35 protein-coding genes, 1 riboswitch and 1 other annotated feature are annotated in these 41,612 nt (G+C 40.5%); of the genes, 28 read left to right on the top strand and 7 right to left on the bottom strand.

The window, feature by feature from the left end; all coding sequences use genetic code 11:
* Positions 1–463: 463 nt before the first annotated feature.
* The 5 genes from LJE12_RS13485 to LJE12_RS13505 all read left to right on the top strand — a co-directional run bounded on the left by LJE12_RS13485 (position 464) and on the right by LJE12_RS13505 (position 6,439).
* Positions 464–1,471, top strand: a complete 1,008-nt coding sequence (locus LJE12_RS13485; RefSeq protein ID WP_055154113.1) for a LacI family DNA-binding transcriptional regulator — start codon at positions 464–466, stop codon at positions 1,469–1,471.
* A gap of 233 nt (positions 1,472–1,704) precedes the next feature.
* Positions 1,705–2,979 (top strand): ABC transporter substrate-binding protein, encoded by a 1,275-nt coding sequence (locus LJE12_RS13490; protein ID WP_177968989.1) that lies wholly within the window; start codon positions 1,705–1,707, stop codon positions 2,977–2,979.
* 16 nt (positions 2,980–2,995) lie between these two features.
* Positions 2,996–3,883, top strand: coding sequence for a carbohydrate ABC transporter permease (locus LJE12_RS13495; RefSeq protein WP_026649841.1), 888 nt, complete (start codon positions 2,996–2,998; stop codon positions 3,881–3,883).
* Complete coding sequence (locus tag LJE12_RS13500) at positions 3,880–4,722, top strand: carbohydrate ABC transporter permease (RefSeq protein ID WP_177968990.1); 843 nt, start codon at positions 3,880–3,882, stop codon at positions 4,720–4,722. The genes LJE12_RS13495 and LJE12_RS13500 overlap by 4 nt, the downstream gene beginning before the upstream one ends.
* A gap of 43 nt (positions 4,723–4,765) precedes the next feature.
* Positions 4,766–6,439, top strand: a complete 1,674-nt coding sequence (locus LJE12_RS13505) for a glycoside hydrolase family 13 protein (protein ID WP_227226602.1) — start codon at positions 4,766–4,768, stop codon at positions 6,437–6,439.
* A gap of 140 nt (positions 6,440–6,579) precedes the next feature.
* Here LJE12_RS13505 and LJE12_RS13510 read toward each other — a convergent pair whose 3' ends face one another.
* Positions 6,580–7,029 carry a DUF5684 domain-containing protein gene (locus LJE12_RS13510; RefSeq protein WP_055059015.1) on the bottom strand — a complete coding sequence of 150 codons (450 nt, stop codon included), beginning with the start codon at positions 7,027–7,029 and terminating at the stop codon, positions 6,580–6,582.
* Between the two features lie 509 nt (positions 7,030–7,538).
* On the bottom strand, positions 7,539–8,018 hold the full coding sequence (locus tag LJE12_RS13515; RefSeq protein WP_055059016.1) for a hypothetical protein: 480 nt from the start codon (positions 8,016–8,018) through the stop codon (positions 7,539–7,541).
* A 131-nt stretch (positions 8,019–8,149) separates the two neighbouring features.
* A riboswitch (FMN riboswitch) is annotated at positions 8,150–8,283 on the top strand.
* A 153-nt stretch (positions 8,284–8,436) separates the two neighbouring features.
* Here LJE12_RS13515 and LJE12_RS13520 point away from each other — a divergent pair.
* From LJE12_RS13520 to LJE12_RS13545, 6 genes are all read left to right on the top strand, one after another.
* Entirely contained in the window at positions 8,437–9,072 is a 636-nt protein-coding gene (locus LJE12_RS13520) for an ECF transporter S component (protein ID WP_055058216.1), read from the top strand.
* 201 nt (positions 9,073–9,273) lie between these two features.
* Positions 9,274–9,567, top strand: coding sequence for a nucleotidyltransferase family protein (locus LJE12_RS13525; RefSeq protein ID WP_008706339.1), 294 nt, complete (start codon positions 9,274–9,276; stop codon positions 9,565–9,567).
* Positions 9,554–9,943 carry an HI0074 family nucleotidyltransferase substrate-binding subunit gene (locus LJE12_RS13530; RefSeq protein ID WP_008706340.1) on the top strand — a complete coding sequence of 130 codons (390 nt, stop codon included), beginning with the start codon at positions 9,554–9,556 and terminating at the stop codon, positions 9,941–9,943. The genes LJE12_RS13525 and LJE12_RS13530 overlap by 14 nt, the downstream gene beginning before the upstream one ends.
* A 40-nt stretch (positions 9,944–9,983) precedes the next feature.
* A complete protein-coding gene (locus tag LJE12_RS13535; protein WP_120062039.1) occupies positions 9,984–10,598 on the top strand; it encodes an NUDIX hydrolase in 615 nt (204 codons plus the stop codon).
* Between the two features lie 72 nt (positions 10,599–10,670).
* Positions 10,671–13,091 (top strand): glycoside hydrolase family 3 protein, encoded by a 2,421-nt coding sequence (locus LJE12_RS13540; protein WP_227226603.1) that lies wholly within the window; start codon positions 10,671–10,673, stop codon positions 13,089–13,091.
* A 39-nt stretch (positions 13,092–13,130) separates the two neighbouring features.
* Positions 13,131–14,465, top strand: coding sequence for an MATE family efflux transporter (locus tag LJE12_RS13545; protein WP_173721680.1), 1,335 nt, complete (start codon positions 13,131–13,133; stop codon positions 14,463–14,465).
* Between the two features lie 77 nt (positions 14,466–14,542).
* On the opposite strand, the gene LJE12_RS13550 is transcribed toward LJE12_RS13545, so the two are convergent.
* Positions 14,543–15,883 carry an MATE family efflux transporter gene (locus tag LJE12_RS13550; protein WP_215679973.1) on the bottom strand — a complete coding sequence of 447 codons (1,341 nt, stop codon included), beginning with the start codon at positions 15,881–15,883 and terminating at the stop codon, positions 14,543–14,545.
* A gap of 606 nt (positions 15,884–16,489) precedes the next feature.
* Here LJE12_RS13550 and LJE12_RS13555 point away from each other — a divergent pair.
* From LJE12_RS13555 to LJE12_RS13585, 7 genes are all read left to right on the top strand, one after another.
* A complete protein-coding gene (locus tag LJE12_RS13555; protein WP_119235071.1) occupies positions 16,490–17,602 on the top strand; it encodes an ROK family transcriptional regulator in 1,113 nt (370 codons plus the stop codon).
* Positions 17,603–17,944: 342 nt separating this feature from the next.
* Positions 17,945–18,973 carry a zinc-dependent alcohol dehydrogenase gene (locus LJE12_RS13560; RefSeq protein ID WP_227226604.1) on the top strand — a complete coding sequence of 343 codons (1,029 nt, stop codon included), beginning with the start codon at positions 17,945–17,947 and terminating at the stop codon, positions 18,971–18,973.
* A 113-nt stretch (positions 18,974–19,086) separates the two neighbouring features.
* Positions 19,087–20,451, top strand: a complete 1,365-nt coding sequence (locus LJE12_RS13565; protein ID WP_118409179.1) for an MFS transporter — start codon at positions 19,087–19,089, stop codon at positions 20,449–20,451.
* A 189-nt stretch (positions 20,452–20,640) separates the two neighbouring features.
* A complete protein-coding gene (locus tag LJE12_RS13570) occupies positions 20,641–21,936 on the top strand; it encodes an MATE family efflux transporter (RefSeq protein ID WP_227226605.1) in 1,296 nt (431 codons plus the stop codon).
* A 78-nt stretch (positions 21,937–22,014) separates the two neighbouring features.
* On the top strand, positions 22,015–22,836 hold the full coding sequence (locus tag LJE12_RS13575; RefSeq protein WP_227226606.1) for a TrmH family RNA methyltransferase: 822 nt from the start codon (positions 22,015–22,017) through the stop codon (positions 22,834–22,836).
* A gap of 43 nt (positions 22,837–22,879) precedes the next feature.
* Entirely contained in the window at positions 22,880–24,088 is a 1,209-nt protein-coding gene (locus tag LJE12_RS13580; RefSeq protein WP_227226607.1) for a Fic family protein, read from the top strand.
* Positions 24,089–24,131: 43 nt separating this feature from the next.
* Entirely contained in the window at positions 24,132–25,703 is a 1,572-nt protein-coding gene (locus tag LJE12_RS13585; RefSeq protein ID WP_118409172.1) for an AAA family ATPase, read from the top strand.
* Positions 25,704–25,816: 113 nt separating this feature from the next.
* On the opposite strand, the gene LJE12_RS13590 is transcribed toward LJE12_RS13585, so the two are convergent.
* Complete coding sequence (locus LJE12_RS13590; RefSeq protein WP_055152633.1) at positions 25,817–26,989, bottom strand: Gfo/Idh/MocA family protein; 1,173 nt, start codon at positions 26,987–26,989, stop codon at positions 25,817–25,819.
* Between the two features lie 329 nt (positions 26,990–27,318).
* Here LJE12_RS13590 and LJE12_RS13595 point away from each other — a divergent pair, with 329 nt between their 5' ends.
* The 7 genes from LJE12_RS13595 (at position 27,319) to LJE12_RS13625 (ending at position 34,881) form a co-directional block, all read left to right on the top strand.
* Positions 27,319–28,587, top strand: a complete 1,269-nt coding sequence (locus LJE12_RS13595; protein ID WP_227226608.1) for an ABC transporter substrate-binding protein — start codon at positions 27,319–27,321, stop codon at positions 28,585–28,587.
* A gap of 88 nt (positions 28,588–28,675) precedes the next feature.
* Positions 28,676–29,584: a carbohydrate ABC transporter permease gene (locus LJE12_RS13600; RefSeq protein WP_118613428.1), complete on the top strand. Its 909-nt coding sequence runs from the start codon at positions 28,676–28,678 to the stop codon at positions 29,582–29,584.
* A gap of 15 nt (positions 29,585–29,599) precedes the next feature.
* Positions 29,600–30,439 carry a carbohydrate ABC transporter permease gene (locus LJE12_RS13605; protein WP_118330803.1) on the top strand — a complete coding sequence of 280 codons (840 nt, stop codon included), beginning with the start codon at positions 29,600–29,602 and terminating at the stop codon, positions 30,437–30,439.
* 34 nt (positions 30,440–30,473) lie between these two features.
* Entirely contained in the window at positions 30,474–32,294 is a 1,821-nt protein-coding gene (locus tag LJE12_RS13610) for a cache domain-containing sensor histidine kinase (protein WP_118613430.1), read from the top strand.
* Positions 32,295–32,348: 54 nt separating this feature from the next.
* Entirely contained in the window at positions 32,349–33,833 is a 1,485-nt protein-coding gene (locus tag LJE12_RS13615; protein WP_118613432.1) for a response regulator transcription factor, read from the top strand.
* 96 nt (positions 33,834–33,929) lie between these two features.
* Complete coding sequence (locus LJE12_RS13620; RefSeq protein WP_055058206.1) at positions 33,930–34,514, top strand: biotin transporter BioY; 585 nt, start codon at positions 33,930–33,932, stop codon at positions 34,512–34,514.
* The gene (locus LJE12_RS13625; protein ID WP_081018833.1) at positions 34,498–34,881 is read left to right on the top strand and encodes a CHY zinc finger protein; all 384 of its coding nucleotides are present in this window, start codon (positions 34,498–34,500) and stop codon (positions 34,879–34,881) included. Before LJE12_RS13620 ends, LJE12_RS13625 begins: the two co-directional genes overlap by 17 nt.
* Here LJE12_RS13625 and LJE12_RS21120 read toward each other — a convergent pair.
* Positions 34,860–35,015 (bottom strand): DUF6783 domain-containing protein, encoded by a 156-nt coding sequence (locus LJE12_RS21120; protein WP_368186568.1) that lies wholly within the window; start codon positions 35,013–35,015, stop codon positions 34,860–34,862. The genes LJE12_RS13625 and LJE12_RS21120 overlap by 22 nt on opposite strands.
* 107 nt (positions 35,016–35,122) lie before the next feature.
* Here LJE12_RS21120 and LJE12_RS13630 point away from each other — a divergent pair, with 107 nt between their 5' ends.
* Positions 35,123–35,905, top strand: coding sequence for a ZIP family metal transporter (locus LJE12_RS13630; protein ID WP_227226609.1), 783 nt, complete (start codon positions 35,123–35,125; stop codon positions 35,903–35,905).
* Between the two features lie 20 nt (positions 35,906–35,925).
* Here LJE12_RS13630 and LJE12_RS13635 read toward each other — a convergent pair whose 3' ends face one another.
* Positions 35,926–36,249: a hypothetical protein gene (locus LJE12_RS13635; protein ID WP_227226610.1), complete on the bottom strand. Its 324-nt coding sequence runs from the start codon at positions 36,247–36,249 to the stop codon at positions 35,926–35,928.
* A 519-nt stretch (positions 36,250–36,768) separates the two neighbouring features.
* Positions 36,769–37,011: a binding site (T-box leader), on the top strand.
* 72 nt (positions 37,012–37,083) lie between these two features.
* Here LJE12_RS13635 and LJE12_RS13640 point away from each other — a divergent pair.
* Complete coding sequence (locus LJE12_RS13640) at positions 37,084–38,778, top strand: carbon starvation CstA family protein (RefSeq protein ID WP_055052711.1); 1,695 nt, start codon at positions 37,084–37,086, stop codon at positions 38,776–38,778.
* A gap of 93 nt (positions 38,779–38,871) precedes the next feature.
* On the opposite strand, the gene LJE12_RS13645 is transcribed toward LJE12_RS13640, so the two are convergent.
* Positions 38,872–39,783, bottom strand: a complete 912-nt coding sequence (locus LJE12_RS13645; protein ID WP_118613440.1) for a 4Fe-4S dicluster domain-containing protein — start codon at positions 39,781–39,783, stop codon at positions 38,872–38,874.
* 256 nt (positions 39,784–40,039) lie between these two features.
* On the opposite strand from LJE12_RS13645, the gene LJE12_RS13650 reads away from it, so the two are divergent.
* Positions 40,040–40,885 (top strand): LysR family transcriptional regulator, encoded by an 846-nt coding sequence (locus LJE12_RS13650; protein WP_025581081.1) that lies wholly within the window; start codon positions 40,040–40,042, stop codon positions 40,883–40,885.
* The last annotated feature ends 727 nt before the right edge of the window (positions 40,886–41,612 follow it).

The following is a 41,612-nucleotide window of genomic DNA, read 5'->3' on the forward strand; positions in this document are numbered from 1 at the left end:
CGTAAGCCGTTACTACGACTGGGCAGTTACAAGCCCATTACCTTTAGGTGATGGGTAGTTGACACAGAAGCGGACTTCCCGGAGAAAACGGAGGAAGTCGAGCAGATTGTTAGAGTAGAACCGCAGGGCTATGTGGGAATTTATCATGCGGATGAAGAATAAAAGTATCATTCAGTTCATCCTTTGAATAACTGCGCGTCGCATTCTCGTTATTTTCCAATGAAGAGAGTCAGACGCGCAATTTTGTTTCAATCTGGAAAAAACTATACCATTCGCTTGTCTGTGAATCCGATTGCACAGGTATAAAAGCCTCAGCGTAGCCCGCTATGCCTGCGTTTTTATAATAATATAAGAACGGAAGTTTACTTAAAAACATATATATGGTATAAACATTTTATAGACAAGGATATCTTTAACATTATTGTATGAATCTATAAAATATCGTAAAACAGGAGGCGTTTAAATGATCAGACTTCAGGATATTGCAGATATGGCGGGGGTGAGCCGGACTACGGTTTCCAATGTGATCAATGGAAATACCAAGAGAGTGTCTCAGGAAACCATAGATAAGATTACCCGCATTCTGAAGGAACAGAATTATGTTCCCCATATGGGATCTGTGATGTTGTCAGGTCATGGCTCCAGAATCATCGGAGTAGTGCTTGGATTTGCAACTGCTCATGGAATGCAGTCTCTGCAGGATTCCTTTGTGGGAGAGCTGATAGGAACCATACAGACAGAAGCAGAACGGAAAGGTTATTTCGTCATGCTTATCGGTGGGGAAAAAATTGAAGATGTAGTAGACATGGCTTCCAGGTGGAATGTTGAGGGTCTGATCATTCTGGGATATGATGAGGAACGATACAGACAGCTGTCCAGAAAACTGAACAAAAAGATGATATTGATCGATGCATATCCGGAAGGGGAATACACCTTCCAGAATGTAGGAGTTGACGATTATTCCGGTGGATATCAGGTTGGAGAATACCTGTATTCCTGTGGATATCACAGGGCATTGTTTATCGCAGAGACAGATAAGGACAGTGATTCCCGCAGATGGAATGGATTCAAACAGGCTATGGAAAAGCAGGGCGGTTTCTGCAGCAAATCCCGTCTGATCGTAGTTCCGGGGGAGAAGAGACAGCGCCTTAGCAGATATGAAGAACTGCTTCCTCGTTTCCTTGAAGTAAAGGCACTGGCGTTTTCTTCGGATTACGGAGCGATTGAGGCTATGAACTATTTCTTTGACCATGGGATTAAGGTTCCGGATCAGATTTCCATAGTAGGTTATGATGACAATATTTATGCGGAGTTTGTCCGTCCCAGGCTGACTACGGTTCATCAGGATATCCACCAGAAGGGCGTGATCTCCCTGCGTCGTCTGCACCGGATGATAGAGGGAGAAACTTTAAAAGAAATGAATATCAAGAGCCCGGTGCGGCTGATAAAAAGAGAGTCTGTGAAAGAATAGCAGGCTCTCTTTTGCAATTTACAGAACTTATCTGGTTGGGTTTATAGTGTAAAAGTGTACCAAATATTATACAATATGCATAAAAACAGATAATGAATTTTGTGTGAAATTTAAGTTTCCCGAGAAACCTGTTGATTTTTACAGACAGACTGCGTTATGATAAAGTCACCAAGGGAAAACAGAGGTTGCGCAGCCTTCGTAGTTAATGAAAATTAAATTATGGAGGAGAAAAAATGTATAAAAAAATAATAAGCACATTGGTAATTGGTACTTTGCTTGCCGGCACATTAACAGGATGCGGCGGTTCATCTGACGCAGGATCTTCAGCGAAAAGTTCAGGTAAAACAGAACTGGAACTTTTTTCCACAAAACCTGAGAACAAGGATACGATTCAGAAACTGGTAGACAAATATAATGAAAGCCATGACGATGTGACAGTAAAGGTTACTGCTCCGCCGGATGCAGGAACAGTATTAAAGACCAGAATGGCAAAGAATGATATGCCTGACATCGTAGCAATGGGCGGCGATAACAACTACACTGAGGTTGAGGGTGCAGGTATGCTGCTTGACCTGGGTGATCAGGATTATATCAAGGATGTACAGGAAGCCTATATTGACATGGTTTACGATGTAAATAAGGACAAAGAAGAGACAATATATGGTGTTCCATTTGCTACAAATGCTTCCGGTGTTATCTACAATACAGAGAAATTCGAAGAGCTTGGACTGGAAGTTCCGAAGACCTGGGATGAGTTTATAGATGTTCTGCAGAAAATCAAGGATGCAGGCGAGCAGCCATTACTGATGACTTACAAAGACGCATGGACAGCACTTGCACCGTGGAACTCCATAGCAGCAGACCTTGCACCGGAGAGCTTCGCGGATGACCGCAAAGCAGGCAAGACAACATTTGTGGGAACACATGAGGAGATTGCAGAGAAATATCTGACACTTCTTGATTATGCACAGGATGATTACATGGGACTTAGCTATGATGACGGAAACAAGAAATTTGCCAACGGTGACGCTGTAATGATCATCAACGGAAACTGGGCGATCAGCCAGTACCGTAATGCTAATCCGGATGTAAAAATAAACATGTTTGCACTGCCGTCTTCCAATGATGAATCCCAGAACAAGGTTACCTCAGGTGTGGATGTGCTTCTGGGCGTAAGTAAGAGCAGCTCTAATGTAGATGCAGCCAAAGATTTCGTTTCCTTTATGATGGAAAAAGAAAATATACAGACTTATATTGATGAGCAGTTCTCATTCTCCGCATTAAAGGGTGTAGAGCAGAGTGATGAAGCAGTATCAGGCGTACAGGAAGACATCAGCAATGGTAAAGTTGCTAACTTTGAAGACCACTACTATCCATCAGGACTGGATATGGCCGCACTGGTTGCTGGATTTAGTTTAAATCGTGCAAATGGAATGGATGATAAGGAAAACATCGATCAGTTCCTGAAACAGTGTGATGAGAAATATGATGTTGCGAATGTAGATTAAGTGAGGGGATGAGCCTATGAAGAAAGCAGCGAATCGTAAAAGACCTGCTGTCAACAAAATTTACTATATTTATGTTGGTATTCTTGCAGTATTATTTTTCATCTTCCATACAATTCCTTTCCTGAAAGGTGTGTTCTACAGCTTTACTGACTGGAGAGGATACGGAGAGTGGAATTTCGTAGGGCTGCGTAATTATCTGCATATGTTTGTAGATGCAGATACAGGAAATGCTTACATTTTCACCTTTAAATTTGCTGTGATCACTACGATCCTGGTTAATGTGATCAGTCTTGTGCTTGCATGCGCATTAAATGCAAAGATTAAATTCAAAAATACGATTAAAGCGTTTTATTTCCTGCCGTATATGCTGGGGAGTCTGATCGTGGGATTCATCTTTAACTATATTTTTGCAAACCTGGTTCCGGAGCTTGGAAAAGCTCTGGGAATCAAGGCTCTCAGTGTGAATATTCTGGGTACCAACAATGCGATCTGGGGAATCATTGCAGTATCTCTGTGGATCGGATGTGCATTTAATACACTGATCTATATTGCAGGACTCCAGTCTATTGATACAGATGTATATGAAGCTGCTGACCTGGACGGAGCTACAGGCTTCAAGCGTTTCAGCAAGATCACATTCCCTCTTCTGGCACCGTCCTTTACCATTAATATGGTGCTCTCTGCCAAAGGTTACCTGATGGTTTACGATCAGATCATGGCCATGACAGATGGTGGACCTGGAACAGCAACTACTTCCATTGCAGTCCTGATCTATAAGAAGGGATTCGGTGGAGGACAGTTCGCCTACCAGTCAGCCAATGCAGTTGTGCTTTTTATTGTAGTTGTGCTGATTTCTGTATTACAGCTTCGTATACTTGAGAAGAGAGAGGAGAAGTTAGGATGAAACAGGGTGTAGCGAAGGTAAAAGAACGTTACAACTGGCCTGTAACGATTCTTCTTATCATAGGAATTGTGCTGATTATTCTTTTGCCTCTGTATATGGCACTGATGATCGCAATCAAGGATCCGTCTGACATGAATAACATACTGGCATTACCCAGAAAGCTGCGTCTGCAGAACTTCGTGGATGCCTGGGTGATGACAAATTTCCCACAGAAATTTTTTAACACTGCATTTATTACAGTGATCAACCTGTTCTTTACATTGATCACAAACTCCTTTGCAGCGTATGCAATAACCAGAAACAGGAAAAAGAGTAAATTCTTTTCCATTATGTATTACTACTTTATCAGTGCCATGTTTATCCCGTTCCAGGTAATCATGCTTCCATTGGTTGTACAGGCGAATGCCTTCCATCTGGATAATATTTACGGTATTAGTTTTCTTTATATTATCTTCGGTCTGCCCATGAATACCTTCCTTTATACAGGTGCAATCAAGGCGATACCGGAAGCACTGGATGAAGCAGCAATGATCGATGGTGCCAACCCCATCCAGATTTTCAGCCGGGTCATTTTCCCGGTATTAAAACCAACTACAGCAACAGTAGCAATCCTTTCCTTTATGTGGACATGGAACGACTTCAGTATGCCACTGGTACTCTTAAGTGATGAGAGCCAGCAGACCTTACAGCTTGCACAGTATGTATTCAAGAGCCAGTTCTCTGTAGACTATAATCTGGCATTTGCCTCTTATCTGCTTGTACTGGCACCTGTACTGATCGTATATATCTTCTGCCAGAAGTGGATCATGAACGGTGTTGTTGCCGGTGCAGTAAAATAACACATCAATAAACTTGAGAAATACAAACAGGAGGCTTACGTTTATGAAGAAAACCTGGTGGAAAGAAAGTGTTGTTTATCAGATATATCCCAAAAGCTTTAAAGACAGTAATGGAGACGGAATCGGGGATATCAGAGGAATTATTGAGAAGCTTGACTATTTGAAGGAGTTAGGTGTGAATGTTCTCTGGATTTCTCCTATGCTTGAGTCTCCGCAGGATGATAATGGCTATGATATTTCTGATTACAGAAAGATCTACAAAGACTACGGAACCATGGAGGATTATGAAACTCTCCTTGCAGAGGCACACAAAAGAGGAATCAAGATTCTCATGGATCTGGTTGTAAACCATACTTCCGATGAGCATTCCTGGTTCGTCGAGAGCCGTAAATCCAAAGACAATCCTTACCGCGACTATTATATCTGGAGAAATCCGGTGAATGGTAAGGAACCAAATAACTGGGGCGGAGTATTTGGCGGTTCAGCCTGGGAATATGACGCACAGACAGATATGTATTATCTTCATCTGTTCTCCAAGAAGCAGCCGGATCTGAACTGGGAGAACGACAAGGTTCGTCGGGAAGTTTATGATATGATGAACTTCTGGTGTGAAAAGGGAATCGACGGTTTCCGTATGGATGTTATCAGCATGATCTCCAAAGATCAGGAATTTCCTGACGGAGAGATGAATAACGGATTGTATGGTGATTTCGGTCCGTACAGTGTTCATGGTCCAAGAATCCACGAATTCCTGCATGAAATGAATCAGGAAGTTCTTTCCAAATATGATGTGATGACTGTGGGGGAAACCTCAGGAGTTACCATTGAGGAAGCACAGAAATACGCAGGTGATGACAGAGAAGAACTGAATATGGTATTCCAGTTTGAGCATGTAGAAATCGGCGGCGGTGATTATGGCAAGTGGACCACAGAACGGTATGATTTCAAAGAGTTCAAGAAGATCATGATCAAATGGCAGGAAGAACTGGCAGGAAAAGCATGGAACAGCCTTTTCCTTGGCAACCATGACCAGCCAAGAAGTGTATCCAGATTTGGAAATGACAATCCTGCTTACCGCGATATTTCAGCCAAGATGCTGGCGACCTGTCTTCATATGATGCAGGGAACCCCCTATGTTTATCAGGGTGAAGAGCTTGGAATGACTAACGTCTATTTCGACAAGCTGGAGGACTACCGCGATATCGAGAGCCTTCATTATTTCACTGAGCTGACAGAGACAGGCAGACTGACACCGGAGTATATGATGAAATGCCTGATGCTCAGAAGCCGCGATAATGCCAGAACACCTATGCAGTGGGACACTTCCGCAGGTGCAGGTTTCACTACAGGGGAACCATGGATCAAGGTAAATCCAAATTACCAGCAGATCAATGCAGCAGATCAGTTAAAAGATCCGGACTCTGTTTTCCATTATTATCAGAAGCTGATTCGTCTGCGTAAAGAAATGGACATCATTGTGTACGGAGAATTTGAGGCTCTGTACCGCGACCATGATCAGATATTCGCTTACATAAGAAAGCTTGGATCAGAGAAGCTGCTCACAGTATGCAATTTCAGTGCACAGGAAGCGGAAATGGAACTTCCGGAAACATTCGCAGAAGGAGCTCAGTGCCTGATCACAAACATGGGAAGAAAAGTATTTGACAGGAAAATCATCCTGAATCCATATGAGGCGTTTGTGCTTTACAAAAAATAAAATAGTCTGAAAAAAATACCCTTTCGTATGACATGACGAAAGGGTATTTTTGCTTTTATTTAGAGGAGAATACTGATAGAGTATAAAAAGTGCTTGCCAGTATATATCTTTTCGCTTTAACTTCTCATTTTAATGTATACCTATTTATCTGCCCCATAATATCTGTCATCGCCGAAGCCAAGGATCAGCATGAAGATTGGCGGTAAGAAGATAAGGCCAATGGCGAATCCTGTGCCTCTGCCAAAAGCTCTTGCAAGCTTAACACTGTACATAATGCTGATTATGGCAAGTATGATTTTGATCAGCACGATGATCATGGAGATCATTAAACTGTCGTTTGTTTCAAGAGTTCCCTGTAAGCAGGAAGATACGATTCCAAGAACCAATGTCAGCCAGAAATATGCAGGCTGCCATGCGATTTTATAAGAAATATAATCGCCATATATTGGAATAATACTTTTCCATCCGGCCTCCCCTGCTTTGGTAAAGATTCTCCAGTTGGCAATAATCTGCAGAAGCCACCATGCGAATGCAATCATCAGATACATACCACCTAAGAATACCATGCTGCTGATAGCTATAAGTCCCATTTGTGTTCCCCCATTTCTTTCTGTGAGATATGATACATGTATCGTTGGTGTAGAAGCATAGTTGAGAACTATGTTTGTTCTCCTGAAGTATTTATGCTAAATCCATTAAAGCATATTCTCAGTAGTTCGTCAATTATCAAAGAAGATTGTACATAAGCGAGGTGAAAACTATGGCAGCAATACTTATGAACTACAAAATACCGGGATATTATATATTTTTCATTTGTCTGGCAGTGATTTCCTGTTTTTCTAATCCTGGAATGGTTGTATTAGCGGGCTGTAGGGCCTGATAATATTGATCAGGCAGAGTAAAATTTTATCAATGAAGTGAGTCTCCTGCTTTAATATTACAAATATTCGTCTGACTTATGAAAAGTGCCTGATGAGATGAAAATCTTCTCAGGGATGGGTTGTGAGAACAGAGAAAAAAGAATGGTTTCGGAAAAAATAATGACAAGTTAAACAAAAGCCGTAAAGTGGGAATTTCCAGCTTTGCGGCTCTTGTGGTATCATGAATTGAAAGACATCTCAACAACTTTTCCATTGGTTACCTTAATGCGCAGACCTAATCCATTCATGCTTCTCATGGTAGACATGAAAGCGGATTTTGAGCAATAATCGTTGGGAGCTTCACCTCCGGAAAAATAGTATTTGGTCTTGGAAGTAAGTTTAAATGTATGTTTTCCGTATTTTATATATGCTTTTTTGTTTTGGCTGTTTAATATTCCGTTTTTGGAAGTATTAAATGACGCATACATTGTCAGAGTGTTCCCCTTACATATAGCCTTTCTTGTGCCTGACATATAGTATTTTGTGCCATTGGTTGTTATTGTTCCGCCTTTTTTTCCATTTATGCAGGTATCATAGTAGGTTGTACCTGACTTTCCGGTAGCTGCCTGCACATTTGAGAATCCCATGCAGCCGGTAACGAGGCAGATGGCAAGTATCAGTGTTAACATTTTCTGGAACTTCTTTGTCCATGTTTTCATATTGAAAACCTCCTTTCGTTTTCTGGATTTATTATAATAGCCTGGAAAAGCAAAGTCAATAGAGGAGCGTAATGGAATAGTTGTATTGACAATAGATATCTGTATGTAGTATAATCAGACGCAGATAAAAGAAAATTCTTCGGGGTTGTGGTGATCAGCATCAGCTGAGATTCCCTACCGGCGGTTATAGTCCGCGACCCGCTTCGGCGGCTGATTTGGTGAAATTCCAGAACCGACAGTATAGTCTGGATGAGAGAAGAACACGCGATATTTACCATACGTGCTCATTACCCCGGATATGATCCGGGGTTTTTTATATGTTGAAGAAAATCTTCATTATATAAAAAGCTTGTGGAATTTTCTTTTAACAGGATATGAGACATATCCATAAAGAATAATTTCAAAGGAGAGAAACAGTATGAGTGAACAGGTATTAAGAAATGGAAATGCGATGGCAAGGAGTAAGACGAGAACCGTTACACAGATAGCCATGCTTGGCGCTATCGCAGGAATTTTAATGAATCTGGAGTTTCCGCTTCCTTTCCTGGCACCGACTTTTTATCAGCTGGATTTTTCAGAAATCCCGGTACTGGTTGGTTCATTCGCAATGGGACCGATCGCAGGTGTACTGATCGAGCTGGTGAAGATTCTTGTGCATCTGGTAACAAAGGGCTCTATGACAGCAGGTGTAGGCGATGTGGCAAACTTCATCTTTGGATGTACATTTGCAGTTCCGGCAGGTCTGATCTACCGCTATAAATCTGTTAAGAGCAGAAAACATGCAGTGATCGGAATGGCAGTTGGAACCGTACTTACAGCAGTAGTTGCATGCTTTATCAATGCATTCGTGTTACTTCCGGCTTATGGAAAGGCTTTTGGAATGCCGGTAGAAGCATTTATCGAAATGGGAAGTGCAGTACACAGTTCTGTAAATAATCTTCTTACATTTGCAGCAATGATCATTTTCCCATTCAACATATTCAAATATGCTCTGACATCCCTGATCGTATTCCTGATTTATAAGAGAATCCGCGTGGTGCTCAAGGGAGATTGATTTTATATCTGATAAAGAATAAATAAATTGGCAGTACAATAAATAAAAAAGAAGAACAGCCGTATGATGAAAAATCTGCGGCTGTTCTTCTTTTTATGTGTAAAAAATAATTACGGAAATTGTCAGACAGACTTAAAAAAGATACGATAATATGGTAAGATAAAACAGACGATATAAACATCGGAATGTGAGGTTTATAAAATGAATGATACAGGAATCAGACCGGAAGTTATAGAAGAAATCCGAAACCTTGCGCAAAAATATGATATTGAAAAAGTAATTCTTTTTGGTTCGAGAGCAAGAGGAGATTTCAGAAGAACAAGTGATATAGATATTGCAGTCACAGGAGGAGATTTTGCAAGGTTTGCGTTAGATGTGGATGAAGAGACAAGTACTCTTCTGGAGTATGATATTGTAAATCTTGATCGTGACATGCAGGATGAATTAAGAGAATCTATAGAGAAGGAAGGGAGGATTTTGTATGAGAAAATATGAGAATTTCTGCAATGCACTGTCTAACATGAAAGATATTTATAATTATGAAGAACCATATGATAATGTAGTGATTACCGGACTCGTAGGATTGTATGAAATTTGTTTTGAGCAGTCATGGAAAATGATGAAAGAAATACTGGAGATTCATGGATATGCAGAGGGAGCAACAGGTTCACCGAAAATCATTCTGAAGACTGCCTATAAAGCAGGAATGATAAGAGATGAGGAGCAGTGGCTTCGTGCATTGCAGGCAAGAAATAATGTTACACATTCTTACAATCAGAAAATTGCGTTAGGAATTATAGCTGATGCAAAAGAAGAGTTTTATCAGATGTTTTGCGAACTAAAAACAGAGATAGAAGAAAATTGGCTGTAATAATCAGCGAAGGTATAGAAAGCGAAAGGAAGTATCCATTATGGGACAGATACATAATATTGAGAAACTGACAGACTGTAAATTTTTAAATTTGTACCATTTAAATGCAACAAGCATTCACAACACTCCTGTGTCATATTTTGTGGCATCCCGTGCGAAGAGTATTAACGAATTAAAGATAAAAACAGGCAAAAATACTCCGGATGGTGTAATTATTTACAGTCTTTACGGAGAGAAAAAAGACAAGGTTGTATTGGTACGTCAGTACAGATACGCAATCGGCGGATATATCTACGAATTCCCGGCAGGTCTGGTAGAACCGAACGAAGAATTCCATGAAGGTGCAGTAAGAGAAATGTACGAGGAAACAGGACTGAAATTCACACCTCTGAAAGTAGATTCTGCATTTGAGAAATCATATTTCACAACGGTTGGCATGACAGATGAATCCTGCGCAACTGTTTACGGATATGCGGAAGGTGAGATCAGCAAAGATGCACAGGAAGACACAGAGGAAATTGAAGTTGTACTTGCTGACAGAGAAGAAGTAAAGAGGATTCTGCGTGAAGAAAATGTAGCGATCATGTGTGCATATCAGCTTATGCATTTCCTTCAGGATGAAGAACCTTTTGCATTTTTGAAGGAAGAACTTTAAACAAATCAAGCAAGTAGCGAAGTGGATGATTTTATCTGCTTGACTAAGGAGAATTAAAGGAGGATTAAGATAATGGCAAAATGGCAGAGAAGCTTCTTCCAGCCTGTGCTTCCGCTGGGAGAAGATGGACGGAGAGTTACAGGAAGTAAAGAACACATTGCACTTTCCAGAATGGCAGCAGGAGAGGGAATGGTCCTTCTGAAAAATGAGAAAAATACACTTCCGATCCGGAGAGGGACGAAAGTCGCACTCTTTGGTAAGGGTACTGTAGACTACGTAAAAGGCGGCGGAGGAAGTGGCGATGTAACTGTAGAATACATCCGTAATCTTTATGAGGGCATGAAGATTAAAGAGGATGAGGGAAAAGTAGAAATTTTCGATAAACTTGCGAAATATTATGAGGAAGACATTCAGAAACAGTACGCAGATGGTGCAGTACCAGGTATGACAGTTGAGCCGGAGCTTCCGGATGAACTTCTGAATGAAGCGCGAGAATATACAGATACTGCAGTAATTACTATCTGTCGTTTCTCGGGCGAAGGATGGGACAGGAAATGTGAAGCAGCACAGGATGGATATGTTCTTGACGGAGAAGAAAAAAGAAACTCTGAACTGTCAGCGAAGATTTTTGAAAACGGTGATTTCTGTCTGACAAATGCAGAGAATGCCATGGTAGAGAAGGTAAAGAAAACATTCCCACATGTAATCGTAGTGATGAATGTTGGCGGTATCGTGGACACGAAATGGTTCAGAGACTGTGATGAGATCCAGTCAGTACTGATGGCATGGCAGGGGGGAATGGAAGGTGGTCTTGCAACAGCAGATATACTCTGTGGTGATGTTAATCCATCCGGTAAATTATCCGATACTTATGCAAAAGATCTGGAAGATTATCCATCCACAGCAAACTTCCATGAGTCTGCATTCTATGTAGATTATACAGAAGATATTTATGTAGGATACCGTTACTTTGAGACAATTCCGGGTGCAGCGGAGAGAGTAAATTATCCGTTTGGATTTGGACTTTCCTATACAGACTTCGACTGGAAGATGACTGGTGCTTCCGAAGAAAACGGTGTGATCACGGTTCTTACTGAAGTAACCAATACAGGAAAAACAGCAGGAAAAGAAGTTGTCCAGCTCTATTACGGAGCACCACAGGGTAAACTCGGAAAGCCTGCGAAAGTGCTGGGAGCATTCAAAAAGACCAGCCTTCTTCAGCCGGGTGAACGACAGATTCTTACCCTGAAACTTCCTGTAAATCAGATGGCGTCTTACGATGATCTGGGCAAAGTATGCAAGTCTGCATATGTTCTGGAAGCAGGAGAATATGCAATCTATATTGGTACAAACGTAAGAGATGCAGCGAAGATTGACTTTACATATGTAGTAAAAGAAGATACAGTAACTGAGCAGTTAAGCCGGAAGGCAGCACCATATCATCTTCAGAAACGTATGCTTGCGGACGGTTCTTATGAGGAACTTCCACAGCGTGAATATGTGGAAGAAGAAGGACTTCCGAGACAGGATAAATATGCCATCGGTCTTCCATGCCCTGATACAAAAGGACAAAAAGGAATAGACTTTCTTGATTTTCTTGATTCCAAGGGAGTTCACTTCTCTGATGTAGCAGATGGTAAAATGACATTGGATGAGTTTATGGATATCCTGACATTGGATGACTGTATCAATCTCCTTGGCGGACAGCCAAACACAGGATGCGCCAATACATTTGGAATGGGAAATCTTCCGGAATACGGAGTCCCGAATGTGATGACTGCAGACGGACCAGCCGGACTTCGTATTCTTCCGAAATGCGGAGTGAACACAACTGCCTGGCCATGTGCCACACTTCTTGCCAGCACCTGGGATGAAGAACTGGTAGAGAAAGTTGGTAAAGCAGGAGCGGAAGAAGTAAAAGAAAATAATATCAGTATCTGGCTTACTCCTGCCTGCAACATTCACAGAAGCCCGCTCTGTGGCCGTAACTTTGAGTATTATTCTGAAGATCCGTACCTTGCAGGAAAGACAGGTGCAGCTATGGTAAGAGGCATCCAGTCTCAACATATCGGAGCAAGTGTGAAGCATTTTGCAGCCAATAATAAGGAGACAAACCGTAAGGATTCTGATTCCAGAGTATCAGAGAGAGCACTCCGTGAGATTTATCTGAAACAGTTTGAGATTATTGTAAAAGAGGCTCATCCATATACAATTATGTCCTCCTATAACCTGATCAACGGCATCCACGCCTCAGAGAACAAAGAACTCCTGACAGGTATTCTCCGGGATGAATGGGGATTCGACGGAATAGTTACAACAGACTGGTGGACATTCGGAGAACACTACCGCGAGACAAAAGCAGGAAACGATATCAAGATGGCAGCAGGATATCCGGAACGCATAAAAGAAGCATATGAAAAAGGGCTTATTACTGAAGCAGAAATCCGTCTCAGCGCAAGAAGAATCCTGAATATGATTCTGAAAATTGACTAATGAGTATCAATAATATTTTATACAGGAGCAAAAAAGATAATGGATGAGCGTAAACGAAGTTTACGAAAAGAAATAGTCAGGCTGGCACTTCCGATCGCACTTCAGCAGTTCATGACAGCCCTGGTTGGAGCATGTGATGCAATCATGCTGGGAAAGTTAAGTCAGGATGCCATGTCAGCCGTATCACTGGCTACACAGGTTACTTTTGTATTTAATCTGTTTATGTTTGCATTTATGGCAGGCGAGAATATGTTTGTGGCACAATATTATGGAAAAGGGGATTACACAGGTATTTCCCAGGTGTTCAGCCTTGTGACAAAGATTTGTGGATGTATTGCAGTAGTATTTCTGGCAGGAACCCTTTTCTTTCCGGAACAGCTCATGAGAATCCTGACAAATGAGGAAACTCTGATCGTTCTGGGAAGTGAGTATTTAAGAGTCATCGGCATTTCCTATGTGTTTTCGGGAATTGCACAGATTTTCCTGGCAATCATGAAGAACTGTGGTGCAGTAAATATGAGTACCCTGATCAATGGGGTTATGGTAATTCTCAATATCGCATTGAATGCTGTTTTCATTTTTGGCCTGTCCGGCTTTCCGAAGATGGGGATTAAAGGTGCTGCACTGGCAACCGTACTTGCAACAGTTGTGCAGTTCTTGTGGAGTGTTGGTTATGTATTGTGCAGGATCAGAGCTGTGAAATTCAGTCTCAGAAGCTGTGAGAAAAAGTTATTTGGCCGTTTCTGGCAGAAAACAGTTCCGTTACTGATCAATAATCTTGCATGGGGAATAGGTTTTTCCATGTATTCTGTGATCATGGGACATCTGGGAACGGATGCTGTTGCCGCCAATGGAATAGCGAATATTTCCAAAAATCTTGTTGTATGCTTCTGCCTCGGACTTGGAAATGCAGGCAGTATCATAGTGGGAAACCGTCTTGGTGCAGACCGTCTGCAGGAAGCAAAAGAGGTAGGCGAGACACTTACCAAAACTGCGATTATTGCAGGAATTGTATCAGGCCTTGTCCTGATTGCCTTATCCCCATTTATCACAAAAATGGTAGATCTCACCCCGATAGCCCGCGGATATCTGCAAAAAATGCTGCTGATCTCTTCCTATTACATCGCAGGAAAATCAGTAAACTGTATGACAATAGGAGGAATCTTCGCAGCAGGCGGAGACTCCAAATTTGGAATGCTGTGTGATTCTGTAACTCTGTGGTGTATCATTGTTCCTCTGGGATGCATCTGCGCATTTATCCTGAAACTGCCGGTTATGGTTGTCTACTTTGTACTCAATCTGGACGAGATCATTAAACTGCCGGTGGTCTATAAACATTATAAGAAATATAAATGGATTAAGAATCTTACATAATTTTACACGCTCCAGGATCGACTGATCAAAAAACAGGCACATATACCGGATATCCGGGACTATGTGCCTGTTTTGTTTTAATGATATTTATGCATCCGCACATAATAGCTGATACATAAGATTACAGTGGCTCCGCTCCATGCTGCAATCTCTGCAAAGAAAATACCGTCCTGTCCGATAAAATGGGGAAGGATCAGTGCAGCACTGATACGCATGACAAATTCAGCCATACCACTTACCATAGGCATTAAGGTATCTCCCAGCCCCTGAAGTGCAGATCTGTACACGTACAGGAAGTACAAAACCCAGAGCATGGCAGCCATAATAGAGAGGTATTTAAAAGCAATTGCCAGTACCTGCTGTGTCTGCTGCGGTTCACCTGAGATGAAAAGTGAGAGAATATTTTTTCCAAATAAAAACATGGCAGCAGAAATGATCAGTGAGGTAAGCAGGGAAAGCAGCATACTGCTGCGGACGCCTTTTCTGATCCTGTCAATCTTTCCGGCTCCCAGATTCTGACCCACATAGGTAACGATGGCATATCCATAGGAAATAGCAGCCATTTCCAGCAGACCATAAAGCTTGTTTGTAGCTGTAAATCCTGCTACAAAAAGGAAACCGTAGCCATTGATCACATACTGGACTACCAGACCGCCCACACCGATGATGATATTCTGGAATACAACAGGAATACCAAGCTTCATCAGGCGGGCATTCATGCCGGAGGCAGGCATAAAATCTGCTCTGGTCAGATGAACGATATCAATTCTGCGTAAAATCAGGAAACAGTAAACAGCGGAGAAGCTCTGTGCGATCACAGTTGCGATTGCTGCTCCTGCCACACCCCATCCGAAGCCTGCCACAAAAAGGATGTCCAGTGAGACATTCAGCACAGATGCGATGATCATTGCGGTCAGCGGTGTTTTACTGTTTCCCATAGCTCTTAGGGCAGAGGCAAACATATTATAGGCTGCTGTGGCCGGGATTCCACAGAAAATGATACGCAGATATAACAGAGACATTCCGATAATATTGGAAGGTGTATGCAGCCCTGTTAATACCAGCGAAGCAAAGGACTGGCTAAGAATGAATACTCCGATTGCGATAAATGCGGTCAGCCGGTAACTGTGTGCCAGAGATTTACGCAGATTTTCGAAATCCTTTGCCCCATAATACTGGGAGAGTTGAATGGAAAATCCCTGGGTGAGTCCTGTGGATATTCCTGTGACAACCCACATCAGAAAGTCAACAGCACCCAGTGCGGCAAGAGCCTCCACACCTGCAACCTGCCCAACAACCATGGTATCCACCATTGTATAAAGCTGCTGACAGATATTTCCCAGCATCAGGGGAATTGCAAAAAGAATGATCAACCGTCCCGGTGAACCGGAGGTCATATCCTGAATCTTGGTTTTCATTAGTATAAAAGTTCCTTTCCTGAGCATATTTGAAAAAGTTTAGAAATGATTATTCGAATATGCCCTGATATTTACATTAATAATTTGTAACTATTCAGTAGTCTGCTATCCCGCGAGGTGTTTTGGCACGTAAGTACCAAAATCCCGAGACATACAAGCCAAAATGCCATCACCGCAGGTGATTTTTAATGCATTTTGGCTCGTAACTGTGAAGGTACTGAACAGTTACGATAATTTTATATCATTAACGTGAAAAATGAAATATAATATTTCATCAGAATGATATAAATTTATCTGTTATGTTACTGTTCACACGCCACTATCCCGCGAGGTGTTTTGGCATGAACATGCCAAAATCCCGAGACATACAGCGCGAATTTATGCGATTAGCATAAATTCTGTGCATCGCGAAGCGTGTTACTGAGAACGGAGTGAACAGTAACTCTGTTATTGTAGATATATTAACTGAATCAGCTGAATAAGTTAAGTCCCCTGCCTCAATTGCAAAAAGCAACATACTCTGCAGAGACAATGGCTATTTACAAATATGACAATAACAGGTATCATTCTTTTATAAATACATTAATAAAAGAAGGTAGAAACAGAATGAGCGGACTGGAAAAGAAATTTGCTACGAAATCAAAAATCGTAAATTATATTATAAATAGAGAATCCACATCAAAAGTGGAAATATCCAAAGAACTGAATCTGAGTATGCCAACAGTTCTGTCTAATGTAAAAGATTTATTGGAAAAAGGTATCATAATAGAAACTGGAGAATATGAATCCACAGGAGGAAGAAAGGCTAAAAGTATTGGAATCAATCCATCCTATCGTTATGCAATGGGGATTGTGATTACTGCAAATCATCTGGGAATGGTGCTGGTAAATCTGAAGTATGAGATTGTGAAATCAGAGCGGATCCGTCTGAAATTTGTATCTGATATGTCATATTGCAGTCAGGTGGCAGATTTTGCGGCGAAATTTCTGGATCATATGAATGATGCAGAACAGAAAGAAAAGCTTCTGGGTGTTGGAATCTCTATTCCGGGAATCATTAATCAGGAGCAGAAACTGGTGATAAAATCCCACGCACTGAAACTTGAAAACTATAGTCTCAGTTTCCTGGAACAGGCATTTTCTGTCCCGGTTTATTTTTCAAATGATGCCAATGCGGCAATGATGGCAGAAGATATGAACACCTATCAGAATGCAATTTATCTTTCGTTGAATCAGACTCTTGGCGGTGCATTTTGCATAGGGGGAAATTTGTTTTCCGGAGAAAATCAGAAGGCCGGAGAATTTGGACATATGATACTTGTACCTCAGGGCCGCAAGTGTTATTGTGGAAAATCAGGTTGTGCAGATGCTTATTGCGCTGCAGGCGCACTTGTTGGTGAGTCAAAGGATTCTGTGGAACAGTTTATGCAGCTGCTTCAAAACAATGATGAAAAGGCAGAGAAAAAATGGGAAGAGTATCTTGATTATCTTGCAATTCTGATTTCAAATCTGCGTATGGCATATGATATGGATATCATTCTTGGAGGTGAAATGGGTGGATATCTCTCAGATTATATGATACCTCTTGGGGAAAAAGTAATGAAGTATAATGGATTTGATCATGATCTGAGATATCTGAAAAACTGTTCTTATAAGAAAGAAGCCTCAGCTGTAGGTGCAGCAAAGCATTTCCTGCAGGATTTTATTGGAAAGATATAGCCGATAGCATTCTTGAATCACTGATGATCTGCTGATATACCATATTAAACAAATATCTGAATATAAAAAATACCCTGATTACAACAAAGAAAGGTTGTGATCAGGGTATTTTGTTACTGTGCGGGAATTCAGCAGATAATTATGAGGAGTGTTATAGTAACATCTGCATAAAAATAAAATCTTTACTTTGTGCAACTGGTAGAAATGAGAAATATTTTTAAATGTTTATTGACAAATTTAGCGATTTGAATAATAATGTAATTACTTTAATAAAACATTTAATAAAAGTTAATAAATAACTAGAGATTCAAAGTACATTCAACAAATAAGGAGGAAAATATTATGTTACAGCAGGTTATGACAAATCCAGGAGAAATTATTTTCAGAGAGGTTCCCGTACCAGAGATTAAAGACAACCAGGTTTTGGTTAAGATTATGAATATTGGTATCTGTGGTTCTGATATCCATGTATATCACGGAAAACATCCTTTTACAAAATATCCGGTAACCCAGGGACATGAAGTATCAGGAGAAGTGGTAAAAACAGGTTATGCAGTAACAGAATTTCATGTGGGACAGAAAGTAACAATTGAGCCACAGGTATATTGTGGACATTGTTATCCATGCCGTCACGGAAAATACAATCTCTGTGAAGAGCTGAAAGTAATGGGATTCCAGACAACAGGAACTGCATCCGAGTATTTTGCAGTTGATGCATCAAAAGTAACACCGATACCGGAAGATATGTCTTATGAAGAGGGCGCAATGATTGAGCCTCTGGCAGTAGCTGTTCATGGTGTTAAACAGATGGGAGATGTAACAGGAATGAATATTGTGGTGATAGGAGCCGGTCCGATCGGAAATCTGGTAGCGCAGTCTGCAAAAGGGATGGGAGCAGCTAAAGTTATGATCACAGATGTCAGTGATCTCCGTCTGGAAAAAGCAAAAGAGTGTGGAATTGACGTATGTGTCAACACAAAAAATAAAAATTTCGGGGAAGCAATGGTAGAAGCCTTTGGACCGGATAAGGCAGATGTTATCTATGATTGTGCAGGAAATAACATTACAATGGGACAGGCAATCAAATATGCAAGAAAAGGGAGCGTGATTGTGCTGGTTGCAGTTTTTGCAGGAATGGCTGAGATCGATCTGGCAGTTGCAAATGATCATGAGCTTGATATCAAGAGCACAATGATGTACAGACATGATGATTATGTAGACGGAATCAGACTGGTGAATGAAGGAAAAGTGCATTTAAGACCGCTGATTTCTAAGACATTTGCATTTAAAGATTATCTGAAAGCATACCAGTACATTGACGATAATCGTGAGACTACAATGAAAGTGATTATTAATGTGCAGGAAAAATAAAATACCCTGCTGATCATAAGCATTATGTAAGACAAAGATATAATAAAAAAGACTGCTGTAGAGAAGACATGAGTAAACGGAAAGAAGGAGGATGGCAGCAGGCAGGAGGAATTATGGAGAGTAAAAACGAAAATGTAAAAGTTCCGTTGATCAGTAAAATCGCATATGGATTTGGCGATGTAGGATGTAATTTCAGCTGGATGTTCGTCAGTAATTTTCTCATGATTTTTTACACAGACGTATTCGGAATCAGTATGGCAGCAGTCTCTGCCCTGATGCTGTTTTCGAGATTTTGGGATGCGATTAATGATCCGATCGTGGGTGGACTGACAGATAAAACCAAAACAAAATGGGGACGTTATCGTCCATGGCTTCTCATTGCAGCTCCGATCACGGCCGTGCTTCTGATTATGACATTCTGGGCACATCCGGACTGGTCGGACAGATCAAAGGTTATCTATATGGTAATTACATACTGTCTGCTGGTACTTGGATATACCTGTGTAAATATCCCGTATGGCACCCTTTGTGGAGCAATGACACAGGATATCGATGAACGTGCAAAGATTAATACATCACGTTCAGTATCTGCAATGGTCGCAATTGGAATTATCAATATCATTACAGTTCCACTGATTGGAAAACTTGGCAGTCAAAGTGCTAAAACAGGATACCTGCTGGTAGCAATCATATACGGATGTATTTTTGCAGCCTGTCATTTCTTCTGTTTCGCAAAAACAAAAGAGCAGGTGATTATGCCGGAAAAAGAAAAAATATCCATAAAAGTGCAGTTAAGAGCAGTGATGCAGAACCGCCCATATATTCTGGCATTAATCGGACAGGTGTTATTCGGATTTACACTTTATGGAAGAAATGCAGATGTTTTATACTATTTCACTTATGTAGAGGGAAATGCATCCTACTATACTACATATTCCATGTGCATTATCATTCCATCCATTATCGGTGCTGCATGTTTCCAGCCTGTATTCCGAAAATTGAATAATAAAGGAAGAACTGCATCTATTTTTGCCCTTTTTACCGGAATTTCCATGCTCTGTATGTTCTTCTTCAATGTAAAAGAAACACCGGCAGCGTTCTATACACTTGCAGGAATTACACAATTCTTTTTTTCTGGATTTAACACTGCAATCTATGCGATCATTCCCGATTGCGTAGAATACGGAGAGTGGAAAACGGGCTTAAGGAATGATGGTTTTCAATATGCATTTGTGTCACTGGGAAATAAAATTGGCATGGCAATAGGAACTGCGCTTCTTGCAGCACTTCTTGGAAAATATGGATATGTGGCAAATCAGGTACAGAATCCGGCTGTCCTCAGTATTATGAGACATTCCTTTACTACAATTCCGGGAGTTTTATGGATAGTGACAGCAATTGTACTGTTTTTCTATCGCCTGAATAAAAAACGTTACAATGAAATTGTAGAAGACCTGAAAAAAAAACGGGTAAAATAAAGAGTGTCGTGAAGTGAATTGCGAATATCAACAGAGTCTCCTTGAGCAGCATTAAAAAACCTGCTTAAGGAGATTTTTATGTCTGGAGTTTTTGTGGTTGCATTTTTGTTTTATATGGGTATAATGGTGAGATAAGTCTGCAGATGAAAGAAAGACAATGCTGACAATATAACGAAGGAGCGAAGTATTATGCTGAAAAGATTCACCAGGTATGTAACCCAGAGTGTTGCCGGAATGATTGGGATTTCAGTTTATGTTCTGGCAGATACTTTCTTTATATCTGTATATTCCGGTGCTGACGGGCTGGCAGTTCTCAATCTGATCCTGCCGGTTTATGGGCTGATCTATGCGATTGGGGCTATGATCGGGATTGGTTCCGCTACCAGGTATGCCATAAGCAGGGCAAAAGGAGAAAACACAGATCACTATTTCGTACAGTCAGTAACCTGGAGCATACTGGCTGCAGTTCCATTTATGCTGATCGGAATCTTTATTCCGGACAAAGCATTGGCTTTGCTGGGTGCAGATGCCGGACTGATCGGACTTGGACGAAACTATGTGAGAATTATTCTGATCGCAACACCATTCTTCATGTCAAATTATACATTTACTGCATTTGCCAGAAACGATGGAGCGCCTTCTATTGCAATGATCGGTTCCATCAGTGGAAGTATCTTTAACATTATATTTGATTATATATTCATGTTCCCAGTCGGTCTGGGATTTTCCGGAGCCGGACTGGCTACTGCAATCTGTCCGATCGTAACAATGAGCGTCTGTACCATACACTACAGAAGCAGCAGAAATCATGTAGTATTCTATTGGAAAAAACCGTCATTCAGACACCTGATTTCCTGCTGTCAGCTGGGAGTTTCCGCATTCGTCGGTGAACTGTCTTCCGGTGTAATCGCCATTGTATTTAACTTCCTGATTCTGGGAATCGCGGGAAATATGGGTGTAGCAGCCTATGGAGTTGTGGCAAACCTTTCTATCGTGGCATTTGCAATTTTCAACGGTCTGGCCCAGGGAGCACAGCCCCTGATCAGTGAAAGCTACGGAAAAGGCCAGCCCACTCAGGTAAGAAAACTTCTGAAATGGAGCCTGCTCGTATGTCTTGCTGTAGAAGCACTGATCCAATTGATCATCTGGACTTCAACCGACACGCTGATCAGCATTTTCAACAGTGAAAACAATGTTCAGTTGTTGAATTATGCACATACAGGACTGCGTCTGTATTTCCTTGGATTTATAGTGGCAGGAATCAATATTGTACTGGTGGCATATTTCTCAGCAGTAGATGAACCGAAAATCGCGATTGTCGGATCATTCCTGAGAGGAATTGTTGCTATTGTTATCTGCGCAGTTATACTTGCGAAATTATTTGGATTAAATGGAATCTGGATCTCTCTTCTTGCAGCGGAGACAGTTACGTTTCTGACGATTCTGTTTCTGGCATATAAAGACAGAAGAAAAAGAATCGAATAGCACTGTTGAAAAGGAATTCTTGTATAAACCTCCAAACTGATGTAAGATAAGATTACTCAGTTTGGAGGTTTTATTTTTATGTTTAACGAAATAAAAGATTTCGCTGCGCCGGAACTGGATGTATATGCCAGAACATCTGAAGTGCAGCTTTTAAGATACTATGAACCGGAACCAGGAATTTTCATTGCGGAGAGTCCGAAAGTAATTGAACGAGCCCTGAATGCAGGATATCATCCCATCTCTTTTCTGGTGGAGCATAAAGATCTGGAAGGAGAGGCACAGGAAATCCTGAAACAATATCCGGATGTGCCGGTCTATACTGCGGAATATGAACTGTTGGTCAAGCTGACCGGATTTGCTCTTACTCGCGGAATGCTCTGCTCAATGCGCAGAAATCCACTGCCATCTGTAGAGGAAATCTGCAGAAATGCCAGCCGCATAGCAGTTCTTGAAAATGTTGTAAATCCTACAAATATCGGAGCTATTTTTCGCTCAGCAGCAGCTCTCCATATGGATGCAGTACTTCTGACCGGCGGATGCAGCGATCCGCTTTACCGACGGGCAGCCAGAGTAAGCATGGGAACCGTATTCCAGATTCCCTGGACATATTTTGATAAAAAAACTGTATGGCCACAGGATGGAATGCAGATTCTGCAAAATCTGGGATTCAAAACAGCGGCAATGGCTCTGCGTGACGATTCTGTAGGAATTGATGACAAAGCACTCCGGTCAGAAGAAAAAATGGCAGTCATTCTCGGAACTGAAGGTGACGGCCTTGCATCACAGACCATTGCAGATTGCGATTATACAGTAAAGATACCAATGTCCCACGGAGTAGATTCGTTGAATGTAGCTGCGGCAAGTGCAGTGGCATTCTGGGAACTGGGACACAGAGAGTGAAACTATTAAGAATGATAAAATAGAAAAAAAGGCGTGATAATCAATGAAAACAGATCCTTTCAGAGAATATCTTATACAGGCAGAGCCAGGCAGGCGTGAAAAGGGATATGCATGGAATACTGCCATTGGTTTACAGGCTGTTGATGGATTAAAGCCGTCGCAGTATCTGGTTGATACAGCTGTTCAGAATATTGAGGGAAAAATTACGATAGAAGAAGCTCAATATCTGGTAGATTCTTATTATGAGGAAAGACGAGAAAAGCCAAAGTCAGGAGACAGAACTGAAGAAGCGGATAAAGTTTCAGCCAGAATTGCAGCACTATTATCAGAAAATGCATTTAGTTTTACACCTACAGAATATCTGGCAATTCATAAGAAACTATTTACAGGAATTTATTCACATGCCGGAAAAATCAGGGATTATAACATTACAAAAAAAGAATGGGTATTAGATGGAGCTTCCGTTCTTTATGGAAGTGCATCAGAACTTAGAGAGACATTAGAATATGATTTTACGCAGGAAAAAAAGTACAGCTATAAGGGTTTATCTATAGAAGAAATGATACATCATCTGGCAGTTTTTGTGGCAAATCTGTGGCAGATACATGTGTTTGGCGAGGGAAATACCAGAACTACGGCAGTTTTTTTTATTAAATATCTCAGAACACTGGGATTTGATGCCACAAATGATATATTTGCAGAAAATGCCTGGTATTTTCGAAATGCCCTGGTTCGTGCAAACTATAATGACTTAAAGAATGGAATCCATGAGACAACTGAATATCTGGAAGTATTTTTGCGAAATTTATTGCTGAATGAAAAAAAACCTCTTCATAATCGCATGATGCACATCAATAAAGAATTTATAAATCTTCTAAATGAGAGTCTGAAAACAGAAGAAGCGAACATTGAAATGAAAAAAGTGAATATTAAGAGGGAAAAAGCGAACATTGTAACAGAAAAAGTGAATATTGATGTGCATGACAGGTATTCAGATGAAATTCATGGTTTCCTGGAAAAAACAATAAACCATATTCAGAAAATGTATGATGCGTTAAGTGATAAAGTGGCATTTGGAAGAGAAGATGTACAACATGCTACTGGTCTGAAGCCTACACGCGCTTCTATGCTTATAAAAGAATTGGTTAAAAGGAAAATACTGGAGCCGGTTTCGGGATATGGAAAAGGAAAGTACAAATTTACAGGAATATCAGTTGAAAGACAGTACGGTAGTTGGACAGAACTTTTATAGTTACGGTAAATTAAAATATCTGTCAGGAAAGCAGGTGTGTGAAATGGGTGTGTATTTAAATCCCGGCAATGATAAATTTTATAAAGCAATCAATTCTGAGATTTATGTGGACAAAACAGAACTGATACAATATACCAATCGTGTTTTTAACACCATGCAGCAAAATGTCTGTGTAAGCAGACCAAGACGTTTCGGAAAGTCTGTGACTGCAAATATGCTGGCTGCATATTACAGCAGAGGATGTCAGTCTGAAAAATTATTTGACGGACTTAAGATAAAAGAAGATTCATCTTTTTCAAAATATCTGAACAAATACAATGTTTTCTTTATAAATATGCAGGAATTCCTAAGCCGCAGTAAGACAGTAGAGAAAATGGTCCTGCGATTAAACCGGATTCTGATGCGTGACCTGAAACAGGAATATCCTGATGTGGACTATTTTGATGAAGAAGATCTTGCTGAAAGTATGCAGGATGTATATCAGCAGACAGGATGTCCGTTTGTGATTATTATAGATGAGTGGGATTGTATTTTCAGAGAATACAAGTCAGATAAAGAAGCACAGGAGCAGTATCTTGATTTTCTGCGGGATTTTCTTAAGGATAAATCTTATATTCATCTTGCTTATATGACAGGAATCCTGCCGGTAAAGAAATATGGAACACATTCTGCCCTGAATATGTTTGATGAATTTTCTATGATTTATGCAGGACCTCTGGCGAAGTTTGTGGGTTTTACAGAGACAGAAGTCAGAGAATTATGTGAGAAATATCATATGGATATGAGGGAAATCAGAGAATGGTATGACGGGTACAGGTTTGAAAACTGTGAGCCGGTTTATAATCCAAGGTCTGTGGTAAACGGCATGCTCTTTGGTTCTATCAGAAACTACTGGAATATGACAGAATCTTTTGAAGCACTGCAGACTTATATAGATATGAATTTTGAGGGGTTAAAGGATGATATTCTCTGTATGCTGGCAGGAGAGCATATTCCTGTTAATACCGGAAATTTTACAAATGATATGACGACATTCCGGGATGAGAATGATGTTTTGACCTTATTGATCCATCTGGGATATCTGACATATGATTCTACAGAACATTGTGTGTATATTCCTAATAATGAAATCCGGAATGAGTATGCAAATGCTGTTTCTGTATCAGACTGGGGTGAAGTGTCAAAAGCTTTAAAAAATTCGGCAGATGTCCTGAATGCAATCTGGAATCAGAATGAGCAGATGGTTGCACAGGGAATGCAAAGAGCACACTTTGAGACCTCGCATCTTCAGTATAATGATGAAAATGCATTAAGTTATACTATTTCACTGGCTCTGTATGCGGCTAGAAACTATTATAGCGTATATCGTGAACTGCCAACAGGAAAGGGATTTGCGGATATGGTCTTTATTCCGAGAAAAAAATTTCCTGATAAACCTGCTCTGGTAGTGGAATTAAAATGGGATAAAAGTGCCAAAGGAGCTATTTCTCAGATTAAACAGAAGCAATATTGTAAAAGTCTGGAGAAATATGCAGGAAATATTCTTTTGGCAGGGATCAATTATTCGAAAAAGGATAAAGAGCATCAGTGCATGATTGAGAAGATAGTGAAATAATAACATTATATATGATTTGCTGTAAATAGATGAAAAATATCAGAGAGTGTGTAGATTGGAAAATTTCTACACACTCTCTGATGTATTTATGATATAAAGTTAAATGATATAGGTTATTCGAAACGAGGAATTGTAATAACTTCTCCACCCTTCATAGCGGATTCGTGCGCACAGATTCCTGTACCTGTCCAGTAAGCGCCCATGATGTCATCGATAGCAGGTTTGCGTTCTTCCAGAATGGAACGGATGAATTCATGTACAAGGTGTGGATGGGAACCACCGTGACCGCCTCCCTGGGTGAAGGAAAGATGGGTGTTCTCATTGTTATATACTGTGTTGGTGGTGAAGGATGCGATTTCCTTCGGAAGAAGGTGTGCATAATCCGGGATCTGGATTCGTTTTTCTGCAATTTTTGTTCCACGGCTGGATTTCTCGCTGTCTTCATCCAGGATATCTTCTGCTTTTTCAAATTCTCCTGTGCGGGTAAAGAGAACTGGATTTTCTTCACTAAGTTGCTGCCATTCGAAGCTCTCGTTTTCACCGTATACCCGGAAGCATTCAGAATAGTTTCTGGCTACACCATACAGAAAACGTTCCATTTCAATAGTCACATCGCTGTCCTGAAGAGAAATAAATGCAGATTCGAACGCGAATGGGCAGCCGTATTTGTCAGCCAGTTCTTTGCGGATTTTTCCGGAACCTCTTGCATAAACCTTGTCTGGCAGATGTCCGGCAAGCATAAGACACGGAGCAACGGCGTGTGTTGGATGCATCAGTGGAGGGAAGCCTTCCCAGTATTCCGGCCATCCTTCCATGTCCTGGTAATGTGCACAGGTCATATACTGGAGACGTCCGAATTCTCCTTTTTTATAAAGTTCCTGAATATAGAGGAACTCTCTCTGGAAAATAGTTGTTTCCATAAACATATAATTTTTGCCGGAGGCTTTGCGGGCTGCAATGATGTCATTTAATTCTTGGATGCTCATTCCCATGGGAATCGTACAGCCACAATGTTTACCAGCATTTAAGACACGTACAGAAAACGGAGCATGTGTTGCTGGCGGTGTTACAAGATGAACTGCATCAATTTCAGGAATATCCAGTACATCCTGCAGATCTGTGAAACAGCGTTCATCCGGAATGCTGTATCGTTCTTTTGCAATATTCAGAAGTTTCTCATTTTTATCTACGACATACACCTTATCAATATCAGGATGTTTACAGTAGATAGCAACGAATTCAAGTCCGAAGCCTAAGCCTACTAAAGCGACATTCAGTTTTTTCATGATGGAAAATCCTCCTTAAAAAATTAATATAGAAAAAATCATCAGGATGTCAGGAATCCTGCATCTGTTTTGTATGTCTGTGATTATACGTGATGAAAAAAGAAAAGAGAATAAAGATAATTTAGATGTTTGGACAAAAAAAGATAAAAATAATACCAGTTCCGATCAGTCTTACTTTTTTTTAGAAAAGATGGAAAAAGAAAGAATAATATCGTTATTCAAAAATCAGGGATTTCATGTTTTAATAAGTGCATAGCAGAACAATCGATTGGAAAGCAGATCAGAAATACAGAGATATAAGAGAGAAGATGAGAAGGAGGAACTATATAATGAAGAAAAGAGCATTAGCTGTTATGCTGGCAGGGGTTATGGTTTTAGGCGCACAGACAGGTGTGTGGGCTGCATCCGATACTTCAGATCAAAAAGAAGGGGAATTGACACTTCTGCTAACAAATAGTTTGATTGATGGGTCAGGAGCGAATAGTGAAGAATTTAAAAAAGTAATTAAACAATATGAAGAAGAGAATCCGGGAGTTAAGATTACCTTACAGGGTGCTTCTCAGCAGGATATTAAAGAATCTTTCCAGACAGCTGCTCTGGCGGGTAGAGGTGCAGATATTGTGATGATGGATAATTCAGGACATGCCATTGATCTTGCTGCTATGGGGCTTCTGTATTCATTGGAAGAACTTACTACAGATGAAGAACTCACTGCACAGTATCAGGAAGGACCTCTTGATTCCGGCAAATTCGAAGGCAAATATTATTCAGTACCATGGAATATGGACTGTACAGGTCTTTATTATAATAAAGAACGCCTGGATGAGCTGGGAATTGATGTCCCTACAACGTGGAAAGAGCTTTCGGACGCAGTAGATAAAGTAAAAGAGGCAGGTTACGGTGGAATTATCACTTATCAGAGTGCATATGCGTTCTACTCATTCTTCTATCAAAATGAGTGTCCGGTAATTGATACAAGCGGAGATGTTCCGAAAGTAGTGATTGACAATGAGGAGGGAAAAGAAGCATGGAATTATATCTGTGATCTGATCTCCAAAGGTGGTCTGGTAGAGTCTTTTAAAGAAGCAACCACATGGGACAAAGTATATGAAAGCTTTGCAAATGGAGAAGCAACCTTCCTGTTGGGTGGAGACTGGTGTTCTGGTGAAGTGGAAAATATTAATCCGGATATGGATTATGGTATTGCCCCGATGGTGAAAGGGAAAACAGAAGCGACTGTACTGGGAGGCTGGACCTGGAACATTAATGCAAACTGCAAAAAACCAGAACTTGCCTATGATCTGATTCAGTATCTGAACTCAGAAAAAGGAGATTCTATTCTGGCTGTAGAGGGAAAAGCATCTGCACGCAAGGATTATGACTATGTTAAATCATTGGAAGGAAAGGATAAGTTAAAAGTTTTTGCAGAAGAACTTTCATATACAAAGGCAAGACCTGCTGTTATTAATGAAAAAGCCATTGATGAACTGATTATTAATGCAATCTTGGAAGTAGACTATGGACAGTCCTCAGCTGAAGATGCGCTGACATCTCTTGCACAGAAGCTTAATGAAAATATTGCATCCAACTATCAGTAAAAATGTCTGGAAAATAAACATGAAATGATAACAGAGGCGCTGGCGTGAAATGGCGGCAGCGCTTCTTCATTGAGAAGGGAGGAAGATTATGTCCCAAGTACGTAGAAAAGAAGGCCTGAAGCTGAGAAAAAATCTTCCGGGATATTTTCTGATGGCACCAGCAGTGATTGCGGTATTGGCGCTTTCTGTGTACCCTCTTTTCAGAGGTATTTATCTGAGTTTTTTAAATTATAACCTTGTACGCCCAAATGATCCTGCATTTAATACCCTTGCAGGTTTACAAAATTATATTAATATTTTTAAAGATAAAGTGTTCCTACAGTCTATTGGAAATACAGTAAAGTGGACAGTGGTGAATCTTGTGGTACAGCTTGTGGCAGCCATGCTTCTTGCACTTGCACTGAACCAGAAACTGAAAGGAAGATCTGTATACAGAACCCTGATTCTGGTTCCATGGGCAGTTCCCCATGCCATAGCAGCTATGACCTTTACTTTTTTATACAATGCAAATGTAGGTATCATTAATATTCTGGCAGTGAAACTGGGAATGATTACAGAATCTGTATCCTGGCTTGGAAATGTGGGATCGGCGTTCTGGTGTGTAATCTTGGTGGCAATCTGGAAGGGAATTCCATTTCAGATGATCTTTATTCTGGCTGCACTGCAGGGAATTTCCAGGGATGTGTATGAGAGTGCGGAAATAGATGGTGCCAGCCGTTGGCAGTGTTTCTGGAGAATCACACTTCCGATTATCAAAGAGCCTCTGGCTATTTCTACCGTTCTGAACCTGATCGGTATTGTGTCCTGTTTTAACACCATCTGGCTGATGACCAAAGGTGGACCGCTGTACAGCACAGAGATTGTTTATACCTATGCATACAGAAGAGCATTTATTGACCATAATTTCGGAACTGCAGCAGCTGCATCTGTGGTATTGTTTGTATTCATGGCTGTTTTTTCCGGAGTTTATCTGAAGATGGTAAGTGAGAAAGAATAGGGAGGAGGAAACTATATGCATGCAAAACAACGAAATGAAGCCATACGGCATGTGGTAGCCTATGTATTTACAATAGCTATGGTTTTCCTTGCAGTGACCCCGTTTATCTATGTGGTACTGACTGCCCTGAAAACAAAGGAGCAGATATATGATCCATCGCAGATTATACCGACACATATCACATTTGATAATTTCAGACAGGTGCTATTTCAGTCGAATTTCGTAAGATATTTTATGAACAGTATTTTTATTACACTGGTCACAACATTGATTTGTATGATATTATCAGTAATGGCAGCATATGGACTTACCAGATATAGAATCGTAGGTGCCGGGAAAATCAAGATGGCGGTTCTTATGACAAGAATGTTTCCGGGAATCCTGTTGTGTATTCCTTACTATATTATTATGAAACAGTTGAATCTGATTGACAGTTATATAGGACTGATTCTGATGTACTGCTCTTTTACCCTGCCTTTTGCCATATGGAATACCTGTGCATTTTTTATTTCCATCCCATGGGAGTTGGAGGAAGCTGCCAGGATTGATGGCTGCAGCAGGTTGAAATCTTTCTTCCATGTGATCATTCATGTGGCTAAGCCGGGACTTTTTGTTACAGCCTTGTTCTGTTTTATGACATCTTGGGATGAATATATGTATGCTTCTATTTTTATTAATACAACTTCAAAGAAAACCATTCAGGTTGGTATGCAGGACTTTGTAGGACAGTATTCTGTAGACTGGGGACTGCTGATGTCAGCGGTGGTAATCAGTCTGATACCAATTCTGATTTTCTTTGCATTGGTACAGAAAAATCTGGTACAGGGACTTTCTGCCGGTGCAGTGAAAGGATAAATACAGATCAGATGTAGAAAGAGGAAATTTGCGTATGAGTTTCAAACGTAAAAATCCGGGTAACCAGAGCATAAGAAGGCAGCTCACATTTTATATGGGACTTTTTGTGGTGCTGCCGTTGTGCCTGGCTTTGATGCTTCTGAATTTCTATCTTCAGAAAGTTACCACGGAAAATAAGATCAACAATGAGACAGATTTGCTATCTCAAATCAGGGATAATACAGATCAGATGATTGAAGTGACCAACTATGCTACAAGTATGTTGATGACAAATAAAAATACACTGAAGAACCTGCGAATTTTAGAGCAAGACGGGGATTCCTACGAGATCTATCAGGCGAAAAGAGAACTTTCTAATGATATTTCGGATGTAGAGAGCTCCGTCTTAAATGCCGTTGGCGGAAAAGTAGCTATACTTACGAAAAAAGGATATATGATTGGTTCTTACACATTAAGCAGAACAGAAACGAATTATGAGAAAGAACAGTGGTATCAGGAGATTTTGGAAAATGGAAGAAAGATAACTTGTAGTGCTAATATAGGAACCATATTCCAGGAAATGACAATATATGACAATGTACAGAAATATTTTTATATGGGGCGGGAAATTCTGGATTATTCCGGCAAAAATCTGGGAATCATGCTGATTCGTCTTTCCGAGAAAAAAATCTGGGGAAAACTGGCAGCAAGTATGGTGACAGAGGAAGGCGGTGCCCTTTATATCCTGGACAGAAGCAATGATATATTGATGGCGTATAATGAGAAATATCAGAAACAGCTGAAAGAACTGAAAGAACAGGAAATTGTAAAGGAGATTTCTGATAATGAAATTATGACTGGTAATCTGAAGGATGATTTTTATTATATGGAAGGAGAACTGGAGAATACTTCCAATAAACTGGTCTACCTTGTTCCCCAGAAAGTTTTCCTGAAAGAAAACAGAAAGATTCTCCAGAGAATTCTGGAAATGTTACTTCTGGTGATTGGATTCACTGTCTGCACCATGTTATATTTTTCTAAAAGAATCGCCAAACCTTTGGTTGAAGTGGCACAGACTCTGGAAAAAGCTCCCAATGGAATGGCAGTTCTGGAAGAACCTCAAGGCTCTTTTCAGGAGATGAGTAAATTTGTATTCTGCTATAATCAGGCTGGGAAAAAGATTGAAGAGCTTCTGGGTAATGTGGAAAGAGAGAGCAGATTAAAAGAAAAAGCTCATTATGAAATGCTTATGTCGCAGATTTCCCCTCATTTTATCTTTAATACGGTTAATTCCATAAGAATTATGGCTATAAAAGAAGGACAAAATCGGGAAGACGGAAATGAAAACACAGAGAAAGCACTGGAGGCATTGGGAGATATCCTACATGCAGTTTACAGTAATAAAAATGGTATGACTACTGTGGGGCAGGAGACAGCACTTCTGAAGTCATATGTAGATATCATGCAGATGCGGTTTGGAAGTTCATTTCAGTATTATAATGTAATTCCAACGGAACTGTTCTATTATGAAATTCCTGCATTTACTATGCAGCCGATTGTGGAAAATGCGATTTTGCATGGAGTAAAAGGTGTAACAGCAGGGCAAATCATAGTCTCTGCAATAGAGTATGAGAATAATTTTGTCATATCTGTATTCAATAATGGAAATTCTGCGGATAAAAAGAAGATTGAAGATCTTCTGAAGGGAGAGAAGAACCAGAGAGCTGTAACGGGAATCGGACTTTATAATGTGAATTCCAGATTGAAGCTCTTGTATGGGGAATCTTATGGACTGATTTATAATGAAAAGGTTAGCAATGGATTTGAAATATGGATACGTCTTCCAAAAAAAATCACAGAATCAGAAGAAAGGTGATAAAATAGGATAAAAAGACAGTAATTATTATCTGGATGAAGGGAAGAACATTCTATGAAAAAAGTACTGATCGTAGAGGATGAAATTTTGGCGAGGCTTGGACTACGTCAGCTTGTAGACTGGAGAAAACTGGAACTGGAGCTGTTGCCGGATGCAACAGATGGAGAAGAGGCACTGGAAATGATCCGGAACAGTTGTCCGGATATCATTCTTCTCGATCTGAACATACCAAAAGTTAGCGGGCTTGAAATTCTGGAATTTCTGAAAAAAGAAGAAATGCCAACCAAAGTAATCGTAGTAAGCTGCCAGGAAGAATTCGATGTTGTAAAAAAGGCAATGAAACTTGGTGCGTATGATTATCTGCGAAAACTAAATCTGAGTTCCGATGAACTGGAAAATATTCTGGAAAAGTGTCTGGTAGAAACAGAAGAAAGAATTACGGTTCATATGCAGGGAATACGTGAGATCCGTTATGAAGAGATTGTGAGAGACAGCAGAGATATTTTGGCAGGTGCCTGTAATTATCAGACATTAATCTGTATACTGGCGAAAGATACAGAGGAGTTGTCCAGGGTTACGGAAATAATCCATAAATGGGCTGAAACCGAACTCAGGGAAGGTCTGCAGATCCAGAAGGGAAATCAGTATGGATATTTCCTGTTGGAAGAAAAACCAGAAAAATCTGTTTATATGGAATTGAAGAAAAGGGCAGAGCGGAAAACAGACAGAGAACTGTACATGGGAATCTTTGAAGGTTGTATGGAAAAAACTGCGGATATTGTTCGGGCTGCTGCGATGGCTGAACAGATACAACTTTTCAGTTATTATGATAAAGAAGAGAAGCTGGTGTTTTTTCAAAAGAAGATTGAAACAGAAGGTCATAGTCCACGAGGAATGCATGGATATCTGGATTCCCTAAAAGAGAAGATCAGAAGTTTTGACAGAGAAAAAACTGAACAGGAGCTGCATGGAATTTTCGGACTGATCCGACAGGAGTCTTATATCAGTATCAATGTGCTGAGAAGAAATTTTATGGATATTCTGGGGATTTATTCTATGGTTGCACAGTCACTGAATGGTGCGTTGGAAGAAATAGAATTGGACGGAGATAATTGTCATTATCAGAAAATCATGATGATGGAAAGTCTTAGGGAAATAGAGAAATGGTTCCTGAAATTTAATGATATTTTTATGGAAAAATTCTGGATTGCCTACAAATGCAGCAGGTCAGAAATTCTGCAGAAAGTAGTAAAATATATAGAAGTGCATATCATGGAACCAATCCATCTGTCAGATGCAGCTGCTGAAACAGGAGTTTCTTCAGCCTATCTTAGCACCATGTTTAAAAAAGAAATGGGTTATAATTTTATAGAATATGTAAATCTCCGAAAAATAGAATTGGCCAGACAAATGCTTCAGGATGGAAAAATGGTCTATGAAGTCTCAGAACTTCTTGGATTCGAAAACAGCACTTATTTCTCCAGAGTGTTTAAACGCTATACAGACGTGTCACCCGATACTTATCGGAAACAAATGTAAACCAAATACAAGAAAATGAGTTGACAATCCTTCCCGCTTATGATATAAAAAGAAGGTCAAAATCAATCATTAACAGGGAAAGAGGAGAGTCTTATTATGAGTCAGTCATATGCAAAAAGCCCTGCTGCAGAGAGAAAATTTACAACCAGAGAAATGGTACTGGTTGGTATGTTTGCAGCAGTTCTTGCAGTAATATCACAGATTTCACTGCCAATGCCTACCGGTGTACCGATCACCATTCAGGTATTTGGCGTAGCGCTTGTAGGCGCAGTACTTGGTTCCAGGCTTGGAACTACAGCAACACTGGTTTACGTTCTGTTAGGAGCCATCGGTCTTCCAATCTTTGCTAACTTCTCAGGCGGAATCAGCAGCATCGTGGGAGTTACAGGAGGATACATCTGGGCATGGCCAATCATGACCTGGCTCTGCGGAATCCGTCCGAAAACAGAGAACAAGACAAAGAATCTTGCAATCTCAATCGTATTCGCACTGATCGGACTTCTGATCGTTGAGACAATCGGTGGTCTGCAGTGGCACTTTGTAGGAGGCTCCATGAGCATTCCGGCAATCGCAGTATACTCCTTAACAGCATTTATTCCAAAGGATATTGTGATCACAGTTCTTGCAGTACTGATCGCAATTCCCATCAGAAAAGGAATCAACAATGCAGGAAACCGCTGATAAAAGTAACAGGTTAAAGAATAGCCTGCCGGAAGACAATCTGGTAAAGCAGGAAAACATAAAGATTCACGGAATCGGACTTGATAAAGCAGGACGGTGTACACACTATCACACACAGCTTGACATAGCTGCATTGCTTTGTGCGAAATGCAGGAAATATTACGCATGCTATTCCTGCCACGATGAACTGGAAGACCATTCATTTGTTGCAACAACACCGGAAGAAGTTTATCCTGTTTTATGCGGAAACTGTGGCAGGAAACTTACACTTCAGGAATACAAAAAAGGCAGCTGCCCTTACTGCCACGCAGGATTTAATCCAAAATGCAGTTTACATGAGAATATTTATTTCTGTTGCACTATGTAACGTGTTTTGAAAAACATTTCCGCAATCTGCACGCCCCACTTTGCAGTATATTTTGCAGAAAGCCTTTTCAAACACGCTCTAATGTAGAGAATACAAAATAACAAAAAATTTTGTATTCTCTTTTTATTTGTCAAAAAATCTGATATACTGATTAGAGTTATAATAGACTAACTAAATCAAACAAATAACAAGAACCTATTTCTTTTATTTGCATACAAATAAAAACAGGAGGAATAAATTGATGGATATAAATGTATTTTATGGAATTTTGATTCCTTTTCTTGGAACTTCTGCAGGAGCCGCCTGCGTATTTTTCATGAAGAAGAATCTGAATGAACAGATTCAAAGGGCACTTACCGGCTTTGCAGCAGGAGTTATGGTTGCGGCTTCCATATGGAGTCTGCTGCTCCCGGCAATTGAACAGTCTTCCGGACTGGGGAAGCTTTCATTTGTACCGGCAGCAGTGGGATTTTGGATAGGGGTGCTTTTTTTGCTCTTGCTGGATCACATGATCCCGCATCTTCACCAGAACAGTAACAAGGCAGAAGGTCCGAAGAGCAAACTTCAGAGAACTACCATGCTGGTTCTTGCAGTAACTCTGCATAACATTCCGGAGGGAATGGCAGTAGGAGTTGTATACGCAGGTTATTTGACAGGTCACGCCCAGATTACTATCATGGGAGCCATGGCCCTTTCCATCGGGATTGCCATTCAGAACTTTCCCGAGGGAGCCATTATCTCTATGCCCCTGCGTTCGGAAGGAATGGGAAAGACCAAAGCCTTTGCAGGCGGAGTCCTGTCCGGGATTGTAGAACCTGTCGGTGCAGTCCTCACAATCCTGGCTGCCGGCCTCATTGTCCCGGCACTTCCATATCTTTTAAGCTTCGCTGCCGGAGCTATGCTCTATGTAGTAGTGGAAGAACTCATACCCGAAATGTCTGCCGGAGAACACTCCAACATTGGAACTATTTTCTTCGCTGTAGGATTCTCTCTGATGATGATTCTGGATGTAGCTCTTGGATAAAAAAACAGCTGTCCGATTTATCACCGGGCAGCTGTCTTGGCGTTGAGAGATATTTGGGAAACAGTGGGAACCTGTGAGGGGGCAGAGTCAGTTGAATGACGTGGTTCTGTCCGGTACAGATATAAAATACCGCCAAAGAAACCAAAGATCAATCCTGTATACCCGCCACTGCAAAGGACAACAGTTACCTTTGTAACGAAGGACATACCGCCGATCATGCAGATCAAAAATCCTGCCAGAAGACCGATCGTTGTCCAGCCCATAAGTGAAACAGCCAGAAAAGCTGCGTAAGCATGTGAGTTTTTTACCTGTTTATTAATAGAATTCCATAATGTCTGATACATAATGATTCCTCTTTTCTCTTTCAATTCTTTGATTACTATTATAGAAACAGTTTGTAAAATACACATGCTCGCTAATGAAAAATCTCTGTAAAATTTTCTTTCTCTGTTATATGCAGAGGACGGAGAAAGTACAAGACAGAAAAACAATTACGTATATTATACAAATGAATGCATTTGAAAATGGTTTTATAGCAATCCTCTAAAATAATGCATCTTAATCCAGCCCATCAGAGTGTGAAATCCTGCGTCAGATATCTTTGCCGTGCGTTAGCACGCCTGCAGATATCTTCCTTGTCTTTCGCACTCTGCTGAACTGTCTTAAATGCATTATTTACGAGGATTGCTATAGGTAACAGATAACGATATAAAATGACCGTATGCGTGCGAAGCGGATTGCGAATATCTGCTTGATAATCATACATATTGCATAAAAACACCTATCTATAATTGTAAAATATATATAAATTATCTCTTGATATTTTATAAAAAAAAGAGTAAAACTTTAGATAAATAAAAAAGAGAAATGCATAGAACAGGACAGGTCACAGAAGGAACCGGATTACAGAGAGTCGCAGGCAGGTGAGATGCGGCAGATGGTAGTTTGTGATATCACCCGGGAGCATCCCGCTGAAATCTATAGTAAGCCGGGACGTGGTCTTCACGTTACAGGAGAAGCTGTTTGGCTTAGACAGTGTTAAGAGATTGTATCTGGTGACAGGTATAATAATACAAAGTGGTACCACGGAATATTCCGCCTTTGTTATCCAATTGGAAATTGGATAGCAGGGGCGTTTTTTTATATATAAATATAAAAGAAAGAAGAGGGAAGACATTATGAGTGGAATAGTAATGATGATAATAGCCATTGTAGTGCTGGGTGGAGCATATCTTCTGTATGGCCGTTATCTTCAGAACAAATGGGGCATTGACCCAAAAGCAAAAACACCGGCATATGAGATGGAGGATGGAGTGGATTATGTACCGGCTGATACCAATGTGGTATTTGGTCATCAGTTTGCATCTATAGCAGGTGCAGGTCCTATCAACGGACCGATCCAGGCAGCAATTTTCGGCTGGCTTCCGGTTATGCTCTGGATCCTGATCGGTGGTGTATTTTTTGGAGCAGTTCAGGATTTTGCATCTATGTATGCCTCTGTAAAGAACAAAGGCCGTACAATCGGATATATCATTGAAGCCTATATCGGAAAACTGGGAAAGAAATTATTTCTTTTATTCTGCTGGCTGTTCTGTATTCTGGTTGTTGCAGCATTTGCAGATGTTGTGGCAGGAACCTTTAACGGATTTGTGACAGATAACGCAGGAACCGTTACCAAGGTAGCAGCAAACGGAGCAGTTGCAACAACTTCCATGTTATTTATCATCGAGGCAGTGGGACTGGGATTTTTCCTTAAATATTCCAAGTTTAATAAATGGATCAATACTGCAGTGGCTATTTTATTATTGGTGCTCGCAATTGCGCTGGGACTTAAATTCCCGGTATATGTAAGTCTTGGAACCTGGCATATTATTATCTTTGCATATATTCTGGTAGCCAGTGTAGCCCCTGTATGGGCATTGCTCCAGCCCCGTGATTATCTGAACAGTTATCTGCTGATCTTTATGATCGTTGGTGCGGTTATCGGTGTATTTGCAGCCAACCCATCCTGTAATCTTAAGGCATTTACAAGCTTTAATGTGGACGGACAGTATATGTTCCCTATTCTTTTCGTGACAATTGCCTGCGGTGCAGTTTCAGGCTTCCATTCACTGGTATCCTCCGGCACTGCATCAAAACAGATCAAAAATGAAAAGAACATGCTTCCGGTTTCCTTTGGTGCAATGCTTATGGAAAGTATGCTGGCAATTATTGCACTGATTGCTGTTGCATCCTTTGCAGATGGTGAGGCAGCAGCACAGGGACTTACCACTCAGCCGCAGATATTTGCAGGTGCTATTGCAAACTTCCTTTCTGTAATCGGTTTGCCACATTCACTTGTATTTACACTGATCAATCTGGCTGTATCAGCTTTTGCGCTGACTTCTCTTGACTCAGTGGCCAGAGTAGGACGTCTGTCATTCCAGGAATTTTTCCTTGATTCTGATACAGACGAGGAAAATATGAGCCCGTTCTTAAAAGTAGTAACCAATAAATATTTTGCGACGATCATTACACTGGTACTTGCCTATCTGCTTACAAAGGTAGGATATGCAGAAATCTGGCCACTGTTTGGTTCTGCCAATCAGCTGTTATCTGTACTTGCCCTTGTAGCCTGCGCAGTATTTCTTAAGAAAACAAAACGCCAGGGCTGCATGCTCTGGATTCCTATGGTATTTATGATGGCAGTTACCTTTACTGCACTGGGTATGACCATCAGTAAGCTTACAAAAGCATTATTTACCACAGGCCTTGATCTTGGAAATACCTTACAGCTTATCTTTGCAGTGTTACTGCTGATCCTTGGTGTGCTGGTAGCAATCCAGGGAGTGAAGAAGCTTTTTGAAAAAAATGATGAAAAACAGACTGCATAATTTATGAAATAAAACTGTTGATATTTTTACATCAAAATAAAAACCTGAAAAAAGACACTTTGGGAAAGTTTTCCGAAGTGTCTTTTTTAATACTCAGCCAATCAATTTCTCATTCACATACTCAAATCCGAGACGTTTCACAGTATCTGCAAATCGTTCTCCTGCGATTCCTTCATTTTTGAAGAGAAGGATTGCTTTCTCTATGACTGCCATTACTTCTTCTTCCTCTGTGAAAATTCTGGTAAGAGCCTGACCGTGTGAGATTCGCTTACCCCAGCGGCCTCCGATATAGATCTTATAACCATTCTGATATTCCGGTACTGCGCCGAAAGGACATTTTCCCTTGCAGCGTCCGCAATGGATACATTCTTCAGGATCAATGTAAAGTTTACCGTCAACTAATTTCGGGACATGGACAGGACAGCTCTTTTCAATCTGACATTTTTTACATCCCCGGCATTTCTCAACATCCGGTTTGGGGATTCTCTGGCCGATAATTCCCATATCATTCAGATTAGGCTTTACACAGTTATTTGGACATCCGCCAACTGCGATCTTGAATTTATGCGGGAGTACCACATCGTGATAGCCTATATAAAAACGCTCATGGATCTTTTGGCTGAGTGCAAAGGTGTCAATCAGACCATACTGGCAGGTTGTTCCCTTGCATGAGACAACAGGACGCACTTTAGCTCCGGTTCCGCCTGTCATCAGGCCGTGTTCTCCAAGGAAGGCGATTGTTTTCTCAATATTATCATAAGGAACTCCCTGGATTTCCATACTCAGGCGGGTTGTCATAGTGATCTGACCATTTCCGAACTTGTCTGCTGCATCTGCAATGGCACGGTGTTCATCTGTGGTAATATGTCCATTTCCTGTGATGACCCGAATATTAAAGATGTCATCATATCGTTTGTCCTGAAGGCATCCAAGACCTTTTACCCGCTTGATTTCCTCGGGACTCAGTTTTTTGTTGGCGGATGTTGTTATTTTTTCCTCATTCATGTTTAAGTATCTCCTTTATGTAGCTGTTGCTTTTCTCTGATATATACGGCGTTTCTATTGTTGATTATAGACTTCATGAATGATAAAATCAATTTATGAGTTTTTATTATATGATAAGTAACATTTATGGAATAATGCAACTGTGAAACTGAAAAACAGAAACCTTTATAAAAAAGCCTTCAGGGCAGAATTTTTTCTTATTGCACAGGAAAAACTATCTGATATCAATAGAGTGGAAGAGTTCAAGGAGAATATTATGTTAGATCACAGAACAGAAACCTTTATGGCTGTATGCAGTGTTATGAATTACAGGGAGGCGGCAGAGCTGTTACATATTACCCAGCCGGCAGTTACCCAGCACATCCAGTTTTTGGAGAAGGAATATGGCTGCCGTCTTTTTCTTTATGAAAACAGAAAACTGATCAAGACCCCTGCTGCACAGATGCTGGAGGATTACCTGCGTTCTGTTCAGCAGCGCGAAAATTTTCTCAGGGAAAAGATAAAAAACAATGGTCTCCGGGAACTGCGCATCGGTGCCACCAAGACCATTGGTGACTATGTAATCACAGACAGAATTCACGATTTTTTAAATCAGCCGGATACAGCACTGACTCTGATCGTGGATAACACAAAGCATCTTTTGCATCTATTGGAGCAAAATACTCTGGATTATGCTATCATAGAAGGATTTTTTGACAAAAACAGATTCGGAAGCCAGCTGTATCGCCGGGAACCTTTTGTGGGGATTTGCCCGAAGGATCATCCCTTTGCAGGCCGTGAAGTATCTGTAGAGGAGATTCTGAAAGAAACTCTGATCCATCGCGAAAACGGCTCCGGAACTTTGGCTATCCTGGAGGAAAAGCTTCTGGAGCATAATGAATCTTTGGAGCGTTTTCACCGGCATATATGTATTTCCAGCTTTAAGATGATCATCGACCTGATCAAGTCCGGGTATGGAATCTCATTTGTATATGAAGTACTTGCCAAAAGCGACCCGGAGCTTGGAATCTTTACATTGAAGGGTGAGCCCATAGTCAGAGAATTTAATGTTATTTATCTGAAGCATGCGGATGTGCGGGAGAAGATGGAATGGTTTTTATGACCGCTTGCGTCTGTACTCGTTGGGGGGCATTCCAAATTGCTTCTTAAAAGCAGTTTGAAGATTAGAATACTGCCGATGAAATGATTTTCTATCTAAATTAATCGAAATTATCATCCACAAAAGTATATTGATTTCATTTTCTGCATATGCTATAATTGCCATAGGCAAAATGATAAAATTAAATTCATTGGTAACACAGCAAAAAGCCTCGGAGGTCGCATCTCCGAGGCTTTTTTATTCCGTTTTGGCAAGGGTGGCTTATTCCCCAGGCTGGCTACCAGCTACTATTTTCTATCCAGCCATTTGCAAATGTAATAGGTGATTACACCTGCCAGAATAGAAAGCATAAATGATAAAATTGTATCCATTGATAGCACACCCCCTTCCTGTACCTGTTTAGGGGTGGTAGCTTGGATATTATATCATAAATTTTTATAATATAATATATTTTTTATTATACAACTGCGCCGAAGTAATTTTCGGATTATCCAACACTAATATTGAACTTTTTCAGAAATTTTCATTCTCAATATACAAAAGATCTCACATTCGATTATTTAAAAACAATTTCTTCAGTAATCCTTCCATGTGTCTTTGTATTCATGAACTCAATAGATAATTTGTAATTTCCCTTTCCACCAGTTGGTTTAATACTATTCTTATCAAATATACTTTTATAGGGAGAAATTGAATGAAAACCGTTTTGTTATTTTTATTTATTATGAGT

Source organism: Blautia sp. DFI.6.71 (genome assembly GCF_020593585.1).
GTDB classification, from domain to species: domain Bacteria; phylum Bacillota; class Clostridia; order Lachnospirales; family Lachnospiraceae; genus Blautia_A; species Blautia_A wexlerae.

Bases quoted from the DNA above. Each gene is read 5' to 3' on its own strand.
- LJE12_RS13485 (WP_055154113.1), top strand. From the start codon at position 464: ATGATCAGACTTCAGGATATTGCAGATATGGCGGGGGTGAGCCGGACT.
- LJE12_RS13490 (WP_177968989.1), top strand. From the start codon at position 1,705: ATGTATAAAAAAATAATAAGCACATTGGTAATTGGTACTTTGCTTGCC.
- LJE12_RS13495 (WP_026649841.1), top strand. From the start codon at position 2,996: ATGAAGAAAGCAGCGAATCGTAAAAGACCTGCTGTCAACAAAATTTAC.
- LJE12_RS13500 (WP_177968990.1), top strand. From the start codon at position 3,880: ATGAAACAGGGTGTAGCGAAGGTAAAAGAACGTTACAACTGGCCTGTA.
- LJE12_RS13505 (WP_227226602.1), top strand. From the start codon at position 4,766: ATGAAGAAAACCTGGTGGAAAGAAAGTGTTGTTTATCAGATATATCCC.
- LJE12_RS13510 (WP_055059015.1), bottom strand. From the start codon at position 7,029: ATGGGACTTATAGCTATCAGCAGCATGGTATTCTTAGGTGGTATGTAT.
- LJE12_RS13515 (WP_055059016.1), bottom strand. From the start codon at position 8,018: ATGAAAACATGGACAAAGAAGTTCCAGAAAATGTTAACACTGATACTT.
- LJE12_RS13520 (WP_055058216.1), top strand. From the start codon at position 8,437: ATGAGTGAACAGGTATTAAGAAATGGAAATGCGATGGCAAGGAGTAAG.
- LJE12_RS13525 (WP_008706339.1), top strand. From the start codon at position 9,274: ATGAATGATACAGGAATCAGACCGGAAGTTATAGAAGAAATCCGAAAC.
- LJE12_RS13530 (WP_008706340.1), top strand. From the start codon at position 9,554: ATGAGAAAATATGAGAATTTCTGCAATGCACTGTCTAACATGAAAGAT.
- LJE12_RS13535 (WP_120062039.1), top strand. From the start codon at position 9,984: ATGGGACAGATACATAATATTGAGAAACTGACAGACTGTAAATTTTTA.
- LJE12_RS13540 (WP_227226603.1), top strand. From the start codon at position 10,671: ATGGCAAAATGGCAGAGAAGCTTCTTCCAGCCTGTGCTTCCGCTGGGA.
- LJE12_RS13545 (WP_173721680.1), top strand. From the start codon at position 13,131: ATGGATGAGCGTAAACGAAGTTTACGAAAAGAAATAGTCAGGCTGGCA.
- LJE12_RS13550 (WP_215679973.1), bottom strand. From the start codon at position 15,883: ATGAAAACCAAGATTCAGGATATGACCTCCGGTTCACCGGGACGGTTG.
- LJE12_RS13555 (WP_119235071.1), top strand. From the start codon at position 16,490: ATGAGCGGACTGGAAAAGAAATTTGCTACGAAATCAAAAATCGTAAAT.
- LJE12_RS13560 (WP_227226604.1), top strand. From the start codon at position 17,945: ATGTTACAGCAGGTTATGACAAATCCAGGAGAAATTATTTTCAGAGAG.
- LJE12_RS13565 (WP_118409179.1), top strand. From the start codon at position 19,087: ATGGAGAGTAAAAACGAAAATGTAAAAGTTCCGTTGATCAGTAAAATC.
- LJE12_RS13570 (WP_227226605.1), top strand. From the start codon at position 20,641: ATGCTGAAAAGATTCACCAGGTATGTAACCCAGAGTGTTGCCGGAATG.
- LJE12_RS13575 (WP_227226606.1), top strand. From the start codon at position 22,015: ATGTTTAACGAAATAAAAGATTTCGCTGCGCCGGAACTGGATGTATAT.
- LJE12_RS13580 (WP_227226607.1), top strand. From the start codon at position 22,880: ATGAAAACAGATCCTTTCAGAGAATATCTTATACAGGCAGAGCCAGGC.
- LJE12_RS13585 (WP_118409172.1), top strand. From the start codon at position 24,132: ATGGGTGTGTATTTAAATCCCGGCAATGATAAATTTTATAAAGCAATC.
- LJE12_RS13590 (WP_055152633.1), bottom strand. From the start codon at position 26,989: ATGAAAAAACTGAATGTCGCTTTAGTAGGCTTAGGCTTCGGACTTGAA.
- LJE12_RS13595 (WP_227226608.1), top strand. From the start codon at position 27,319: ATGAAGAAAAGAGCATTAGCTGTTATGCTGGCAGGGGTTATGGTTTTA.
- LJE12_RS13600 (WP_118613428.1), top strand. From the start codon at position 28,676: ATGTCCCAAGTACGTAGAAAAGAAGGCCTGAAGCTGAGAAAAAATCTT.
- LJE12_RS13605 (WP_118330803.1), top strand. From the start codon at position 29,600: ATGCATGCAAAACAACGAAATGAAGCCATACGGCATGTGGTAGCCTAT.
- LJE12_RS13610 (WP_118613430.1), top strand. From the start codon at position 30,474: ATGAGTTTCAAACGTAAAAATCCGGGTAACCAGAGCATAAGAAGGCAG.
- LJE12_RS13615 (WP_118613432.1), top strand. From the start codon at position 32,349: ATGAAAAAAGTACTGATCGTAGAGGATGAAATTTTGGCGAGGCTTGGA.
- LJE12_RS13620 (WP_055058206.1), top strand. From the start codon at position 33,930: ATGAGTCAGTCATATGCAAAAAGCCCTGCTGCAGAGAGAAAATTTACA.
- LJE12_RS13625 (WP_081018833.1), top strand. From the start codon at position 34,498: ATGCAGGAAACCGCTGATAAAAGTAACAGGTTAAAGAATAGCCTGCCG.
- LJE12_RS13630 (WP_227226609.1), top strand. From the start codon at position 35,123: ATGGATATAAATGTATTTTATGGAATTTTGATTCCTTTTCTTGGAACT.
- LJE12_RS13635 (WP_227226610.1), bottom strand. From the start codon at position 36,249: ATGTATCAGACATTATGGAATTCTATTAATAAACAGGTAAAAAACTCA.
- LJE12_RS13640 (WP_055052711.1), top strand. From the start codon at position 37,084: ATGAGTGGAATAGTAATGATGATAATAGCCATTGTAGTGCTGGGTGGA.
- LJE12_RS13645 (WP_118613440.1), bottom strand. From the start codon at position 39,783: ATGAATGAGGAAAAAATAACAACATCCGCCAACAAAAAACTGAGTCCC.
- LJE12_RS13650 (WP_025581081.1), top strand. From the start codon at position 40,040: ATGTTAGATCACAGAACAGAAACCTTTATGGCTGTATGCAGTGTTATG.